This window comes from Mesorhizobium tianshanense (genome assembly GCF_007830515.1).
GTDB classification, from domain to species: Bacteria; Pseudomonadota; Alphaproteobacteria; order Rhizobiales; family Rhizobiaceae; genus Mesorhizobium; species Mesorhizobium tianshanense.
The window spans coordinates 1-57671 of sequence record NZ_VLKT01000007.1 but is presented as its reverse complement, the minus strand read 5'-3'; the positions used below and the strand labels follow the sequence as shown (position 1 = coordinate 57671).

53 protein-coding genes, 1 other RNA gene and 1 pseudogene are annotated in these 57671 nt (G+C 63.0%); 11 read left to right on the top strand and 44 right to left on the bottom strand.

Going from position 1 to position 57671, the window contains the following annotated elements:
- Nucleotides 1–812: 812 nt before the first annotated feature.
- From dnaA to IQ26_RS07185, 5 genes are all read left to right on the top strand, one after another.
- Complete coding sequence (dnaA, locus tag IQ26_RS07205; protein WP_145715329.1) at nucleotides 813–2357, top strand: chromosomal replication initiator protein DnaA; 1545 nt, start codon at nucleotides 813–815, stop codon at nucleotides 2355–2357.
- Nucleotides 2358–2657: 300 nt separating this feature from the next.
- A complete protein-coding gene (gene dnaN / locus IQ26_RS07200) occupies nucleotides 2658–3776 on the top strand; it encodes a DNA polymerase III subunit beta (RefSeq protein ID WP_145715327.1) in 1119 nt (372 codons plus the stop codon).
- A gap of 25 nt (nucleotides 3777–3801) precedes the next feature.
- Complete coding sequence (gene recF / locus IQ26_RS07195; protein WP_145715325.1) at nucleotides 3802–4968, top strand: DNA replication/repair protein RecF; 1167 nt, start codon at nucleotides 3802–3804, stop codon at nucleotides 4966–4968.
- 93 nt (nucleotides 4969–5061) lie between these two features.
- Nucleotides 5062–5811, top strand: a complete 750-nt coding sequence (locus IQ26_RS07190; RefSeq protein ID WP_162457880.1) for a molybdopterin-synthase adenylyltransferase MoeB — start codon at nucleotides 5062–5064, stop codon at nucleotides 5809–5811.
- Between the two features lie 3 nt (nucleotides 5812–5814).
- A complete protein-coding gene (locus IQ26_RS07185; protein WP_240547028.1) occupies nucleotides 5815–6297 on the top strand; it encodes a GNAT family N-acetyltransferase in 483 nt (160 codons plus the stop codon).
- An 18-nt stretch (nucleotides 6298–6315) separates the two neighbouring features.
- Here IQ26_RS07185 and IQ26_RS07180 read toward each other — a convergent pair whose 3' ends face one another.
- Nucleotides 6316–7317: a 2-hydroxyacid dehydrogenase gene (locus IQ26_RS07180; RefSeq protein WP_126037676.1), complete on the bottom strand. Its 1002-nt coding sequence runs from the start codon at nucleotides 7315–7317 to the stop codon at nucleotides 6316–6318.
- 158 nt (nucleotides 7318–7475) lie between these two features.
- Between IQ26_RS07180 and IQ26_RS07175 the strand changes: the two genes are divergently transcribed.
- Nucleotides 7476–8033, top strand: a complete 558-nt coding sequence (locus IQ26_RS07175; RefSeq protein WP_145715320.1) for an SH3 domain-containing protein — start codon at nucleotides 7476–7478, stop codon at nucleotides 8031–8033.
- A 154-nt stretch (nucleotides 8034–8187) separates the two neighbouring features.
- On the opposite strand, the gene irrA is transcribed toward IQ26_RS07175, so the two are convergent.
- On the bottom strand, nucleotides 8188–8619 hold the full coding sequence (gene irrA, locus IQ26_RS07170) for an iron response transcriptional regulator IrrA (RefSeq protein WP_145715317.1): 432 nt from the start codon (nucleotides 8617–8619) through the stop codon (nucleotides 8188–8190).
- Nucleotides 8620–8862: 243 nt separating this feature from the next.
- Here irrA and fabA point away from each other — a divergent pair, with 243 nt between their 5' ends.
- From fabA to fabI, 3 genes are all read left to right on the top strand, one after another.
- Nucleotides 8863–9381: a 3-hydroxyacyl-[acyl-carrier-protein] dehydratase FabA gene (fabA, locus tag IQ26_RS07165; protein WP_023802127.1), complete on the top strand. Its 519-nt coding sequence runs from the start codon at nucleotides 8863–8865 to the stop codon at nucleotides 9379–9381.
- Between the two features lie 118 nt (nucleotides 9382–9499).
- Nucleotides 9500–10720: a beta-ketoacyl-ACP synthase I gene (fabB, locus tag IQ26_RS07160; RefSeq protein WP_145715316.1), complete on the top strand. Its 1221-nt coding sequence runs from the start codon at nucleotides 9500–9502 to the stop codon at nucleotides 10718–10720.
- A 12-nt stretch (nucleotides 10721–10732) separates the two neighbouring features.
- Complete coding sequence (fabI, locus tag IQ26_RS07155) at nucleotides 10733–11545, top strand: enoyl-ACP reductase FabI (RefSeq protein ID WP_145715314.1); 813 nt, start codon at nucleotides 10733–10735, stop codon at nucleotides 11543–11545.
- 127 nt (nucleotides 11546–11672) lie between these two features.
- On the opposite strand, the gene IQ26_RS07150 is transcribed toward fabI, so the two are convergent.
- The 10 genes and pseudogenes from IQ26_RS07150 to rimP all read right to left on the bottom strand — a co-directional run bounded on the left by IQ26_RS07150 (nucleotide 11673) and on the right by rimP (nucleotide 24032).
- Nucleotides 11673–12686, bottom strand: a complete 1014-nt coding sequence (locus IQ26_RS07150; protein ID WP_145715312.1) for a class I SAM-dependent methyltransferase — start codon at nucleotides 12684–12686, stop codon at nucleotides 11673–11675.
- A 91-nt stretch (nucleotides 12687–12777) separates the two neighbouring features.
- A complete protein-coding gene (gene pnp / locus IQ26_RS07145; protein WP_145715310.1) occupies nucleotides 12778–14925 on the bottom strand; it encodes a polyribonucleotide nucleotidyltransferase in 2148 nt (715 codons plus the stop codon).
- 414 nt (nucleotides 14926–15339) lie between these two features.
- Nucleotides 15340–15624, bottom strand: coding sequence for a 30S ribosomal protein S15 (rpsO, locus tag IQ26_RS07140; RefSeq protein WP_407660271.1), 285 nt, complete (start codon nucleotides 15622–15624; stop codon nucleotides 15340–15342).
- A 179-nt stretch (nucleotides 15625–15803) separates the two neighbouring features.
- Nucleotides 15804–16899, bottom strand: a pseudogene (gene corA / locus IQ26_RS41020) (magnesium/cobalt transporter CorA).
- Nucleotides 16900–16943: 44 nt separating this feature from the next.
- Nucleotides 16944–17909, bottom strand: coding sequence for a tRNA pseudouridine(55) synthase TruB (truB, locus tag IQ26_RS07130; RefSeq protein WP_145715308.1), 966 nt, complete (start codon nucleotides 17907–17909; stop codon nucleotides 16944–16946).
- Entirely contained in the window at nucleotides 17909–18346 is a 438-nt protein-coding gene (rbfA, locus tag IQ26_RS07125) for a 30S ribosome-binding factor RbfA (RefSeq protein WP_145715306.1), read from the bottom strand. The genes truB and rbfA overlap by 1 nt, the downstream gene beginning before the upstream one ends.
- A 135-nt stretch (nucleotides 18347–18481) precedes the next feature.
- The gene (infB, locus tag IQ26_RS07120; protein WP_145715304.1) at nucleotides 18482–21046 is read right to left on the bottom strand and encodes a translation initiation factor IF-2; all 2565 of its coding nucleotides are present in this window, start codon (nucleotides 21044–21046) and stop codon (nucleotides 18482–18484) included.
- Nucleotides 21043–21693 (bottom strand): RNA-binding protein, encoded by a 651-nt coding sequence (locus IQ26_RS07115; RefSeq protein WP_145715302.1) that lies wholly within the window; start codon nucleotides 21691–21693, stop codon nucleotides 21043–21045. Before IQ26_RS07115 ends, infB begins: the two co-directional genes overlap by 4 nt.
- 38 nt (nucleotides 21694–21731) lie before the next feature.
- The gene (gene nusA / locus IQ26_RS07110; protein WP_145715300.1) at nucleotides 21732–23327 is read right to left on the bottom strand and encodes a transcription termination factor NusA; all 1596 of its coding nucleotides are present in this window, start codon (nucleotides 23325–23327) and stop codon (nucleotides 21732–21734) included.
- A gap of 48 nt (nucleotides 23328–23375) precedes the next feature.
- On the bottom strand, nucleotides 23376–24032 hold the full coding sequence (rimP, locus tag IQ26_RS07105) for a ribosome maturation factor RimP (protein WP_145715298.1): 657 nt from the start codon (nucleotides 24030–24032) through the stop codon (nucleotides 23376–23378).
- Between the two features lie 342 nt (nucleotides 24033–24374).
- On the opposite strand from rimP, the gene IQ26_RS39655 reads away from it, so the two are divergent.
- Nucleotides 24375–24539 carry a hypothetical protein gene (locus IQ26_RS39655; RefSeq protein ID WP_145715296.1) on the top strand — a complete coding sequence of 55 codons (165 nt, stop codon included), beginning with the start codon at nucleotides 24375–24377 and terminating at the stop codon, nucleotides 24537–24539.
- 75 nt (nucleotides 24540–24614) lie between these two features.
- On the opposite strand, the gene trmB is transcribed toward IQ26_RS39655, so the two are convergent.
- From trmB to IQ26_RS07010, 18 genes are all read right to left on the bottom strand, one after another.
- Nucleotides 24615–25316, bottom strand: coding sequence for a tRNA (guanine(46)-N(7))-methyltransferase TrmB (gene trmB, locus IQ26_RS07095; RefSeq protein WP_145715293.1), 702 nt, complete (start codon nucleotides 25314–25316; stop codon nucleotides 24615–24617).
- A 40-nt stretch (nucleotides 25317–25356) separates the two neighbouring features.
- Nucleotides 25357–26646 carry a methionine adenosyltransferase gene (metK, locus tag IQ26_RS07090; protein ID WP_145715291.1) on the bottom strand — a complete coding sequence of 430 codons (1290 nt, stop codon included), beginning with the start codon at nucleotides 26644–26646 and terminating at the stop codon, nucleotides 25357–25359.
- Between the two features lie 354 nt (nucleotides 26647–27000).
- Nucleotides 27001–27420 carry a helix-turn-helix domain-containing protein gene (locus IQ26_RS07085; protein ID WP_145715529.1) on the bottom strand — a complete coding sequence of 140 codons (420 nt, stop codon included), beginning with the start codon at nucleotides 27418–27420 and terminating at the stop codon, nucleotides 27001–27003.
- 139 nt (nucleotides 27421–27559) lie between these two features.
- On the bottom strand, nucleotides 27560–29152 hold the full coding sequence (gene lnt / locus IQ26_RS07080) for an apolipoprotein N-acyltransferase (RefSeq protein WP_145715288.1): 1593 nt from the start codon (nucleotides 29150–29152) through the stop codon (nucleotides 27560–27562).
- A 91-nt stretch (nucleotides 29153–29243) separates the two neighbouring features.
- The gene (locus IQ26_RS07075) at nucleotides 29244–29714 is read right to left on the bottom strand and encodes a VOC family protein (protein WP_145715286.1); all 471 of its coding nucleotides are present in this window, start codon (nucleotides 29712–29714) and stop codon (nucleotides 29244–29246) included.
- A gap of 17 nt (nucleotides 29715–29731) precedes the next feature.
- Entirely contained in the window at nucleotides 29732–30805 is a 1074-nt protein-coding gene (locus IQ26_RS07070) for a hemolysin family protein (RefSeq protein WP_145715284.1), read from the bottom strand.
- Nucleotides 30806–30832: 27 nt separating this feature from the next.
- Entirely contained in the window at nucleotides 30833–31339 is a 507-nt protein-coding gene (gene ybeY, locus IQ26_RS07065) for an rRNA maturation RNase YbeY (RefSeq protein ID WP_145715282.1), read from the bottom strand.
- A gap of 75 nt (nucleotides 31340–31414) precedes the next feature.
- Complete coding sequence (locus IQ26_RS07060; RefSeq protein ID WP_240547027.1) at nucleotides 31415–32407, bottom strand: PhoH family protein; 993 nt, start codon at nucleotides 32405–32407, stop codon at nucleotides 31415–31417.
- Nucleotides 32408–32490: 83 nt separating this feature from the next.
- Nucleotides 32491–33900: a tRNA (N6-isopentenyl adenosine(37)-C2)-methylthiotransferase MiaB gene (gene miaB / locus IQ26_RS07055; protein WP_145715278.1), complete on the bottom strand. Its 1410-nt coding sequence runs from the start codon at nucleotides 33898–33900 to the stop codon at nucleotides 32491–32493.
- Between the two features lie 120 nt (nucleotides 33901–34020).
- Nucleotides 34021–34821: a lyso-ornithine lipid O-acyltransferase gene (olsA, locus tag IQ26_RS07050; RefSeq protein WP_145715276.1), complete on the bottom strand. Its 801-nt coding sequence runs from the start codon at nucleotides 34819–34821 to the stop codon at nucleotides 34021–34023.
- A gap of 27 nt (nucleotides 34822–34848) precedes the next feature.
- On the bottom strand, nucleotides 34849–35343 hold the full coding sequence (rimI, locus tag IQ26_RS07045; RefSeq protein WP_145715274.1) for a ribosomal protein S18-alanine N-acetyltransferase: 495 nt from the start codon (nucleotides 35341–35343) through the stop codon (nucleotides 34849–34851).
- Nucleotides 35343–36047: a tRNA (adenosine(37)-N6)-threonylcarbamoyltransferase complex dimerization subunit type 1 TsaB gene (gene tsaB, locus IQ26_RS07040; RefSeq protein WP_145715272.1), complete on the bottom strand. Its 705-nt coding sequence runs from the start codon at nucleotides 36045–36047 to the stop codon at nucleotides 35343–35345. The genes rimI and tsaB overlap by 1 nt, the downstream gene beginning before the upstream one ends.
- 174 nt (nucleotides 36048–36221) lie before the next feature.
- Entirely contained in the window at nucleotides 36222–37328 is a 1107-nt protein-coding gene (locus IQ26_RS07035) for a DUF1513 domain-containing protein (RefSeq protein ID WP_145715270.1), read from the bottom strand.
- 58 nt (nucleotides 37329–37386) lie between these two features.
- Complete coding sequence (locus IQ26_RS07030) at nucleotides 37387–38478, bottom strand: imelysin family protein (protein WP_240547026.1); 1092 nt, start codon at nucleotides 38476–38478, stop codon at nucleotides 37387–37389.
- Nucleotides 38479–38567: 89 nt separating this feature from the next.
- The gene (locus IQ26_RS07025; RefSeq protein ID WP_407660270.1) at nucleotides 38568–40064 is read right to left on the bottom strand and encodes a di-heme oxidoreductase family protein; all 1497 of its coding nucleotides are present in this window, start codon (nucleotides 40062–40064) and stop codon (nucleotides 38568–38570) included.
- Between the two features lie 123 nt (nucleotides 40065–40187).
- Nucleotides 40188–40673, bottom strand: coding sequence for a bacterioferritin (gene bfr, locus IQ26_RS07020; RefSeq protein ID WP_145715264.1), 486 nt, complete (start codon nucleotides 40671–40673; stop codon nucleotides 40188–40190).
- Nucleotides 40639–40950: a (2Fe-2S)-binding protein gene (locus tag IQ26_RS07015; RefSeq protein ID WP_145715262.1), complete on the bottom strand. Its 312-nt coding sequence runs from the start codon at nucleotides 40948–40950 to the stop codon at nucleotides 40639–40641. Before IQ26_RS07015 ends, bfr begins: the two co-directional genes overlap by 35 nt.
- Nucleotides 40951–41012: 62 nt before the next feature.
- Nucleotides 41013–42302, bottom strand: coding sequence for an imelysin family protein (locus IQ26_RS07010; RefSeq protein WP_208760116.1), 1290 nt, complete (start codon nucleotides 42300–42302; stop codon nucleotides 41013–41015).
- 453 nt (nucleotides 42303–42755) lie between these two features.
- On the opposite strand from IQ26_RS07010, the gene IQ26_RS07005 reads away from it, so the two are divergent.
- Entirely contained in the window at nucleotides 42756–44009 is a 1254-nt protein-coding gene (locus tag IQ26_RS07005) for an NAD(P)/FAD-dependent oxidoreductase (protein WP_145715259.1), read from the top strand.
- Nucleotides 44010–44160: 151 nt separating this feature from the next.
- Here IQ26_RS07005 and IQ26_RS07000 read toward each other — a convergent pair whose 3' ends face one another.
- From IQ26_RS07000 to IQ26_RS06935, 14 genes are all read right to left on the bottom strand, one after another.
- Entirely contained in the window at nucleotides 44161–45438 is a 1278-nt protein-coding gene (locus IQ26_RS07000; protein WP_145715257.1) for a 4-aminobutyrate--2-oxoglutarate transaminase, read from the bottom strand.
- Between the two features lie 158 nt (nucleotides 45439–45596).
- On the bottom strand, nucleotides 45597–46346 hold the full coding sequence (locus IQ26_RS06995; protein WP_145715255.1) for an ABC transporter ATP-binding protein: 750 nt from the start codon (nucleotides 46344–46346) through the stop codon (nucleotides 45597–45599).
- A complete protein-coding gene (locus IQ26_RS06990; protein WP_145715252.1) occupies nucleotides 46343–47176 on the bottom strand; it encodes an ABC transporter ATP-binding protein in 834 nt (277 codons plus the stop codon). Before IQ26_RS06990 ends, IQ26_RS06995 begins: the two co-directional genes overlap by 4 nt.
- 26 nt (nucleotides 47177–47202) lie before the next feature.
- A complete protein-coding gene (nikC, locus tag IQ26_RS06985) occupies nucleotides 47203–48123 on the bottom strand; it encodes a nickel transporter permease (RefSeq protein WP_145715250.1) in 921 nt (306 codons plus the stop codon).
- A complete protein-coding gene (locus tag IQ26_RS06980; protein ID WP_145715249.1) occupies nucleotides 48120–49187 on the bottom strand; it encodes an ABC transporter permease in 1068 nt (355 codons plus the stop codon). Before IQ26_RS06980 ends, nikC begins: the two co-directional genes overlap by 4 nt.
- An 18-nt stretch (nucleotides 49188–49205) precedes the next feature.
- Nucleotides 49206–50849: an ABC transporter substrate-binding protein gene (locus IQ26_RS06975; protein WP_145715247.1), complete on the bottom strand. Its 1644-nt coding sequence runs from the start codon at nucleotides 50847–50849 to the stop codon at nucleotides 49206–49208.
- A gap of 232 nt (nucleotides 50850–51081) precedes the next feature.
- Nucleotides 51082–52359: a lytic murein transglycosylase gene (locus tag IQ26_RS06970; RefSeq protein ID WP_145715525.1), complete on the bottom strand. Its 1278-nt coding sequence runs from the start codon at nucleotides 52357–52359 to the stop codon at nucleotides 51082–51084.
- Nucleotides 52360–52539: 180 nt separating this feature from the next.
- The gene (gene recR, locus IQ26_RS06965) at nucleotides 52540–53145 is read right to left on the bottom strand and encodes a recombination mediator RecR (protein ID WP_145715245.1); all 606 of its coding nucleotides are present in this window, start codon (nucleotides 53143–53145) and stop codon (nucleotides 52540–52542) included.
- A 178-nt stretch (nucleotides 53146–53323) separates the two neighbouring features.
- The gene (locus IQ26_RS06960) at nucleotides 53324–54283 is read right to left on the bottom strand and encodes a cell wall hydrolase (protein WP_145715243.1); all 960 of its coding nucleotides are present in this window, start codon (nucleotides 54281–54283) and stop codon (nucleotides 53324–53326) included.
- 154 nt (nucleotides 54284–54437) lie between these two features.
- On the bottom strand, nucleotides 54438–54845 hold the full coding sequence (locus IQ26_RS06955) for a hypothetical protein (protein ID WP_145715241.1): 408 nt from the start codon (nucleotides 54843–54845) through the stop codon (nucleotides 54438–54440).
- Nucleotides 54846–54873: 28 nt separating this feature from the next.
- The gene (locus IQ26_RS06950) at nucleotides 54874–55197 is read right to left on the bottom strand and encodes a YbaB/EbfC family nucleoid-associated protein (RefSeq protein WP_145715239.1); all 324 of its coding nucleotides are present in this window, start codon (nucleotides 55195–55197) and stop codon (nucleotides 54874–54876) included.
- A gap of 29 nt (nucleotides 55198–55226) precedes the next feature.
- Nucleotides 55227–57059 (bottom strand): DNA polymerase III subunit gamma/tau, encoded by a 1833-nt coding sequence (locus IQ26_RS06945; RefSeq protein WP_145715237.1) that lies wholly within the window; start codon nucleotides 57057–57059, stop codon nucleotides 55227–55229.
- A gap of 103 nt (nucleotides 57060–57162) precedes the next feature.
- Nucleotides 57163–57259, bottom strand: an RNA gene (ffs, locus tag IQ26_RS06940) — signal recognition particle sRNA small type.
- 158 nt (nucleotides 57260–57417) lie between these two features.
- Nucleotides 57418–57671 (bottom strand): group II intron maturase-specific domain-containing protein (locus IQ26_RS06935; RefSeq protein ID WP_276316405.1); only part of this gene is annotated, 254 nt, incomplete at its 5' end.

The following is a 57671-nucleotide window of genomic DNA, read 5'->3' as shown; positions in this document are numbered from 1 at the left end:
CGGCCGCTAACGCCGGGTTTTTTCGTTTGCCGGCAAGTACTTAAAAAGAAAGCCCGCGAATGACACTCGGCATGGATTTCAAAGTCCGAAATGCTTTGCCGGCATATACATGCCCGCTGATATTCGCAGCCGCTGAACGCGCCCACGGCGAAAACATCGCCTGTCAAAAATTTCCATTATTTTTCAATAACTTATAGATAGTCATCCACAACTTGTTCACATCGTGCGCAAGGGATGGGGGACAAGTGGCTGTCAAGAAAATTATTTCAGAAAATTTCGCGCGGTGTGGCCTTTTTCACATTCGCCGGAAAAGGGTTTGAATCACAATGGCTTTGTCAAAATACGCCCGTGCAACGCAGGCTTCGAACCGGTCTGGGGTAACCACATTCCTTAAAAATCCGTTAGTCGTGGCCTTGCCCTATCCACAACGATTTCGCTAATGTCGGTCTATCGAGAGGGACGGGCCGTTGGCCCTTAACCCAGCCTGAATCGGCCAGCTCAAAATGGCAGAATTCACGACGTGGATCATTTCCGCGCCGGGTTTGGTTTGTCTTTCGATACGGTAGGGGATTGGCGTAACTGTAAATGGCAGGTCAATGACGCACCGGCGTTTTCGCCGGACGGAATTGTATTGCCCTGACATGACCCAAACGGGCTGGCTCTGAGGAGCCGGCGCCGGTTCCCGACAACGAGGCGACATCATCTGCCGGCGGCGGCGATGGTGTCGCAGCGAAGACACGGTCGCCGGAAACATGGATGCAGGAGGCGCATTCCCGGCGGAAAACAGGTACAAAAGGACAAGGAACTCGATCATGCAGAGCGGCATCGAAAGGGAGCTTACGGGCGACCTCCCATTTCCTGGAACCTTAACCGGAGGGGACGCTATATTGGCTTCCAGCGACGCGGAACAGAAGTTCGACCGGGTCAAGGCCCAGTTGAAGGCGCGTCTGGGAACCGAGGTCTATTCGAGCTGGTTCGGACGCATGAAGGTCGCCGAGGCGTCCCGTGGCATTGTCCGCATCTCGGTGCCCACCGCCTTCCTGCGCTCATGGATCAACGGTCACTATCTCGACCTCATCGCCGAGTTGTGGAAACACGAGGATCCCGAAATCCTCAAGGTCGAGATCGTCGTGCGCACCGCTACCCGCCCGGGGCGCAACAGCGTCGAGCCCGAAGTGGCCCCGGCACGCAAGATGACCAGGCAAGCGCAAACGGCACTGGCCGCGGGCACAGCAGGTCCCGGCAGGGTGGAGCGGGTACCAGCACCTCGCCCGGGAATGCCAGCAGAGACCGAGTTCAGGCACAATGTGCTCGGTTCGCCGCTTGACCCGCGCTACACGTTCGGCTCCTTCATCGAGGGACCGTCGAACCGGGTCGCCTTCGCCGCCGCCAAAGCGGTTGCCGAATCGCAGTCGAGCGCGGTGCGCTTCAACCCGCTCTTTCTTCACGCGACCGTGGGACTGGGCAAGACGCACCTGTTGCAGGCGATCGCAGCGGAATCGCTAAAGCAGAACCCGAAGTCGCGCGTCGTCTATCTCACGGCCGAATATTTCATGTGGCGGTTCGCCACCGCGATCCGCGACAACAACGCGCTGACGCTGAAAGAACAGCTGCGCGACATCGACCTGCTTATCATCGACGACATGCAGTTCCTGCAAGGCAAGTCGATCCAGCATGAATTCTGCCATCTGATCAATATGCTGCTCGACAGCGCCAAGCAGGTGGTGGTCGCCGCCGACCGGCCGCCATCGGAACTGGAATCGCTGGAGCCCCGCGTCCGCTCGCGCCTCAACGGCGGCGTCGCGCTCGAAATGTCGGCGCCAGATTTCGCCATGCGCATTGGCATGCTCAAGCTGCGCCTTGCCACGGCCAAGGCCGACGATGCGTCGCTCGACATCTCGGAGGACATCCTCAACCACGTCGCCCGCACGGTGACCGGCAGCGGGCGCGAACTTGAAGGCGCATTCAACCAGCTTCTGTTCCGCCAGTCGTTCGAACCGCAGATCACCATTGACCGCATCGACGAGATCCTCGGCCACATCTATCGTTCGGGCGAGCCGAAGCGGGTGCGTATCGAGGACATCCAGCGCATCGTCGCGCGCCACTACAATGTGTCGAAGACAGAACTTCTATCCAACCGGCGCACGCGCACCATCGTCAAGCCGCGGCAGGTCGCCATGTACCTGTCGAAGGTGATGACGCCGCGCTCCCTGCCGGAGATCGGACGGCGTTTCGGTGGCCGCGACCACACGACGGTGCTGCATGCCGTGCGCAAGATCGAGGATCTTTCGGGCGTCGACAACACGCTGGCACAGGAGCTCGAATTGCTGAGAAGACTGATCAACGATCAGGCCTGATCGGCCCGAAAAACGAAAGCGCGTCGCGTTTGGATGGCTCATGCGAGGTGCTTGAATCCTTGTTTTTATGCATGTCGTTGTTCCAAAACCGCTGCGCACGTTTGGGCGACAAGCATTGGCTTGCGGACTTCGCCAGCTTTATCCCCAGAAAGCCCGCGTAACCGGCCCGAACCGGTGGCGCGGGCTTGCGCTTGCAGGGTTTTTCCTATCAGTTTATGCAGATTCTGAGCCTGTTCAGACCTTTCGCGGGGCGCCGCTTGCCGGAGACCCGCTCATTCATTCAAGCGAGCCTGTTTCGTCATGCGTGTTATCCTGGAACGGTCAAATCTCCTGAAGTCGCTGAACCATGTTCATCGCGTGGTCGAGCGGCGCAACACCATACCGATCCTGTCGAACGTGCTGCTGAGCGCCGAGGGCGCCACGCTCGAGATGAAGGCGACCGACCTCGATCTGGAGGTGACCGAAGCCACGCCGGCCAAGGTCGAGCGCGGCGGGGCGACGACGGTTCCCGCGCATCTGCTATACGATATCGTGCGCAAGCTCGCCGACGGCGCGGAGGTCATGCTGAAGACCGACGAGGACGGCAATGCCATGACGGTGACCTCGGGCCGCTCGAGTTTCCGTCTCCAATGCCTGCCGCAATCCGATTTCCCGGAGCTTTCGGCCGGATCGTTCTCGCATATCTTCCGGCTCGATTCGGTTGCGCTGAAGGGCCTGATCGAGAAGACCCAATTCGCCATCTCCACCGAAGAGACGCGCTACTACCTGAACGGCATCTATCTGCACACGCATGACGCCGACGGCAAGCTGAAGCTGCGCTCGGTAGCGACCGACGGCCATCGGCTGGCGCGCGCCGAGATCGACGCGCCGGCAGGGTCCGAAGGCATGCCGGGCATCATCATTCCGCGCAAGACGGTCAGCGAGCTGCAAAAGCTTGTCGACGACCCGGACGTCGCCGTGACCACCGAATTGTCCGACACCAAGATCCGCTTCACCATCGGCAGCGTCATTTTGACATCGAAGCTGATCGACGGCACCTTCCCGGACTATCAGCGGGTCATCCCCACCGGCAACGACAAGAGGCTGGTCATCGATCGCCAGAGTTTCGCCGCCGCCGTCGACCGCGTCTCGACCATTTCCTCCGAACGCGGCCGCGCGGTGAAGCTTTCGATTGGAGAAGGCCAGGTCACGCTTGCGGTCAACAATCCGGATTCGGGCAGCGCCACCGAGGAACTGGCCGCGGACTATTCGTCCGACCCGATCGAAATCGGCTTCAACGCCAAATATCTGCTCGACGTCGCCGCCCAGTTGACCGGCACGGAGGCAAGATTCATGCTGGCGGATGCCGGTTCGCCAACGCTGATCCACGACATGACCGACGAAACCACGCTCTATGTGCTGATGCCGATGCGGGTGTAAGCCCAAACGAGGTCATCTTGCTGTCATGATCGGAGTTGCGAAGCAGTCTGAGCACGACCAGCAGACTCATATAAGTAAGCTGTCACTTACGAATTTCCGCAATTACGCAAAACTGTCGATCGACCTCGATCCCGGCGCAGTGGTTTTTTCCGGCGACAATGGCGCCGGAAAAACCAATTTGCTGGAAGCGATTTCCTTGCTGACACCGGGGCGCGGCCTGCGCCGGGCACCCTATGCCGACGTGGCGCGTGAAGGCGGCGACGGCGGCTTCGCCCTCCATGCCAGGCTCGATGGGCCGGACGGCCCGGTCGAGATCGGTACCGGCATCGCAGGCGGCGACGCCGCCGGCGAGGGCGGCCGGCGGGTGCGGATCAATGGAGCGGCGGCGCGCTCGGCGGAGGACATGCTGGAATGGCTGCGCGTCGTCTGGCTGACACCGGCGATGGATGCATTGTTCACCGGGCCGGCCGCAGACCGCCGGCGCTTTCTCGACCGGCTGGTCCTGGCGATCGATCCCGATCACGGTCAGCGCGCGCTCGACTACGAGAAAGCGATGCGCGGCCGCAATCGGCTGCTCGCCGAAGGCTCGCGCGACGGCGGCTGGTTCGATGCGATCGAGACGCAAATGGCCGAAACCGGCGTGGCGATTGCCGCGGCGCGTGCCGAACTGGTGCGCCTGCTCGCCGCCATGATTGACAGGCTGCCAAGCGCCGGTCCGTTTCCGCAGGCCGACATCGGCCTGTCGGGCACTTTGGAAAGCGAAGTCGGCACCGCCGCGGCTGTCGACGTCGAGGAGCAGTTCCGCCGCGCCTTAGCCGAAGGCCGTGATCGCGACCGCGCCGCCGGGCGCACGCTCGACGGCCCGCACCGTTCGGATCTCGTGGTGCAGCACCGGCCCAAGGCGATGCCGGCCGAGCTCTGTTCGACCGGCGAGCAGAAGGCGCTGCTGGTCGGCATGGTCCTGTCGCATGCCCGGCTGACCGGCGAGATGTCGGGCATGACGCCGATCCTGCTGCTCGACGAGATCGCCGCCCATCTCGACAGCGGCCGGCGTGCCGCACTGTTCTCGATCCTGGAAGAGCTGAACTGCCAGGCTTTCATGACCGGGACCGATGCGGCGCTGTTTTCCAGCCTGAAGGGACGCGCGCAGTTTCTGACCGTCGATCACGGCACGGTTGGGCCAACCATTTGAACTTTACGCATGTCGCTATCCCAAACCGCTGCGCACTTTTGGGCGACATGCATTGACCCCTGACAAGATTTTTGCGCCGCTGTAAGGTTGGCCATGACCGCCCTCACCGACGAAGAGCTCGAACGTTACGCCCGCCACATCGTGCTGCCCGAAATCGGCGGCGCCGGCCAGCAAAGACTGAAGCGCGCGCGGGTCCTGGTCATCGGTGCCGGCGGGCTGGGAGCGCCAGTGCTCGAATATCTCGCCGCCGCCGGCGTCGGCACGCTCGGCATCGTCGACGACGACAGCGTCTCGCTGTCGAATCTGCAAAGACAGGTGATCCATGGCACCGAAACCGTCGGCCTGGCGAAAACCGACAGTGCCAAAGCCACGATCGCCCGCATCAATCCCCATGTCGCCGTGGAACTGCACAATCTCAGGCTGACGGCGGACAACGCCCCTGCCCTCGTCGCCCGCTATGACATCGTTGTCGACGGCTCCGACAATTTCGAAACACGCTTTGCGGTGGCCGACGCCTGCGCCGCGGAAAAGCGGCCGCTGGTGCATGCCGCCGTCGGTCGCTTCGACGGCTCTGTTACCGTGCTGAAACCGTTCGAAACGGGCACGGACGGCAGTCCGAATCCAAGCTATCGCGATCTTTTTCCGGAACCACCGCCGCCCGGCCTGGTGCCATCCTGCGCTGTGGCTGGCGTGCTCGGCGTGCTGACCGGCGTCGTCGGCACGCTGCAGGCGATGGAGGCAATCAAGCTGATCGCCGGTATCGGCGAGCCGCTGGTCGGCCGGCTGCTGCTTTACGATGCGCTGGCGGCGCGCTTCGACACGATCCGCTACAAGAGAAACTAGATCTTGGACAGCTCGGTCTGCGTTGCACAGTTTCCGGCCGATTTCGACCGTTGGGACGAGGTGCTGGCGCTGATCATGCGCGCCTTCGCCTCCATGGACGGCGTCATCGATCCGCCATCCTCGGCGCATCGGCTCACCGTCGAAAGCCTCCGGGACAAGGCCCGGCAAGAGACGGGCTTTGCGGCGCAGAAGGACGGCAGGACCGTCGGCTGCATTTTTGTTCTGGAGCGGGCCAACGATTTCTGTGTCGGAAAGCTCGCGGTCGAACCGGGCTTTCAGGGACAGGGTATTGGCAGGCAGCTGATGCAAGCTGTCGAGGATCTCGCCCGCAGCCGCTGCAAGCCTGCGATCGAGCTTCAGACGCGGGTCGAACTGACCGGAAATCACGCGGCCTTTGCCCGCCTCGGCTTTCGCGAAACGGAACGGACGGCGCACGAGGGCTACGACCGTCCGACATCGATCACCATGCGCAATATGCTTTCGTAATCTTTCTCTAACTTAACGTCACGTCCGCAGCGGCAGTACGCGATCCGGCGGGCGGTGACCGTCAAAGAAGGCGCGGATGTTGATGATCACCTTCTCGCCCATGTCGATGCGGCCTTCCAGCGTCGCCGATCCCATATGCGGCAACAGCACGACCTTGCCCTTGGCGGCGAGCTTCAGCAATTTGCTGTTCAGTGCCGGCTCATGCTCGTAGACGTCGAGGCCGGCGCCGGCGATCTTGCCGTCCTGGATCAGCTTGACCAGAGAGTCCTCATCGATGATGTCGCCGCGAGCGGTGTTGACGATGTAAGCTGACGGTTGCAGAAGCGCCAGCCGCCGCGCCGAAAGCAGATGGAAGGTTGCCGGCGTCGACGGGCAGTTGACCGAGATGATGTCCATGCGGGCAAGCATCTGGTCGAGGCTTTCCCAGTAGGTCGCCTCCAGTTCATCCTCGACCGCCGGCAGCACGCGATGGCGGTTGTGGTAATGGATCGACAGGCCAAAAGCCTTGGCCCGCCGGGCGACAGCGGTGCCGATGCGGCCCATGCCGACAATGCCGAGGCGTTTGCCCCAGATACGCCGGCCGAGCATCCAGGTCGGCGACCAGCCGGCCCATTTCTTGTCGCCGGTCAGCACATTGGCGCCTTCCGCCAGCCGCCGCGGCACCGCCAGCATCAGCGCCATGGTCATGTCGGCCGTATCTTCGGTCAGCACGTTCGGCGTGTTGGTGACGGTGATTCCCCGCTTTGCCGCCGCCGCCACGTCGATCTTGTCGACGCCGTTGCCGAAATTGGCGATCAGCTTGAGATTGTCGCCGGCCTGGGCGATCAGCGCCGCGTCGATATGATCGGTTATGGTCGGCACCAGAACATCGGCTTCCTTGACCGCTGCGACCAACTCCGGCTGCGTCATCGGCCTGTCCTCGACATTCAGCCGGGCGTCGAACAGCTCGCGCATACGGGTCTCGACCGGATCGGGCAGCTTGCGCGTGATGACGACGAGGGGCCTTTTTCTGCCTGCCATTGTTTCCTCAAACCCGATCTCGTTGAGACCTCTTTAACCAAGACGGGCGAAACTGGAAGCCGGTCGCGGTGCCAGCTATCCATGTAACAAGAGGTTCCGCCGAAGACAAAGAAAAAGGGGCGCCAAAGGCCGATAGGCCGGCGCCGAAAGGAATGAAAGTGTCTGGTTTCGCGTCGCTCCGCCGGATATTCAGCGCAGCATTTCTCGGCGCTCTCCTCTACTCCCCGCTTGTGTCGGCACAGGGTGCGGCAGCACCGGCCCGGAGCGTCACGCTCGGACCAAGCGGCCTGCCGCTGCCGCGTTTCGTCAGCCTGAAGGCGGCCCGCGTCAACTCCCGCGTCGGACCAGGCGTCAACTATTCCGTCGACTGGATGTACATGAAACCCGGCCTGCCTATGGAAATCATCCAGGAATTCGACACCTGGCGTCGTGTACGCGATGCCGACGGCTCGGAGGGCTGGATCAACCAGTCGCTGCTTTCAGGTCGCCGCACGGCGATCGTGGCGCCCTGGCAGCGCGGCAAGGATGCCCGAATCAACCTTCTCGACGACCCGCAAAAGGATGCCAGCATCATCGCGCTCATCGAGCCAGGCGCCATGGGCACGATCAAGTCCTGTGACGGCCAGTGGTGCGAGATGACCTTCGACGGCCACACCGGCTGGCTCGCCCAGTCGCTTGTCTGGGGTGCCTATCCGGGGGAACGGGTCAAAAACTGACCCATTCTTATCGGTTCGGAATCATGGTCAAAGCGCGTTCACGCGACGCCTTTGAGTTCTTGTTTTTATGCATGTCGTTATCTCAAAACCGCTACGCACTTTTGGGCGACATGCACCGGCCGAGACGGTATCTTGCGGCCGCGTGAGGCGCCGGTCAACCGCAGCGTTTGGCGCGCAGCCTCACGACGATGTCGACATTGGCGATCTCCATGCCTTCCGGCGGCGCCGGCAGATTGGAAACCGTGACAGGACCGCTGGCAATATCGAAAATCCTGTTTTCGCCTTCTATGTAGAAGTGATGGTGATCGGAGGTGTTGGTGTCGAAATAGGTCTTCGATCCCTCGACGGCCAGGATGCGCAGAAGGCCCGCCTGGGTGAATTGGTGAAGGGCGTTGTAGACGGTGGCGAGCGACACCGGCACGCCGGCGGCGATCGCCTCCTCGTGCAGTTCCTCGGCCGACAGATGGCGGTCGCCCTTGGCGAAAAGCAGATCGGCCAGCGCAATGCGTTGACGCGTCGGCCTCAGACCAGCTTCGCGAACCCGCTTGTCCACAGCGACATTTTCCTTCCGGCAGCCCAGATCCATCTATCCGTCCAAGCTCACAGTTTCGCCCCAACATATGCCCAGAATGGCAAAAAACGAACATCGACCGAAACTAGACACTCCCCGACATATATTCTGTCGGCCGAATACGATCAATAGCGCGCATTGACCCAGGCAGACTGGCAGGTTAAGCGCAAACGCTGGTTTCCGGCCTGAAATAGATTGTGTTAGGAAACCAACGACAAGGGCGCCCTACCGCCCGGGAAGATTACGGGGACGAGATTGATGGCGGTTTCGAAATCCAGCTACGATTACGAGGAACTGCTTGCCTGCGCCCGCGGCGAGCTGTTCGGACCTGGAAACGCCCAGCTCCCCTATCCGCCGATGCTGATGTTCGACCGTATCACCGAGATCAGCGAGACGGGCGGAGCCTTCGACAAGGGCTTCATCCGTGCGGAATTCGACATCAAGCCAGACCTGTGGTTTTTCGCCTGCCATTTCATCGGCAATCCGATCATGCCGGGGTGCCTGGGTCTCGACGCCATGTGGCAGTTGACGGGATTCTACCTCGGCTGGCTAGGCGAGCCGGGCAAGGGAATGGCGCTGTCGACCGGCGAGGTCAAGTTCAAGGGCATGGTGACCCCATCGGTCAAGAAGGTGGAGTATGGCGTGGACTTCAAGCGCGTGATGCGCGGGCGGCTGGTGCTTGGCATCGCCGATGGCTGGCTGAAGGCGGACGGCGAACCCATATACGCAGCAACGGACCTCAAGGTGGGTCTGTCCAAGCAATCGGCCGCCGCCTGACCGGCGCCTCCACAGCGCCGCGAGTCCCTTGGGACGCGCAAAGGAAGCTGTAGAATTTCAATATGCGCATGATCCTTGTCCGACAGGTTTCGGGCTCATGCGCTGGAAGGAGTTGCGAATGAGACGGGTCGTAGTGACAGGCCTCGGCATCGTGTCGTCGATCGGCAACAATGCCAACGAGGTGCAGGCCTCGCTCCACGATGCCAAATCCGGCATCAGCTTCTCCGATTCCTTCGCCGAACACGGCTTCCGTTGCCATGTCTGGGGGGCGCCGACGCTCGACCCCTCCGCCATGGTCGATCGTCGCGCCATGCGCTTCCTGTCGCAGGGTGCGGCCTGGAACCATGTCGCCATGGACCAGGCGATCGCGGACGCCGGACTTGGCGAGAGCGACATCACCAATGAGCGCACCGGCATCGTCATGGGATCGGGCGGACCATCGACCCGAACCATCGTCGAGGCCGCCGAAATCACCCTCAAGAACGGCAGCCCCAAGCGCATCGGTCCGTTCGCGGTGCCGAAGGCGATGTCGTCGACCGCTTCGGCGACGCTCGCCACCTGGTTCAAGATCCACGGCGTCAATTACTCGATCTCTTCGGCCTGCTCGACCTCGGCGCATTGCATCGGCAATGGCTATGAACTGATCCAGTGGGGCAAGCAGGACATGGTCTTCGCCGGCGGTCATGAGGATCTCGACTGGACGATGTCGGACCTGTTCGACGCGATGGGCGCCATGTCTTCCAAGTTCAATGACAAGGCATCGGCCGCGTCGCGCGCCTATGACGTCGATCGCGACGGCTTCGTCATTGCCGGGGGCGCCGGCGTGCTGGTCCTGGAAGAGCTCGAGCACGCCAAGGCGCGCGGCGCCAAGATCTACGCCGAGATCGTCGGCTATGGCGCGACATCCGACGGCTACGACATGGTGGCGCCCTCGGGCGAAGGCGCGGTGCGCTGCATGCGACAGGCGCTGGCGACAGTCTCTTCGCCGGTCGACTACATCAACACGCACGGCACCTCGACGCCGGTCGGCGACTCCAGGGAAATGGGTGCTATCCGCGAGGTGTTTGGCGAGAAGATGCCTTTCATCACCTCGACGAAATCGCTGACCGGCCATTCGCTGGGTGCGGCCGGCGTGCAGGAATCGATCTACTCGATCCTGATGATGCAAGGCGGCTTCATCGGCGAGAGCGCCCATATCGAGCAGCTCGATCCGGAATTCGAAGGCATGCCGATCGTGCGAGAACGCATCGACGATGCCAGGATCGACACTGTTTTGTCCAATTCGTTCGGTTTCGGTGGCACCAACGCAACGCTGATTTTCCAGCGCTATTCCGCATAAGGATTGCCGACCATGGACGGATTGATGAAGGGCAAGCGCGGGCTTGTCATGGGTGTCGCCAACGATCATTCGATCGCCTGGGGCATCGCCCGGAAACTGTCCGAACATGGGGCGGAACTCGCCTTCACCTATCAGGGCGAAGCCTTCGGGCGCCGGGTCAAGCCGCTCGCCGACAAGCTCGGTGCTTCGCTGGTTGTCCCTTGCGACGTCGAGGACAGCGCATCGGTTGCCGCCACTTTCGAGACTTTGGGCGAGGCCTGGGGCGGACTGGACTTCATCGTCCATGCCATCGGCTTTTCCGACAAGCACGAGCTGAAGGGCCTTTACGCCGACACCAGCCGCGACAATTTCGTCCGCACCATGGTCATCTCCTGCTACTCCTTCACCGAGGTCGCCCGTCATGCCGCCACGCTGATGAAGGACAGCGGTTCGATGATCACGCTGACCTATGCGGGTTCCGTCCGCGTCATGCCGAACTACAACGTCATGGGCGTCGCCAAGGCCGGGCTGGAAGCCAGCGTCCGCTATCTCGCCAACGATTACGGCCCGCGCGGCATCAGGGTGAACGGCATATCGGCGGGACCGGTGCGGACATTGGCCGGCGCCGGGATTTCCGACGCTCGCCACATGTTTTCCTACCAGCAGCGCAACTCGCCGCTGCGCCGTACAGTGACCATCGACGAAGTCGGTGGTTCCGCGCTCTACCTCCTGTCCGACCTGTCGTCGGGCGTCACCGGCGAAATCCACTATGTCGATTCCGGCTACCACATCGTCTCGATGCCGACGCTCGACGAGTTGAAGCAGACCGACACCAGCCGGGACTAATTCGGCCGGCAGGATGCATTGGCGGGAAGTCCCGTGATTTGGGACTCCGCAATGCTGCGTCGCATCAATCCTTTCAGATGCGAGGCGCTTTAAGATCGAGAACGACGCCTAGCCAATCCGCACCGGCTCAGCGGCGCGCCGCGAAAACCTTGAACATGCCGTCGCGGGCGACCTCGGCGTGGCTGGAGAAGGCAGCCGCCAGCACCGGTTCGTAGGGAAGCTGGCGATTCGCCACCACGAACAGCCGCCCGCCCGGTTTCAGCGCCTTGGCCGCCGCCCGGATCATGCCGGCGCCGATCTCCGGCTCGGCGGCCCGGCTGCGATGGAAGGGCGGGTTCATGACGATTACGTCGTAGCGGCGCTCGACCGGCTCGCTCAAAAGATCGATCCAGAAGAAATTGGGCTCCGCCACTGTGTTGCCGATGTTGCCTTTCGCCGCCTCCAGCGCATCGAAATCGGCCTCGTAGAGATCGAGCGCCGATATGCCGGGTGAGCGGGCGGCGACCTCGGCCGCCACATAGCCCCAGCCGGCGCAGAAATCGGCAACGCTGCCACGCAGGTCGTTAGGCAGGTTGTCCACCAGCAATTTCGAACCCGCATCGATCTTGTCGAAAGAGAACATGCCTGGCGCGGTGCGGAAACGGCCCTCCACCAGAAGCTCCGGGTTGGCTGCGCGAAGCGCTGCCGCGGCCGCAGCATCGGCTGGCCGACGGAACCAGAAGGCGGTGCCGTGATGTTTCGGCAAATGGCCATCGAGTGGCACAAGCTCATCGATGCGTTTGCGCAGGCTGGCAATGCCATCGCCCTTGGCGCCGGCGACTACGATCAATCCGCCCGGCACCACGCGCTCCACCGCCTCAGCGATGCGCAGCTCGTTTTGCCCGCGATGCCGGCCGGCAAGCACCAGTGCCGCATCGAAACCTTCGCCCTCCAGGCGCGGCGTGACCGTGAAGCCCGACCCCTGCAGCGAGCGAAAATGCGGCCGGAAGCCTTGCACCAGATGCAGTGCTGCATCGAAGCCTTCGGGCAGGCGCAAACCCGGCACGGCACCCAGAAAGAGGACACGCTCGCCCTTGCGCGGCAAGGAAACAGCCTCGGCCTCGAAAGGATGGAACAGTGTCTTCAGCGGCTCGGCGGACATTCTTTAATCTCGAAATGCGGCTGGCTTGTCTTGAAAATGAAAACGGGCGCGACCTTCCGGCGCGCCCGCTTCTATGGTGTGGTCAGGCCGCTCAGGCGGCGTCTTCTTCGCCTTCGGCCTTCTTTTCGCGGGCGATTTCCCTGCCCGTCGCCTGGTCGACGACCTTCATCGACAGGCGGACCTTGCCGCGCTCGTCGAAGCCCATCAGCTTGACCCAGACCTTGTCGCCTTCCTTGACGACGTCGGAGGTCTTGGCGACGCGATCGTTGGCGAGCTGCGAGATGTGGACGAGGCCATCACGCGGACCGAAGAAATTGACGAAAGCACCGAAGTCGGCGGTCTTGACGACCGTTCCCTCGTAGATCTCGCCGACTTCCGGCTCGGCGACGATGGTGTGGATCCACTTCTTCGCCGCCTCGATCTCCTTGGCGTTGGACGAAGCGATCTTGACCGTGCCGTCATCCTCGATGTTGATCTTGGCGCCGGTCTTTTCGACGATCTCGCGGATGACCTTGCCGCCCGAGCCGATCACGTCGCGGATCTTGTCGGTCGGGATGTGCATGACCTCGATGCGCGGCGCGAATTCGCCGAGTTCGGCACGCGCGCCGGAGAGCGCATGACCCATTTCGCCGAGGATGTGCTGGCGACCATCCTTGGCCTGGTCCAGCGCGATCTTCATGATCTCCTCGGTGATGCCCTCGATCTTGATGTCCATCTGCAGCGAGGTGATGCCGTTGGCGGTGCCGGCAACCTTGAAGTCCATATCGCCGAGATGATCCTCGTCGCCGAGGATGTCGGAGAGCACAGCGAAGCGCTCGCCTTCCTTGATGAGACCCATGGCGATGCCGGCGACGGGCTTGGCCAGCGGCACGCCGGCATCCATCAGCGCCAGCGAGGTGCCGCAGACGGTCGCCATCGACGACGAGCCGTTGGACTCGGTGATCTCCGAGACGACGCGCAGCGTGTAGGGGAACTGGTCGGCGGTTGGCAGCATCGGGCGGATCGCGCGCCAGGCCAGCTTGCCGTGGCCGATTTCGCGGCGGCCGGGTGAACCCATGCGGCCGGTTTCACCGACAGAATAGGGAGGGAAGTTGTAGTGAAGGAGGAACTTCTCCTTGTACATGCCGGTCAGCGAATCGACATACTGCTCGTCCTCGCCGGTGCCGAGCGTGGCGACGACCAGCGCCTGAGTCTCGCCGCGGGTGAACAGCGCCGAACCATGGGTGCGCGGCAGGACGCCGACTTCGGAGACGATCTTGCGAACCGTCTTCAGGTCGCGGCCGTCGATGCGCGATCCGGTATCGAGGATGTTCCAGCGCACGATCTTGGCCTGGAGTTCCTTGAACACGGTGCCGACCTGCTCGGACGTGTACTTTGCTTCCTCGCCTTCGGCCGGCGCGAACGAAGCCTTGACCTTCGCCTTGACGGCGTCGACGGCGGCATAGCGCTTTTGCTTGTCGGTGATCTTGTAGGCATCGCGAAGTTCGCCTTCGACGATCTTCAGCATCTCGGCTTCAAGCGCCGAATAGTCCGGCGCGGTGAAATCGCGCGGGTCCTTGGCGGCAACCTCGGCCAGCTTGATGATCGCGTCGATCACCGGCTGGAAGCCGCGATGGCCGAACATGACGGCGCCGAGCATTAGATCCTCGCCGAGTTCCTTGGCTTCGGACTCGACCATCAGCACGGCGTCGGCGGTGCCGGCGACGACCAGGTCAAGCTTGGATTCCTGCATCTCGTCGACATGCGGATTGAGCACATATTCGCCGTTGATGTAACCGACGCGGGCGCCGCCGATCGGGCCCATGAACGGGACGCCGGATAGCGTCAAGGCCGCCGAGGTGGCGACGATCGAAAGGATGTCCGGATCGTTTTCGAGATCATGCTGGACGACGGTGACGACGATCTGCGTGTCGTTCTTGTAGCCTTCGGCAAAGAGCGGGCGGATCGGACGGTCGATGAGGCGAGAGACCAGCGTTTCCTTTTCGCTCGGACGGCCTTCGCGCTTGAAATAGCCGCCCGGGATCTTGCCGGCGGCATAGGTCTTTTCCTGGTAATTGACGGTCAGCGGGAAGAAATCCAGGCCGGGCTTCGGTTCCTTCATCGAAACGACGGTGGCGAGAACCTTGGTTTCGCCGTAGGTGGCGAGCACCGCGCCGTCAGCCTGACGCGCGATCTTGCCGGTTTCGAGGATGAGCGGACGGCCGCCCCATTCGATTTCCACTTTGTGGTGATTGAACATGTCTTGTCCTTCATATGCGGAAAGGGCCGCGCCGTTTCACCGTGCGCGAATGCCCCTTCCCTTGGCTTCGTTTCTCGGGCAGCCACGGGCAAGACAACGGGAAGCTCGGCTAAATCCGACGCGGTTGGCCGGGCGAGCGTCCTGCAATCCTGCCCCATGACCGTCCATGGGCGGTTTCGAATGGCCCTGTGCACTCTCGAAACCGGTCTGGCCAATCGACCCGACTGGCCTTGCGCATGATCCCGAAAACAGCGGTCCTCGGAAGGCATCATGCGCAAATTCAAACTTTCAAGGCGTCACTTTGCGCGTCCAGTTTGACACACGGCGCCCTGCTTCCTTCATCGGAGCGCCGGATAGACCCGGTGCTCCAATGCGCGACCGGCGGGCTCTCGAAAGAACCCGCCGGTCAATTCGTCAACGGCGCAGACCGAGCTTCTCGATCAGCGTCTGATAGCGCGCGTCGTCCTTGCGCTTGAGATAATCAAGCAGGCTGCGGCGCTGGGAGACGAGAGCGAGCAGACCACGGCGGGAATGGTTATCCTTCTTGTGGTCCTTGAAATGGTCGGTCAGGTTCTTGATGCGCTCGGAAAGGATGGCCACCTGGACTTCCGGAGACCCGGTATCGCCCTTGGCGGTTGCGAATTCACCCATCAATTCCTTCTTGCGCTCGGCAGTAATCGACATCGTGTTTTTCCTTATCTGTTTGAGGAAACGGGACGCCCTCGGCCGGGATGTCGTCCAGCAGGGGCCGGTACAAGCAACGCGTCATCGCACGATGCTGCGGCGCATATAGTGCAATTCCGGCAAAAACACCAGCCCAATTCACAAGCCGGCTTTCTCACGGCTTTCGCCAAAGAAATAGAGATTTTCAGCTTACGCTAAAGCCACTTCTTCCATCTGAAGAAAGCGATAAGCCCAAGCGCGACAAGAGCCATGAACGCGAGCGCTGCCGGATAGCCGTACTGGGCCTTCAGCTCCGGCATGTTCCATGGCGACGTTTCGGGATCGAAATTCATGCCCCACACGCCAACGAGAAAGGTGAGCGGGATGAAGATCACCGAGACGATCGTCAGATAGCTGATGACGTCGCTGGTGCGCGCCTGGCTCAGCGACAGATGCATCTCGATCAGACCGGTCAGCATGTCGCGCTGGGTTTCAACCAGTTCGATGAGCCGAAGCGAGTGATCGAGCGTGTCGTTCAGAAAAACCTTGGTCTCGGGCATTCACATAGGGCACGTCGTTACGGATCAGCGTCGCCAGCGCATCGCGCATCGGCCAAAGCACCCCCTTCAGCACATTGGCGTCGCGCCGCAACTCGTGAAGCTGCCGCATCTGATGCTTGTCCGCCGCGCGCAGCATCTGATCCTCGATGCTGTCGATCAATTCGCCGGCAGCCTCGATCGGCGGAAAGTAGCTGTCGACGATGGCGTCGATCAGCGCATAGGCCAGATAGTCGGCGCCACGCGTGCGCAACCGGTTGGGCACCGAGCTTTCAATGCGCTTGCGCACCGGATTGAACGGATCGCCTTCGCGCTCCTGGAAGGTGACAACGAAGTTCCTGCCGAAGAAGATAGCGATCTGCTCGTAACGATGCGCGGTGACGTCGTCGATCATCCTGACGACGACGAAGGCATGGTCCTCGAAGAAGTCCACCTTCGGCCGCTGGCCGGTGTTGACGACATCTTCCAGCGCCAGCGGGTGCAGGCTGAAAATCCGGCCGATCTCCTCGATCAGAGGGAAGTTCGCAAGGCCGGTGCAATCCAGCCAGATGACCGGCCAATTGTCGCAATGGGTGTTGAGGTCGTCGATGCTGGCATTTTCGATCGTCTCGAACTTGTCGGGCGACATCAGTGTCAGCCTGAGTTCAGACCGGCGCGCCGCTGGATCGGCGATCAGCGTGCCAGGTGATGCGCCGATTGGCGGCCGCCGTGTTGTCGCCGGCGCCCGCCTCTTGATCGTCTCGGGCTTTGCCATGTGACCCTCGGATGTTACGTCTGATCGAGATTAGACGACGGGACTCACCCGGCAAAGACCCGCTTCGGCTTGAACATGCCTTGTTCGATGGCGCCGATGGCGACCAGTTTGCCGCGCGCCGTGGCGCAGGCTTCCTCGGCTTCCACAGGCGCGTCGCGGCCACGGATGATGACTGGATTGCCGAGGCGGATTTTTGTCGCGGCATCGTCGCTGATCGCGATCTGCGGCAGGCAGTCGAGTGCTGCTGATGTATCGACCAGAAGCGCGTCGATGGCGTCGAAGTCGATTGGCGCATCCACCGTGTCCGCCGAATCCGAATTCTCGCCCTGTTCGCCGAAACGGGCGGCTTCCAACTCGGCGATGGTGACGAAGTCTTCCTGCGTGAACGGCTCGACCTCGATCCGGCGCAGTTCGGCGATGTGGCCGAAACAGCCGAGGTCGCGGCCCATGTCGCGGGCCAGCGAGCGCACATAGGTGCCCTTGCCGCATTCGACCTCGAAAATGGTGCGATCCGCACTGTGCTCGATCAGGTCGAGACGGCCGATCTCGACCTCCCGCGCCGGGATGTCGACCGTCGCGCCGTCGCGGGCAAGGTCGTAGGCGCGCTCGCCTGATATCTTGATGGCCGAAAATTGCGGCGGCGTCTGCATGATGACGCCGGTGTATTTCGGCATCAGCAAAAGCACTTCGGCTTCTGCCGGACGCTGGTCGGAGCTCTTCGTCACCGGCCCTTCGAGGTCATCGGTCGAACGCTCCTCACCCCAGGCGACCGTGAAGCGGTAGACCTTGGCGCCGTCCTGGACATAGGGCACGGTCTTGGTCGCCTCGCCGAGCGCGATCGGCAGCATGCCGGAAGCGAGCGGGTCGAGCGTGCCGGCGTGGCCGGCCTTTTCCGCCTGGAAAAGCCATTTGATCTTGGAGACGGCTTCGGTCGAACCCATGCCGACGGGCTTGTCCAACACCAGCCAGCCGGAGATCGGCCGGCCCTTCTTCTTGCCGCGACGCGCCACTATTTTTCGTCCTTGTCGTTGTCTTTATTCTGGTCGTCAATCTGGGCATCCGGGCCGAGATCACGCGCCACTTCGGGCGAGTGCAGCAATTCGTTGATCTTCTGGAAATTGTCGTAGCTGGTGTCGAGCCGGAAACGGAATTCCGGCATGTATTTCATCTGCCGGAGCGCGCCGGAGACGCGGCCGCGCACGAATTTCGCATGCTTGTTGAGCGCCTCGACCACCGCATCGGCATCACCGGCGTCGAGCGGCGAGACGAAGGCGGTGGCGATCTTCAGATCGGGCGACATGCGCACTTCCGAGACCGAAACCACCGCATTCTCGATCAGCGGATCGATGATCTCGCCGCGCTGCAAGGTTTCGGACAGCGCGTGGCGCACCTGCTCGCCGACGCGAAGCATGCGCTGGGATGGGCCTGATGTGGCTGAACGGGGCATCTTCCTTGATCCTGAAATCGTGAGGCACGGGATGGGACCGTGCGTCATGTCTCATATGGTTTAGAGCCTGATCCACCCCGATAGAATCGGAATGGATCAGGCTCTATCTTTGTCTGGACAACAGAATACTCGAACTCAGAGCGTCCTGGTCACCATCTCGACGCGGAAGCACTCGATGATGTCGCCGACGCGCATGTCTTCGTAGTTCTGGAAGGCCATGCCGCATTCCTGGCCACCCGGGACTTCCGCAACTTCGTCCTTGAAGCGCTTCAGGGTCTTCAGCGTGCCTTCGTGGATGACGACGTTGTCGCGGATCAGGCGAACGCCCGCACCGCGCTCGACCTTGCCTTCGGTGACACGGCAGCCGGCGATCTTGCCGACCTTGGTAATGTCGAAGATCTCGAGGATCTCCGCATTGCCGATGAAGGTCTCGCGACGCTCCGGCGAAAGCAGGCCGGAGAGCGCCGCCTTCACGTCATCCACGAGATTGTAGATGATGGAGTAGTAGCGGATCTCGATGCCCGCCGCCGCGGCAGCCGCGCGCGCCTGCACATTGGCGCGGACGTTGAAGCCGATGATCGCGGCACCCGATGTTTCCGCCAGCGACACGTCGCTTTCGGTGATGCCGCCAGCACCCGCATGGACGATGCGCGCACGCACCTCGTCGGTGCCGAGCTTGTCCAGCGCCGCACTGATCGCCTCGATCGAGCCCTGCACGTCGCCCTTGATGACCAGCGGGAATTCCTTCAGCCCGCTCGTTTGCAGTTGCGACATCATCTGTTCGAGCGAACCACGCTGGCCGGCATGCTTGGCCACCGCCTTTTCGCGCGCCAGACGCTGGCGGTATTCGGTGATCTCGCGGGCGCGGGCCTCGTTGTTGACCACGGCGAAGCGGTCGCCGGCCTGCGGGGTTCCCTGCAGGCCGAGCACTTCCACCGGCATCGCCGGCGGCGCTTCCTTGATCTGCCCGCCGCGGTCGTTGACCAGCGCGCGCACCCGGCCCCATTCGTTGCCGGCAACAAGGATGTCGCCGGGCATCAGCGTGCCGGTCTGCACCAGCACCGTGGCGACGGGACCACGACCCTTGTCGAGTTGGGCCTCGATGACGACGCCCTCGGCGGTGCGGTCGGGGTTTGCTTTCAGGTCGAGGATTTCGGCCTGCAGCAGGATCGCTTCGAGCAGCTTGTCGAGATTGGTGCCCTTGGTCGCCGACACTTCGACGTCTAGCACCTCGCCGCCCATCGATTCGACGAAGACTTCGTGGCGCAACAGTTCCGAGCGCACCTTCTGCGGGTCGGCGTCATGCTTGTCGATCTTGTTGATCGCCACGATGATCGGAACGCCGGCCGCCTTGGCATGGCTGATCGATTCGATCGTCTGCGGCATCACGCTGTCGTCGGCCGCAACCACGAGGATGGCGATGTCCGTCGCCTGGGCGCCACGGGCGCGCATCGCAGTGAAGGCGGCGTGGCCGGGCGTGTCGATGAAGGTGATCTTGTGACCATTCTTCTCGACCTGATAGGCGCCGATATGCTGGGTGATGCCGCCCGCCTCGCCGGACACGACATTGGCGCTGCGGATTGCATCGAGCAGCGACGTCTTGCCGTGGTCGACATGGCCCATGATCGTCACCACCGGCGGACGCGGCTCGAGATCTTCGGGACGATCGGCGATGTTGAACAGGCCTTCCTCGATGTCGGACTCGGCAACGCGGCGAACCGTGTGGCCGAATTCGGTGGCGACCAGCTCGGCGGTGTCGGCGTCGATGACGTCGCCCGGCTTCAGGATCTGGCCCTGCTTCATGAAGAACTTGACCACATCGACAGCGCGCTCGGACATGCGCTGCGCCAGTTCCTGGATGGTGATGGTTTCGGGCAGAATCACTTCGCGCATAACTTTCTCGCGCGGTTCGTTATGCAGCGCGCGCTTGAATTTCTCCTGGCGCCGACGCATCGACGACAGCGAACGAGCCCGCGCATCCTCATCGGAAAGTGCGGCATTCAGCGTCAGCTTGCCGCGGCGGCGATCTTCCTCGCCCTTGGTCGGCTTGGCCGGACGCGCCACTTCAGGCGTGACCGGACGGCGCACCGGGGCACCGGCGCCGGCCCGCTTCGGCTTGATGTCCTCGTCGTCGACTGTCGCCAGTTCTGCGGCCAGCGGCGCGCGGCGGCGCGCTTCTTCCTCGGCACGCCGGCGGGACTCGGCCTCGGCCTGCAACCTGGCTTCTTCCTCGGCCTGGCGGCGCGCGGATTCCTCGCGCTCACGACGGCGGCGCTCTTCCTCCTCGGCGCGGCGCTTGGCCTCCTCGATGGCGCGCTGGCGATCCTCGACATCGCGCACCTTCGAACCCTCCAGGGCCCGGCGGCGCGCCTCCATCTCGTTACGCGACAATTCGTTCAGCACCATGCCGCCGCGTTCGACGGGCGGAGGCGGCGGCGCCTTAGGCGCCTCCTGCACAGCGGGCGCTGCCGCGACCGGCGGCTTCGGCGTGAAGACGGACGCAGGGTTAGCGGCCGGCTCCGGCTTGTCACCGGGCAGCGAGAACTTGCGCTTCTTGGTCTCGACCACGACCGCTTTGGTGCGGCCATGCGAGAAGCTCTGGCGCACGGTGCCCTGTTCCATACCGGGGCGCTTCAGCGTCAAGGTCTTCTTCGGCGTAACACTCAACGTCTTGTCGTCGCCCGATTTCGTATCGCTCATTCCATATCCTCTGCGGCATCATCTTCGTCAGCAACGGCCGCAAGCATTGCCAGATCGTCCGGGGAACCGCCCCGATACCGGTCGAGCGCAACCATGCGCTTCTGGACCGCCCTGCCCGCGTCTCCCGCGAGAACGGCAGCATGTATCACATTTGTACCCCCCAATGCCAAGCTCAACTCGGCCTCGGAGAAAAGTTTGTAGGCAAGGATGGCGGGACCGCCGAGGTGGACGGTTGCCCGCCGCGCCTGGCTGATCTTGCGCACGCCGTCATCGGACGCCTCGGCCGCATGGAGCACGAAAAGCGCCAGCCCGCCACGCACCGCGCTCTCGACCTTGGTGGCGCCGAGCGCGATCGCGCCTGCCTTGCGGGCAAGACCGAGCATCCCCAGAGCGGATCTGGAAAGCAGCCCGTCAACCATGCCGCCGAGATCGGTCGGCACGGCCACCTGCGCCTTGAACGCGCGAGCGAACAGGTTCTTCGCTGCCGCCTTGTCGATATGTAGGCGGTCGGCCGTCACCCAGCAACCGCGACCGGGCAGGTTTTTCTTGATATCCGGAACGACGGCCGAATCCGGGCCGACGACGAAACGGATCAGTTCATCCGGTTCGGCCTGTCTGCGCGTGACGATGCAAGTGCGATCGTTCATTTCGTCCAAGGGCGGGTTGTGTGCGATGCGGTTTCACCTCACGCACCAACGGCTTCGTCAGCCGGCACGTCTTCGGCTGCAAGCTCGTCTTCGGTGATCCAGCCGGCCCTGAGGCGGGCGGCCAGCACCATCTGCTCGGCATCGGCACGCGACACGCCGTGATTGGCGAGCACACCGGGGAACACTTTCGTCTCGCCGTCCTTGCGTTCCTTCCAGCCAGTCAGATCGTCGGCCGCATAGCCGGCGAAATCCTCGATCGTCTTCACGCCGTCTTCGCCGAGCGTCACCATCATGGCGGTGGTCACGCCGGGAATCTCGCGCAACTCGTCCTTGACGCCCAACGCCTTGCGCTTGTCGTCGTGCTCGGCTTCGATCTTCTCCAGATACTCGCGGGCGCGGGCCTGGATTTCCGAGGCGGTGTCCTCGTCGAAGCCGTCGATCGACGCGATTTCGTCGGCATCGACATAGGCGACTTCCTCGACGCTGGTAAAGCCTTCGGAGGCGAGCACCTGGCCGACCATCTCGTCGACGTTGAGCGCGTCCATGAACAGTGCCGAGCGCTCGACGAACTCCTTCTGGCGGCGTTCGCTCTCTTCCTGCTCGGTCAGGATGTCGATATCCCAGCCGGTGAGCTGCGAGGCGAGCCGGACGTTCTGGCCGCGACGGCCGATGGCCAGCGACAGCTGGTCGTCCGGCACCACGACCTCGATGCGTTCGGCGTCCTCGTCGAGCACGACCTTGGCGACTTCCGCCGGCTGCAGCGCGTTGACGATGAAGGAAGCGGCCGAAGGCGACCACGGAATGATGTCGATCTTCTCGCCCTGCAATTCGCCGACCACCGCCTGAACGCGGCTGCCCCGCATGCCGACGCAAGCGCCGACCGGATCGATGGAACTGTCACGCGAGATGACGGCAATCTTGGCGCGCGAACCCGGATCGCGGGCGACCGACTTGATCTCGATGATGCCGTCGTAGATTTCCGGCACTTCCATGGTGAACAGCTTCGCCATGAACTGCGGATGGGTGCGCGACAGGAATATCTGCGGACCGCGCTGCTCGCGGCGCACGTCATAAACATAGGCGCGGACGCGATCGCCATATTTGTAGTTCTCGCGCGGGATCAGTTCGTCGCGGCGAATGATTGCCTCGCCACGGCCGAGATCGACGATGACGTTGCCGTATTCGACGCGCTTGACGGTGCCGTTGACGATCTCGCCGATGCGGTCCTTGTATTCGTCATACTGGCGGTCACGCTCGGCTTCGCGCACCTTCTGCACGATGACCTGCTTGGCCGACTGGGCGGCGATGCGGCCGAAATCCATGGGCGGCAGCTGTTCGGCAATGAAGTCGCCGAGCTGGGCGTCGGGATTGCGCTCACGCGCCGAGGAAATGGCGATCTGCGTCGCATAGTCGTCGACGTTCTCGACCACTTCCATCAGCCGCTGCAGCTTCATCTCGCCGGTATTCGGATTGATGTCGGCACGGATGTTGGTTTCCTGGCCGTAGCGCGAGCGCGCCGCCTTCTGGATCGCATCGGCCATGGCGGCAATGACGATCGACTTGTCGATCGACTTTTCACGCGCGACCGCGTCGGCGATCTGCAGCAGTTCAAGCCTGTTGGCGCTTACAACCATCTTTTTTCTCCCGAGCTTGTTGCCGAGCCTTCGCGCCCGGCAGCCCAATCACATTTCCTGTTCGGTTTCGTCTTCCGCGCCCGCCTGCATGCCCTTTGGCACACCCTCTGGCGCATCTTCGGGTTCGCCGCGGCGTTTCCTGGCTTCCTTGCGCGCCCTGTTGTCCTTCGACAGTGCATCGCGGATGAGATCGTCGGTCAGGATCAGCCGTGCTTCTGCGATCGCATCGTAAGGCACGCGCACCGCCGGCTCCTCACCATAGGCCGCCTTGTCGCGCTCGATCAGCACGCCGTCCGCATCGCTCTCGCCGATCTTGCCCTTGAAGCGCTTACGGTCGGCGACAAGGACAGACGTTTCCATCTTCACCAGATGGCCCGTCCAGGTCGCGAAATCCGACTTGCGGACCAGCGGCCGGTCGATACCGGGCGACGACACTTCAAGATGATACGCCTTTTCGATCGGATCATCTACATCGAGCGCCGGCGATACCGCCCGGCTGACCTCTTCGCAATCCTCGACGGTCATGGTGCCGTTTTCGCGCTCGGCCATGATCTGCAGCGTCAGCCCGTTCTGGCCCGACAGATGCACCCTGACAAGGCGGAAGCCGATGGCGCGCAGTACCGGCTGCACGATCAGCGCGATGCGCGCATCGATGCCGCTTTCGCGGATGATGCGGTCGTCGCTATCGCTTGCCGTTGTTGTCATTCGATCTCTGTCGCTCGCTTCGTGGGCGATCGGCAGGTAATAAAAAAGAGCGGGACCGGGTGGACCCACTCTTCGCCATACCGACCAAGAATTTGAGGCTGATATAGACGATCGCGGCCGTTGTTTCAAGTCCGCATGCAGAGCCTGTCGTAAGCACACGAGCTGTCCGGGTTATGTAGCACACGAGTTGTCCGGTTTTCTGTCTGTGTGAGGAGGCGGCAGCGTTGCACAGGGTGCATGGCGGCCATGCGACAACGTCCCTGTGATATCAGCGAGTACGCGCCTATCTATGTTGCGTTGCACAAATTCAACACTCATTGCAGCAGGCGAAAGGGCATAATCATGACCAACCGCAAGGTTTTCTCGGCCATCGGCGATTTCTTCACCGTGTTCGGCAGCGCCGTCGCCGCTTCGCGGGCCGTCGAAGCCGGCCGCAGACCGCGCGCGCACGATCTGCGCAATCTCGGCATGGATCCGACTGCTTTCGAAAAGATCGGCCGCTTCTAGGCCGGACGAAAGACGAGGGGTAATCTGTGGTCCTCGTTCATGGCAGAGCGCGCGATGGGCGTTGTCGAAATATGCCTATCTTCGGACGAAGGTAAGATAGGCCGGCTGCCGGCCTTCGCGAACGGCCTTCGCCTCGTAACGCGTACCCGGCCAACCCTCATAGGGCCGATGCCAGTCGGCCGCATGTTCAGCCTGCCACGCAAACGCATCGTGCGCTCGGCAGTGCAGCAGCGTCCAATTCACATAGCTGTCGATATCGGACGCAAAGCGAAATTTTCCGCCTGACTTCAGGACGCGCGCGAAACGGTCGAGATTGACCGGGCTGACGAAGCGGCGCTTCCAGTGCTTCTTCTTTGGCCAGGGATCGGGATAGAGAAGGTCGATGCCATCGAGCGAGGCCTGCGGAAGCCAGTCGAGCAGGCGGGTGGCGTCGTCATCATAGACCCGAAGATTGGCAAGCGGCCGTTTCCTGACCGCCATCATCAGCTTGGCCATGCCGTTGACGAAAGGCTCGACGCCGACAAAACCGGTTTCAGGAGCCGCCGTCGCCCGATGCAGCAGGTGCTCGCCGCCGCCGAAACCAATTTCGAGATGAATGGCGCAGACATCCGCTTCGAACAGGCTGCGCATTTCGGCCGGCGGTCCAGCGGTCAGATCGAGCCGGTAGGTGCCGAAGCCGCTTTCCAGCGCCGCCGCCTGCTGCGGACGGATGGCCTTGCCGCGCCGGCGACCGAAAAACGCCTCGGTCGCGCGGCTTGGCCGATCTTTCGGATCCATTTCTTTCGGATCCACTTCTTTCAGACCAATGGCGCCGCAGTTAGGCGGCGACTGCTTCGGCGGTCGTTTCGGCGAGTGCTTCCTTGAGCGCCTTGGCCAGATCGGTCCTTTCCCAGGAGAAGGATCCATCGCGGCCGGCCTTGCGGCCGAAATGGCCATAAGACGACGTCTTGGCATAAATCGGCTTGTTGAGATCGAGGTGACGACGAATACCGGACGGCGACAGGTCCATTACGGTGCGCAGCGCTTGCTCGAGCTTTGCCTCGTCGACCTTGCCGGTGCCGTGCAGGTCGACATATACCGACAGCGGCTGGGCAACACCGATGGCATAGGAAAGCTGGATGGTGCAGCGATCGGCGAGCTTGGCCGCAACCACGTTCTTGGCGAGATAACGTGCCGCATAGGCTGCGGAACGGTCGACCTTGGTGGTGTCCTTGCCGGAAAAAGCACCGCCGCCATGAGGCGCAGCACCGCCGTAAGTATCGACGATGATTTTGCGACCGGTCAGGCCGGCGTCGCCGTCGGGTCCGCCGATGACGAACTTGCCCGTGGGGTTGATGTACCAGTTGCAGCTGTCGGCGATCTTCAGGTCGCCCAGAGCCTCGCGGATATAGGGTTCGACGACCTTGCGGACCTTCTTCGAATCCCAGTCCGCGTCGAGGTGCTGAGTGGACAGCACGATCTGCGTCACTTCGGCCGCCTTGCCGTCGATATAGCGTACGGTGACCTGACTCTTGGCATCCGGGCCGAGCCGGCCGGCATCGCCGTTGCCTTCGTGGCGCGCGGCGGCCAGCAGTTCGAGGATCTTGTGGCTGTAGTAGATCGGCGCCGGCATCAGATCCGGCGTCTCGCGGCAGGCATAGCCGAACATGATGCCCTGGTCGCCAGCCCCTTCCTCGCCTTGCCGGTCGGAGGCATTGTCGACGCCCTGGCCGATATCCGGCGACTGGCCGTGCAGCAGAACCTCGATCTTTGCCGTCTTCCAGTGGAAACCGGGCTGTTCGTAGCCGATTTCGCGGATCGCCTTGCGGGCGGCCGACTTGAACTTCGCCGGATTGACGAGCGGATGACCGGCGGCATCCATCAGGATGTTGCCGGCCTTGTCCTTCTTGAGCAGGGTCTCGGGGACGCGCACCTCGCCGGCGATGACGACGCGATTCGTGGTCGCCAGCGTTTCGCAGGCGACGCGGACCTTCCAGGGGTCCATGCCGGCCTTTCTGGCCTCGCGATAGACCAGATCGACGATCTCGTCGGAGATACGGTCGCAGACCTTGTCGGGATGACCCTCGGCAACGGATTCCGAGGTGAATAGGTAATTTTGCCGCGTCACGGGTGTCCCCTCTTGAAAAAATATCGGCAAGCTGCCGATTTGGCGCGCCACGTGTTAGCGGTGCCGGGCGCCGCTCGTCAAGCGATGCGGCCGTTCTGGCATGAAAATCGCGCTATTATCTTGTACCACTGTGACCGGCTACCACTGTGACCTACGGCAGGATGCCGCCACCGTGCTTAACTCCAACCCCTCAAATAAAAAGGACTTAGAGGAGGGCGTCGAGCAAAATCGATCCCTCTTGGGCATGCCTATGGAATGCAAATTCCACATTGCGCGAAATCACGAGAATTTCGCATGCCGCTACGACAGGCCCGTCATGTTCAACTTTTCAACGGCCTACAAAAATCGGCCCAATCAATCGACTTCGTCGGCGGAAAGGGCCTTCACAAGCTCGATGATCTTGCGACGTACCTTTACGTCGGCGATCTTGACGAAAGCCCGGTTGAGTTGAAGACCTTCGGGACTGCCGCAGAATTCGACGGCAAAAGCCATCGACGCATCCTCGGCAAATCCGCGGTTGCCCACGGCCTCCTGACCCGGCGCGTCCTCGAAAAAGAAAGCGACTGGCGCACCGAGTATCGAGGCGATTGCCTGCAAACGACTGGCGCCGACGCGATTTGTCCCCTTTTCGTATTTCTGTATCTGCTGAAACGTTATGCCGAGGTTCTCGCCCAGCTTTTCCTGACTCATTCCCAACATATTGCGGCGAAGCCTGATGCGACTTCCGACATGGATGTCGATCGGATTCGGTTTCTTCTTGTTTTCTTCTGTCATTTTTTCCTCGCCGAATTTTTCCGGCTTTTTGTGTTTTTTCCTGCCCAAACAAAGCCGGCGGCCAGTGCCCCAACAGAACGACATACCGACTTCGAGAAATTTCAGGCGCTTACAGTATGAGTTTCTAATGTGTCGACTGTCAATTCACCCGTAGCCTTTGCCTTACATTCAATGTGAACGAGGCCAGGACAAGCACCAACATGATCAGCAGTCCGTTAACGCGTCTTTGACCGGAGGAGACGATGGCTTGATTGGAGATCGGCACAAGGGCATCGATGGCTCCGCGTGCGTCGATCGCCAGTGCGTCGAGGATGCGCCCGCGCGGATCGACTACAGCGGAAATGCCGTTATTGGCTGCGCGCAACAAGGGCACCCCGTTCTCCACCGCACGAATCTGCGCCTGCCTGAAATGCTGGTATGGACCTGGCGTGTCACCGAACCACGCGTCGTTCGTGACATTCACAATAAGCTCGGCTGACGCAACGTCAACTGTCACCAGATCAGGGAAGATGACTTCATAGCAAATGAACGGAAGCGCGCGGATACCACCGGGCAGCGCGATCGGATGCCGCTCATTGCCTGCCGCGAAAGTCATCGGCCCGGCGACGAGCTGTTCGAGCCCGAAGCGGCCAAGCAGGTCGGTGAAAGGCAGATATTCGCCAAAAGGCACCAGATGAACCTTGTCGACGGCGTCGGTGATTTCACCGCTGTCGTCGATCGCCACAACGGAATTGTAGTACCGCGTATCGGCATTTGCCGCCGAGCCACCCTCCTCCCGGACGACGCCGGCGATCAGCATCTGGCCGTCGCCAAGCATCTCTCCCAGCGCGGTCAGCGAATCGGGACGTTCCGTGAAAAGAAACGGCACGGAGGTTTCCGGCCACAGGATCAATTGCGGCCTGCCAAGGCCAGGTTCCGGCGTCTTGGCCGAGAGCCCCATCATGGTGGCGAAGATGCGGTCGCGCACCGAAGCATCCCACTTCTCGCTGAGGTCGACGGCCGGCTGCACGATGCGGACATCGAGAGTGCGCTCGGCCGGCTTCTCCGGAGCAGTAAGCCTGAGATAGCCAAAGCCGACATGGGTCGCGACGAGAGCGGCAAGCAGTGCAGCGCCCAGACGGACATGCCGGCGCGCCGCAAGCAGTGCCGGCAATGCGAAGACGAAGACTGCCAGCGCGTTCATGCCGACCATGCCGGTCACCGACACGCTCTGCATCAGCAAGGGCACCGGCATCGCCGCGTAGCCGATGGCATTCCAGGGAAAGCCGGTGAACAGGAAGTCGCGCAGCCATTCCGCCAGGCCAAAGCCGAAGGCCAGGGCAGCGATGCGGCCGATGTCGTTGCTCCACAGCAGCCGGGCAACCGCTGTCGCGAAGCCGTAGAAAAAGGCGAGCACCAGCGGAATTCCGACCACTGCGAAGGGAAGCGCCCAGGCGAAACTGTCGGCCTCGACGAGAAGTGCCGAGCCGACCCACCACAGGCCGGCGAGAAAATAGCCGAAGCCGAACCACCAGCCGATGGCAAAAGCCGGCCGCAGACGCCGGAGCCAGCCATCGGAGGCTTCGCCGATCGCGCCGTCGAGGAGCCAGACCAGCAACGGAAACGAAACGAAACAGACGGCGAAGAAGTCGTAAGGCGCCTGGGCAAGAACCGTCAGCGCCCCGGCAAGAAACGCCACAAGCGCGCGTCGCCAACCCCATAGCAGAATTATCCGGCCGGCCAGGCGCTGCATCAGTGCTTCCGAGTCGTGCGAATCACGAGCAAGATTTATCAGGCTGCGGTCCACGCTCCAAACCCGGATGAGCGCGATCCGATTATCGCGGCTATCGGTGCCAGCCCTCGATCAGCAAACCGCTCAACTGCTCGGCTTCCTCGCGTGGAATGGAACGTACGGTCTGGGAAAAGGTCCAGACGTGACCTTCAGGATCGCGCGCTCTGTACTGCCGTTCACCGTAGAACTGGTCGGCAGGCTCCTGGACAATCCCGGCTCCCGCCGCCCTTGCACGATCGCAGTGGGCATCTATGCCGTCCTTGAGGCGCACATAGACCGACTGCGTGTTCTTGCCAGCAACCGAAGCGGGACTGGCGACATGGTCGGCCCATTCGGAATCGACGAAGATGTAGCCGTCACCGAACCGCATCTCGGAATGGACGAGCCTGCCATCGGCGTCGCTGACCGCCATGCTCGGCTCGAAGCCGAAGGCCTTTTCGAGCCAGATCAACGCGGCGCGCGGATCCGTGTAGAATATGCCGGAGCCCAAGGTTGAGTGCTTGAACGGATCGTCGACCGTCATCGGGCGGCGGTGCTTCCTCAGGCCTGCTCGGCGCGGACGGCGCGCCGGCGGCGCTCGCCCTTTGGGGTCTCGACGATGCGCACGCGCTTGACGCGGCGCGGATCGGCGTCCAGCACGTGGAATTCGAAGCCAGGTATGGCCTGCACCACTTCGCCGCGCGCCGGAACACGGCCAAGCGTGTTGAAGATCATGCCGCCGATCGTGTCGACATATTCGCCGTGTTCGCCGGCGGCGAAATCCTCGCCGATCATCTTTGCGACATCGTCGATCTCGGCCTTACCATCGACGACGAACACGCCCTCGCCGGTTTGGGTGATCATCGGCTCGTCGTCGTCATGCTCGTCCTCGATGTCGCCGACCACCATCTCGACGATATCCTCGAGCGAGGCCAGACCATCGGTGCCGCCATATTCGTCGATGACCAGCGCCATCTGGGTGCGCATCGCCTGCATCCGCCCCATGAGATCGGAGGCGAGCATCGACGGCGGCACGAAAAGCACCGGGCGGATAAGGTTCAGGTCGCCGATGGTGCGCGCGAGATCGACCTTGGCAAGATCGAGAAGCGTGGCGGCGGCGGCTTTCCTGGTCGCCCTGCCCTTCCTGACGCGGGCGACCTTGGTGATGTGGGCGAGCACGTCGCGGATGTGGACCATGCCGCGCGGGTCGTCGAGCGTCTCCGAATAGACCGGCATGCGGGAATGGCCGGACTGCTCGAACAGTCCCAGAAGATCGCCCAGGTTCGTCGTGATCTCGACCGCCTCGATGTCGGCGCGCGGCACCATGACGTCCTCGACGCGCACCTCGCGCAGGCGCAGGATGTTGTTGAGCATGGCCCGTTCGCCGGGCGAGAATGATCCGGCGTCGCTCGCCGTTTCGGCGAGCGCGTCGGCGATCTCCTCGCGCAGGCTGGTGCCGTTGCGTTGCCTGAACAGGCCGAGCACGCGATCGAACAGGGACGGACCGGCAAGCGATGGCTCGCTGGCGAAGCTGCCGGTCGTGGTACTCGGACTCGAGCCCTCTTCCGTCTGTTCGGATGGCTTGATCGCACTGCCGGCGTCTGGGCGGGCGGCAGTCTCTGGTTTGTCGTTCATCGTCGTCCGGTCATTTGATCTTTTTAGTTACGCGTAGGGATCGGGAATGGCAAGTCTCGCAAGTGCCGCGCGTTCGACGGCTTCCATTTCCTCGGCCTCGGCATCGGTCTCGTGATCGTAGCCCAGCAAATGCAGCAGGCCGTGAATGACGAGATGGGTGATATGGTTGTCGACGGGCTTGTCTTCCAGTGCGGCTTCCCGCGCGACCGTTTCGGCGGCCAGCACGATATCGCCCAGCATGGGCGGCAACAGGCCGTCCTTTGCGAGCGGAAAAGCCGGGAAAGACAGGACGTTGGTCGGTTTGTCCTTACCGCGCCAGCTGGCATTGAGGCTGCGGATATGAGCATCGTCCGAAAAGACGATGCTCAGTTCGGATCGGCCGGTTACGCCGGTTTCGGCAAAAACAGCGCCAACCGCGTGATCGACCAGCCGCGTCAGCGCGGCCTCATCGGGCCAGTCGCCTGCTTCGACCGCCATATCGATGTCGACGGGAACCGGAATATCCCCGCCGCCAGACTTTCTGTCCTCAGCCATGAGGCCGCATCGTCATACTGGAGCGGCCGACTTTGGCATCGTGCCGTGCCGCCGCTCTATCTTTCGTTTGGGCATCTAGCCTTCGGCGTCCAGGCCCCGGGCCAGCTTGCCGTCGCGGTCGTAGGCCTTGACGATCTCGGCGACCAGCGGGTGCCTGACGACGTCGCCCTCGTTGAAGCGGACCGTCACCATGCCGGTGACGCCGTCGAGTATCCTGAGCGCCTCGACCAGACCGGATTTGGTGTTTTGCGGCAGGTCGATCTGGGTCGGATCGCCGGTGACGATCATGCGCGAGTTCTCACCAAGTCGGGTCAGGAACATCTTCATCTGCATCGGCGTGGTGTTCTGCGCCTCGTCGAGGATGACGGCGGCATGCGCCAGCGTGCGGCCGCGCATGAAGGCCAGCGGCGCGATTTCGATCACTTCGGCGGCAATCGCCCGCTCGACCTTGTCGGCGGGCATCATCTCGTAAAGCGCATCGTAAAGCGGCCGCAGATAGGGATCGACCTTCTCCTTCATGTCGCCGGGCAGGAAACCAAGCCGCTCGCCTGCCTCGACGGCCGGTCGCGACAATACGATGCGCTCGACCATGCCGCGTTCGAGCAGCATCGCCGCATGCGCCACCGCCAGGAAGGTTTTTCCCGTGCCGGCCGGGCCGATGCCGAAGACGAGTTCGGACCGCTCCAGCGCGCGCATATAGGCGTCCTGGTTGAGCGAGCGGGCATAGATCGTCTTCTTGCGCGTCGATATCTGGGCGGCGGACACCTTACCCTTGCGCTCCAGCGTCGGCAGCGTCAGTTGGTCGTCGGCGGCGATCGCCATGCGCACGGCGCCGTCGACGTCCGACTGGCCGATATCGGCGCCTTTCTGGAGAATGCCGTAGAGATTGTCCAGGGCGCGGCGCGCCTGCTCGGCGGCCGAGGCGGCCCCCTTGATGGTCAGTTGGTTGCCGCGCGAGCGGATATCGACGCCGAGCTTCTGCTCGAGCCTGGCCAGATTCTCGTCGAACTGGCCATAAAGGGCGCTAGCAAGCTTGTTGTTGTCGAAAGTCAGAACGATGTGCGCCATATCCGAGGCCCCAGATTGTGGATTCTGGGGCAGGTTCTTCACTTCCGCAGCGCTCAACCGTCTCTCCTCATCTGCCGAGACCTTCAGGCCAATTCGGCGAACAGGCTGTTGTAACCCGTCTTCGTGATTCGTACCTGGATAATCTCACCGATTTCGCCGGCCTTTTCATCAACAATAACCGGCTGCAGCCATGGCGAGCGGCCGACCTTCTGACCGGCCTGACGACCGGGCTTCTCGATCAGCGTGTCGATGGTGCTGCCGACCAGGTTCGCGCCGAAATCCTGCTGTTGCTTCAGCAACAGCGCCTGCAGCCGCTGCAGGCGCTCGTCCTTGACGGCTTCCGGCACATGATCGGCCATCTCGGCGCCCGGCGTGCCGGGGCGCGGCGAATATTTGAACGAGAAGGCCGAAGCATAATTCACCTGGCGGACAAGCTCCATCGTCGCCTCGAAATCCGCTTCCGTCTCGCCGGGAAAGCCGACGATGAAGTCGCCCGAAAGCGCAATATCGCCCCGCGCGGCGCGTATCCGGTCGAGCAGCGTCAGATAGTCCTTTGCCGTATGCCTGCGGTTCATCGCCTTGAGGATACGGTCCGAACCCGATTGCACCGGCAGATGCAGATAGGGCATCAGTGCCGGCAGGTCGCGGTGGGCAGCGATCAGTTCGTCGTCCATATCGCGCGGGTGGCTGGTGGTGTAGCGCAGCCGCGAAAGCCCGGGGATCTCGGCCAACCGGAACAGCAGGCGGCCAAGGCCCCATTCATCGCCGTTTTCGCCTTGGCCATGCCAGGCATTGACGTTCTGGCCGAGCAGCGTCACCTCGCGTACGCCGGCTTGCGCCAGCCGCTCGGCCTCGGCGACGATCTGCGCCACCGGCCGCGACACTTCCGAGCCTCTCGTATAGGGCACAACGCAGAAGGTGCAGAACTTGTCGCAGCCTTCCTGCACGGTCAGGAACGCGGTGACGCCGCGCTTGATGATCTCGGCGCGTTTGGGCCGGGGCAGGTGATCGAACTTGTCCTCGACGGCATAGTCGGTCTCGACGATCTTTTCGCCGCCGCGCACCCGTGCCAGCACATGCGGAAGCCGGTGATAGGTTTGCGGGCCGATAACCAGATCGACGGCCGGCGAGCGGCGGATGATCTCGGACCCCTCGGCCTGCGCCACGCAGCCGGCGACACCGACCAGCATCTCGCGGCCGGCCTGAGCCCGTTCGGCCTTCATCTCACGAATGCGGCCGAGTTCGGAATAGACCTTTTCCGCCGCCTTCTCACGGATATGGCAGGTGTTGAGCAGCACCAGATCGGCCTCGCCGATGGCGTCCGTCGCGACATAGCCGTCGGCGGCCAGCGCATCGGTCATACGCTGCGAATCGTAGACGTTCATCTGGCAGCCATAGGTCTTGACGAAGACCTTCCTCGTCGCGGCAGACGGCGCAACCGCAGTTTCGGCCGCACGTTCGATGTCGTCCCGTTCTATCGTGTTCAGTTCCATCCGGCGGCTTCTAACGCCTTTCCCTGACAAAAAACAGCCGATTCTGCTCTACAGCGCCGCGCGTCCTCTTGGACGCAAAGGACGCTGTAGCACTTGATTTTGTGCATGAGCCTTTCCGGTCTACCGGCTCGGACGCGGATCGGCGAGCGCCGCCCGCACCATGTCACGCACCTGACTTTCCATCAGCCTTGCCGTTTCCTTGCGGCTGGAGCCCTTGGAAAAGGCGACCGGCTCGCCGAAATGCACTTCGACATCGAGCCCGCCTTCCGCCATCAGGACCTTGAGATGCGGCACCAGATCCTCGTCACCGATCCAGGCGGCAATCGGCCGGTGCCTGCGGCCGAGCGGCACGCCATGCAGGCGCGTGTAGACGATCGCCACCGGCTGGATGAAGACTGTTTCGGCCGCCCCTTCCGAAATCGCCATCGAGGCGGCGCCGAACAGCGTGCTCTTGAACGGCAGGATCATGTTGCCGTCGCCGGTCGAGCCTTCGGCGAACAGCACCATGGCGTCGCCCTTGGCCATGCGGTTGGCGATCTCGGTCGCCTGGTCGCCCGACGTGCGCTTGCGCTCGCGTTCGATGAAGACGGTGCGCTGCAGCTTCGACAGCATGCCGATCAACGGCCAGCCGGCCATATCAGCCCTGGCGATAAACTTCACGTCGACCATGGACCCCAGCACCATGATGTCGGTCCAGGAGATGTGGTTCGACGCGACCAATAGAGGGCGCTGGCCGGACAAGGTCCCCTTGACATGGATGCGCATGCCCAATGCCCTGACGATCAGCCGGTGCCAGATCTTCAAGATGAACGTCTCGCGCCAGAGCCCGGTCCTCATTGACAGTATCTGCAACGGCACGAGGATCAATGAGCCGCCGACAACGAGGCCCAGCGCCAGGAAAATCCTGATTTTTCCGATCATCCGCTCGTGGCCCTGCCCGCGCTCTGGCTAGCGAAGATCGCGGCGCATGACAAGCGCGCCGGTCGGGCTGTGCTCCGGCGACCTGTAATAGTTGGGGCGCTTGCCGACCTCGCGGAATCCCAGCCGCCGATAGAGTGCGATCGCAGCTATGTTCGTCTCGTCGACCTCGAGGAAAAGCGCCTCGGCGCGTTGCGCGTGCAGTTCGCGCAGCACCGCGTCCATCAATTGCCAGCCCAGCCCCTGGCGGCGATGGGAGCGCGCCACCGCGACAGTCAGGATCTCGCCTTCGCCGGCCGCCAGGCGCGCCAGCACGAAGCCGACCGGCGGCTTGGCGCCCTGTCCGGTCTCGCGCGCGGCATAGCCGAACACCGTGTCCTGCTCGAGCAATGCAGCGAATTCGCCATCGGTCCACGGCCGCACAAAATCCTCGCGATGCAGCACCGACATGGCCGAACTGTCGGCAATCGTCAGCGGCTCGAGCGCATAGTCCCTGCGGCGTGGCTGGAGGAAAGGAATGCGCATCAGTTTTTCTTCCCGGCTTTCTTCCTGGACAGGATAAAGCCCGCCTGCGGCTTGGCGTCCGCGCCGCGCAGATAGAGCGGTTTCGGCTTTTCGCCTTCACCCTTTTTACCGGAACCTTGGGCGGCGGCCAGCCGGGCATAGACGGCGATGTCGGCCGTGGCACTTGTCGGGCCGATGTCGAAGGCGCGACCGGCCGAGGCGGCGATTTGCGTTGCCGCCGTGCCGGCAAGAACCGGAGAACTATCCGCCGCCATGGCGGCGGCTTGCGAAAGCGTTGTCACGGCCGGACCATAACGCAGAACCGACACTTCGTCGTAAAATGCTGCCTGGATTTCCTCACGACCGGCGTCGAGCGCGGCCAGCACGGCGCGGCCGGGAAATGTCTCTCTCGCTTGCGCTGCCAGGGCTTTCAGAGTCGTCACCCCGATTGCCGGGATTTTCAGCGCCAACGCCAGGCCCCGCGCCGCCGAGACGCCGACGCGCAGGCCGGTGAACGAGCCCGGGCCGGTGGAGACAGCAATGACGCCGAGGCCGGCATAGTCGGTCCCGCCGGTCTTCATCGCCTCTTCGATCACGGCCATCAAATGCTCGGCATGGCCCTTGCCGAGATCGAGCACCGAGCGGCCGAGCTCTTTCCCGGCCACTGTATCGTAGACACAAGCGGCGCAGAGATTGGCGGCACAGTCGATGGCAAGCAACTTCATGAGGCGACCGGTTGAAGCACCCGCTCGGGTACAGGGGTTTGAAAAACAAATTCCCTGTGCCCGCCATGGCTCATCGCCGCAAGGGGATAATGCATAAATCGTTTGGCGGCTTCGCTTCGCCTGAAGACGGTAAGTTCTAGCGAACGTAGCCGTTGGTGAACATGCCGGGTGCACTTATCCGGCCGGCTCGATGCGCAGCATGTGATTGTCCCAGACATAGTCGGGTTCGGACCGTGCCGCGCCGCCCGCTTCGACGATTTCGCCGGTGCCCGTCGTCGCCATGAAGCTCGTCCCCTCAGGCGCCACGCCACAGACCTCGGCCAGTGCGCTGGTGGCGACGATCCGGCCGCTGGCCGCATCGATCACCGCAAGCGAGTTGCCTTGCGGCGAGGACACGGCGACGGTGCCCGCGGCGGTATTGGCGGCGACCGAGCCGATGTAGTTCCTGAAACCCGAAAGCACGTCCTGCGGCATGTCGAGCAACTGCAGATCCCTGCCGCGCGCGGCGCGGCCGACCAGCAGCGGACGATCGGTGCCCGGCCCCCTGTACTGACAACCGAACCAGACCGCGCCGGATTCATCGGCATCCATGTGACGGATCGAAAGCTGGTGCAGCGCCGGCGGCAGTTCGTGCTTTTCGACGAGGTCGCCGGTGAGGCGGTCGACCAGCACGTAGGAAGGCTTCATCGTCGCGACGTTGAGCTCGGCGCGGCCGTAATCCGGATGCGTCTCGATGCCGCCATTGGCGACGGCAAGCGTCCTGCCGTCATCCAGCAGCAGAAGCTCGTGCGAACCCATGCCGTAGGTCGGGAACTCGCTGACGCGCCTGAATTTCGCGCGCGCGTCATAGACGCCGACCACGCCAGCGGCATTGTCGAAATCGTTCTCGGTGGCGTAGAGCAGGGCACCGTCGGTCGAGAACACGCCGTGGCCGAAGAAATGCCGTCCACTGACGCTGGCAATGGTCAGCGGCTCGTCGCGGCCGGTGTGGTCGAAAACCACCGCGAAAGTGCCGGGCTGCCTGGCAAAGACCACGGAGCGCTTCGAGAGCGGATCGAAGGTGACGTCGTGACCGCGGGCAGGCAGGTCGATGGCATGCAGGACCTTGCCGGCCTCGGACAGGATGGCCGCGCCATAGCTGCCGTCGCGCTTCACGAAAGCGGTGGCGAAGACGGCGCCCGTGCTAAGCGTCTTCGCCCATGCGGACGGCGCCATGGCCGCCGCAAAGCCGACGCCAGCGGCCCTGAGGAAATCACGGCGATCGATCAGCGGCGTGCGCATGCAATCTCCGTTCGAGCATGACCTTCTCCAAAAAGTCTGCAACTTTTTGGGATCATGCTCAGTCGCCGTCCAGCGACGAAAAGCCGGCGGTCAGGCCGAATTCGGCGGTCAGTCTGGTGCCGATCAGGGTCGACAGGCTGGATGTCACCAGCGAAAAGTGGTCGAGCTTCTGGCGCAGCGCCGGGTCGGCGAGCGCCTTGTCGATCGGACCTCTGACGGCCGTGGCGTCGGCGGCCCCGTTGACGAGCTGGATATGGATCGATTCCGCCATCCAGCGTCCATCGGGCGACAGCGCGTCGCCAAGCTGCGAGGCCTGGAACAGCGCATCCATGCCGGCAAGATTTCCGGTCAGCGAGCGCGTCGTGTTTTGCGAACGCCAGTAGATCGCCTGTTTCGGCTTGTCGGCTTCCGGATTGCTGCCCAGGAAGCCTTTCAGGCGCACGTCGCGGACCATTTCCAACTCGTTGATGAAGACGCCGACCAGTTCGGTCACCGCTTCCGTGCCGTCGCGGTAGAGCGCATTTTGCGGCCCCGGATTGGCCCAAAGCGCGGCAAAGCCGTCGGGTTTGCTCCAGGCGTCACTGACCTCGGCGGCAATCGACTCGATGTTGCCGGCGACGGCCGCGCCGTAGGCGCAGCGATAGGGATCGCCCTTGCCGGCGAGCGTTTCCGCGCCATCGCCGTAAAGCGCGAATTCCAGCGCACCAAGCCCTTGCATGGCGACGCTCTTTGCCGCCAACTGGGCCGGATCGGCGGCGGTCTGATCCTTATTGGCCAGCGCCGCCTGCACCTGCCTCAGGCCGATGCTCTTGCGGTCCGGCCAAAACAACATGCGCTCCAGCCGGTTGTCCTGCGTGATCGGTCCGATGCGGATGATCTCCACGACCGACCAGGCATCCACGGTGCCGGAAAACTCGGCGCGCGCCGCATCGAGATGCTCCTGCGAGGGCGCGTCGCAAAGCGTGCGCATTGCCTTGGTCAGGCTGTCCGCATGATCATGCAGGCGTGCATAGGCCGGGCGGACAAAGCCGTCGATCGCCCGCTGGATCACGTCGGAGGCCTTGACCGCGGCGGACGCCGGCAAAGCGCTGGCGAGGACCAGCGGGAGAACCAGAGCGAGCGCTAAGCAGGCACTCGTAGGTTGGCCCACGAACGCCTGCTTGGATTCTTTTGTTTGTTGCAGGTTCTTGCCGCAAAACCGTGGGACACTTTTGCGGAACCTGCTTGGACGCTTCGACATCAAAACGACTCCAGGAACTTGACCAGTGCGTCGCGGTCGGCCGCATCGGCGGCGGCAAAGCGGTCGCGCGCGGCCTGCCCCTCGCCGCCATGCCACAGGATCGCCTCGGTCAAGGTGCGCGCGCGCCCGTCATGCAGGAAGAAGCTATTGCCGTTGACGGTCTGGGTAAGGCCGATGCCCCACAGCGGCGGCGTGCGCCATTCACTGCCGGTCGCCTCGCCCACCGCCTGCCCGTCGGCGAGGCCCGGCCCCATGTCATGCAGCAGGAAGTCGGAATAGGGCCAGATCAGCTGGAAGGCCTGCGCCTTGTTGGGCGTGCCGCGACGGGTGACGAATTTCGGCGTATGGCAGGAAATGCAGCCCATGTCGTAGAACAGTTTCTTGCCGGCCAGCACATCGGGTTTGTCGAGGTCGCGCCGCGCCGGAACGGCGAGGTTTTGCGAATAGAAGGTGACGAGGTCCATGACCGGCGACGGCGCCTCGACCGGGCCGAGACGCTCCTGCACGCCGTTCGGCATGGCAAGACATGTCTTTTCGGCGGCGGTGCAGTCGCCCCAGTGTTTCGGCACTTCCGGCGTCGAAATGCCGATATCGCCGGCGAATGCATCCGCCGTTTGCTGGCGAATCGAGGGCGTCTGCGCCTTCCAACCGAAGCGGCCGAGCGTCAGCTCGCCGCTCTTGCCGTCGCGCACGATGTTGGGCCTGCCGGAAATGCCGTCGCCATCACGGTCGTCCGGATCGGCATGGGCGAGAATGTCGGCCGGCGCGATCTGCTCGACCAGGCCGAGGCCGATCATCGGCGGCGTCATGCGCGGCGACAGCGTGGTGTGCGGATCGAGCGGTCCGCTGGCAAGGTCGTCGACCGAATAGCTCGGCTTGCGCAGCGAAACCACGGTTCCGTCCGGCAGCGCGACTTTCTGCTCCTGATAGTCGACGCGCATCCTGCCTTCGCCCCGAAGGCCTGGAACCGCCAGATCCTGCAATTGCGAGCCGTAGACCGGGTCGGGGAAATTGAGCACCTTGCGGTCGGCAAGCGCTGCCTTCTCCTCCTCGGTGCTCGCCTGCCGCGCCAGCCGCAGGAACATGGAGGTGGTGCCGCCATCGCCTATCGGCGGATGACCGCGGCCGTCCTTCAGATGGCAGTTCTGGCAGGCGCGCTCGTTGAACAGCGGGCCGAGCCCGTCCGATGCCTGCGTCGACGACGGCGACGACACCCAGTTCTTGCGGAAAATGGCATTGCCGAGCTTGAAGGTGCCCTCTTCCTCGAAAGTAAGATTGGCGGAGGATTGCGAGAAGGCGTCCTTGCTGACGCCTTTCCGCGACGTGCCGGCGCCGCCCTGCATCGGCTCGAACTGCTCGGGCTTGGAAAAATCCTTGGTCGGCCGGGTGATAGCGATGACGCGCGCCAGATCCTTCGGCATCAGATCGGTCCGGCTGGTGGCGAGGCCCGCCGGTTCGGGCGCGCCGGCCCGCGCCGAGGCCGCAAGTGCGACCACAACGGCAACCGACAGCCCGCGAAGCCATCTGTATCGCGGGTTTTGCTGGGAAGGCAGGCCGCAATCATCGGCCGGCCGCAAGCGGCGCAAGAAATCTAAGGGGCGCCGCATTCCCGCATGTCCCTATTCCGCCTCGTCGGCCGATGCGGCGTTGAGCTGGCCGTATTTTTCCTCGCCGATCGAGGCGAGCAGGTCGAGTTGCGTCTCGAGGAAGTCGATGTGACCTTCCTCGTCGGACAGCAAATCCTCGAACAGCTTCATAGACACGTAGTCGCCTGCTTCTTCGCAAATCTCGCGTGACCGCTTGTAGGCGGTACGCGCGTCATACTCGCCGGCAAGGTCGGATTCGAGCACTTCCTTGACATTCTGTCCGATGCGTAGCGGCGCTACCGACTGCAGGTTCGGATGACCCTCAAGGAAGATGATGCGAGCCACGAGCCGGTCGGCATGGTGCATCTCCTCGATCGATTCCGCGCGCTCCTTCTTTGCCAGCTTGGCGTATCCCCAGTCCTCCAGCAGCCGGAAATGTACCCAGTACTGATTGACCGCTCCGAGTTCCAGAAAGAGAGCCTCGTTAAGCCGCTCGATGATCTGCTGTTCGCCTTTCATGGGTACTGCTCCCGTATTGGACGCGCAGGCCTCTGACGCGATCCAGGTGTGAAACGATGTCCACGCCGCTCGCCTCCGAGCGGGCATGGTAATTTTCGGTTACCCGAATGATCGTTTCCACCACATTTGGGAAGCAGCCGCAACAGCGACCGCGCTTCTGCATGGCATGATAGATCTTCGCCGGCACGATAAGCTGCCAGGGATCCTGATCCAGCAGCCCGACGATCGTCTGCTCAATCTCCTTCTCGGTGATGATGTTGCAATGGCAGATCAGCATAGTTTGCTCTTGGCTGACGGCGCTTGCTCCGCGCCGTGTGGCTTATACTCGGCTTTGACGCCTTACTGGAATACCTTGTCTGGCGCATCGAGGCTGTCCGAACCCTCGAAGGCGATGGCATTGAGTTTCAGGGTGCCGACGGCGCGCTCGATCGACTTGGTCTGGTCGACCAGCGCGTCGATCGCCGCCTGCACGTTGGCGTTGCCTTCCGCGTTGCCTTCTCCGATCTGCTGATCATAGGCCTCGCCGGCAAGCGCCCGCGCCTTGATGGCTTCCATCTTGGCGACGGTGGCATCCAGTTTGTCCGACAGTTCCTTGTCGATCGCCGAATCGGCTTCCTTGACCATGTCCGATACCGAGGGCCCTTCGACGACCGTGCCGTCAAGGCGCGTGTAGCTGCCACTATAGGCGGTACGGATGCCGACGGCATCGTAGAGATGGGAATCGTAGGTGTTGTCGGAGAAGCAGTCGTGCTCCTCTTCCGGATCGTGCAGCAGCAGGCCGAGCTTCATGCGCTCGCCGGCGAGTTCGCCATAGGACAGCGAACCCATGCCGGTGAGGATGGTCGAGATGCCGGCTTTCGGCTCGCCATCGACAAGGTTCTTGCGGGCGGCGCCACCTTCCTTCCAGTCGTTGACCATGTCCTGCAGATCGGCAACCAGAAGGTCGCTCGCCGACTTCAGGTACTGCGCCCGGCGATCGCAATTGCCGCCGGTACAGTTGGCGAGGTCATAGTCCGTATAGGGCCGTTCGCCAGTACCTGCGCCGGTGCCGTGCAGATCCTGGCCCCACAGCAGGAATTCGATGGCGTGATAGCCGGTCGCCACATTGGATTCGATGCCGCCAGCCTCCTGCAGCGTGCCGGAAAGGAACTCGGGCGTCAGCTCTGTGGCGTCGATCTTCTGGCCGTTGATCTCGATCGATTTGTTGGCGATCACATTGGCGGTGTAGAGCGCATTCGCATCCGACTCGGTGCCGTAGCTCTCGGCGACATAGTCAATCAGGCCTTCGTCCAGCGGCCAGGCATTCACCTTGCCTTCCCAGTCGTCGACGATGGCGTTGCCGAAGCGGTAGACTTCGGTCTGCTGATAGGGAACGCGCGACGCTTTCCAGGCCTCGCGGGCGGCGGTCAGCGTTTCCTCCGAAGGCTTGGCGAGCAGCGCGTCGACGGCCTTGTCGAGCGCCTGTGCCGTGGTCAGGGAATCCTCATATTTGGCGAGCGCAATGTCGGAATAGGTCTTGATGACCGCCTTCGCATCGGTTTCCGCCTTGGCCGGCAACACGAATATCGCCGCCGTCAATGCCGCCGTGGCGCCGATCGCGGCGAGCCTGCCATACCGTGCCGTGATCATCGCTCTCATGATTGTCATCTCCTCGGAATTCAGTGAAATGCCGGCGCCAAAGGCGCGTCGGCAGGCAATCGGCGCCAAGGCAGGTCCATGCCATCTGGCGGAAAACAGACCGCGGCATGGCGCGGTTCGCAGAAGAAAGACATCGAAATGCCTCCAATCGAAAGGGTTCAAGGCCCAGACATCAAAGGGATGCGCTTGACGCGCAAGCTCTCATAAAGCGATGAAGGGGGCGGAAGTCAACCGATTTCAGAGAGAAAAGCCAATTGAAACAACAGTTTAGAATTATTCTAAACTGCAAGTGTCAACTTTAGCCATATTTACCATGTCGCCGTCGAACGAGACGATTGACAGACCGCCATTCCGGGTGCGACCCGCAAAAGCGGTCTTGCGGCGGCGTCAGACAATCGCCACTTGGCGAGACGTTCTAGACTTGGATGAAGAATTGGGGCTGCGATGAAAAACGGTGTGGTCATTGTCGGTGCGGGTCACGCGGGCGTGCAAGCGGCCGCCAGCCTGCGCGAGGACGGTTACGACGGGCCCGTGATCCTCGTCAGCGACGAAAACGAACTGCCCTACCACAAGCCGCCGCTGTCGAAGACCTTTATCAAGGATGGAGAGGCCAAACCGCAGCCGCTACGCGGCGAGGCCTTTTATAGCGGCAGCGCGATCGGCTACCGGCCGGGCATCAGGGTCGACCGCATCGATGCCAGGGGCCGCAGGCTGGAACTATCGGGTGGCGGCTCGCTGGCATTCGACCGGCTGATCCTGGCGACCGGTTCGCGGCCGCGCATCCTGCCGCTGCCGGGGTCGGATCTTTCAGGCGTGGTGTCGCTGCGCTCGCTCGCCGACGCGCGACTGGTCCGCGATTTGAGTGCACGGAGCGAGGATGTCGTGATCCTTGGCGGCGGCTTCATCGGACTGGAGATCGCCGCGACGCTCAAAGCGGCCGGCCGCAAGGTCACCGTGGTCGAGGCGGTCGACCGGCTGCTCGGCCGGGCAGTGGCGCCGGTCATCGCCAGCCATGTGCGCCAGCGGCTGGAAGCGACTGGTGTCCGCATCCTCACCGGCACGACGATTGCGCGGCTCGAAGGCGAGAACGGCCGTGTCTCGGCTGCGATCACCGCAAGCGGCGAGCGCCTACCGGCGCAGATGGTCGTCATCGGCATCGGCGTCGTGCCCAATGTCGAACTGGCCGAAGCTGCGGGTATTACTACCGCCAACGGCATCCGCGTCGACCAGCAGATGCGCACTTCTGTGCCCGAAATCCTTGCCATCGGCGATGCCGCCTCCTACCGGCATTGGCTCACCGGCGGCGATGTGCGGCTGGAATCGGTGCAGAATGCGACCGATCAGGCGCGCCTTGCCGCGCGCACCATCCTCGGCCAAGCGGACGCCTTTGCGGCGGTGCCATGGTTCTGGTCCGATATCGGCGACATGAAGCTGCAAATGGTCGGCTTGATTTCGGGCGGCGACAGCCATGTCGTGCTGGGCGACGTCAACGAGAACAGATTCTCCATCTACCACTATGCGGCAAACCGGCTGCTTGGCATCGAATCGGTCAATCGCCCCGGCGACCACATGCTTGGCCGCAAGATGCTCGGCGCCGGCTTCTCGCCGACGCCGCAGACGGTTGCGGCAGGACCGGACGGCCTGAAGGCGGCGGTCGCCGCCTTCCAGCAGGAGGAGCCTGTCCGCGCCGCTGAATAGGATATGTTGATGTTCAGCCGGCCTGCGAACGGCGGTTTCCTGCGCTTCCGGTACTCACGCACCCAAAAGTACGCTCCGTTCCGGTTCTCGGAACCCACCATTCTCGATTCGGCCTGACCCGAATCTCACCACATCCCGGAGCAGACGAGGGTCAGGCGGTGCGGACCTCGCGGATCGCGCTTTCCAGGATGTCGAGCGCTTCGTTCATCACGCCGTCCTGGATGGTGATCGGTGCCAGGAAGCGGATGACATTGCCGTAGACGCCGCAGGTGAGCAGGATCAGGCCCTTGTCGAGCGCCTTCAGCCGGACCGCATTGGCGATCTCCGCCGACGGCAGGCCCTTCTTCACATCGTTGAATTCGACCGCGTTCATGAAACCGGGGCCTCTGATATCGACGATCTCCGGCGTGTCGTCGCGGATCGATTGCAGCCGCTGCTTCAGGCGCGCGCCCAGCGTGTTGGCGCGGTCGCAAAGCTTTTCCTCCTCGATCACGTCGAGCACGGCGTGTGCTGCGGCGACGCCGGTCGGGCTGCCGCCATAGGTGCCGCCGAGCCCGCCGGGGTTGGGCGCATCCATGATCTCGGCGCGGCCGGTGACCGCCGACAGCGGAAATCCGCCGGCCAGGCTCTTGGCCATGGTGGTGATGTCGGGCGCCACCTCGTGATGATCCATGGCGAACATCTTGCCGGTGCGGGCAAAACCGGTTTGCACCTCGTCGGCGATCAACAGCATGCCGTGCTGGTCGCAGATCTTGCGCAACGCCGTCATGAAGTCGCGCGGCGCCTCGTAGAAGCCGCCCTCGCCCTGCACCGGCTCGACGATGATGGCGGCGACGCGGGCCGGGTCGACATCGGCCTTGAACAGGCGGTCGAGGGCGGCCAGCGAATCGGCGACGGTGACCCCGTGCAGCGCCACCGGGAACGGCGCGTGGAAGACATCGGCCGGCATGGCGCCGAAGCCGACCTTGTAGGGCACGACCTTGCCGGTCAGCGCCATGCCCATGAAGGTGCGGCCGTGGAAGCCGCCGGCAAAGGCGATGACCGCCGGCCGGCCGGTAGCGTTGCGGGCGATCTTGATGGCGTTCTCCACCGCCTCGGCGCCGGTGGTGACGAAGATCGTCTTCTTGTCGAACTTGCCCGGCAGCATGCCGTTCAGCCGTTCGGCCAGCCTGACATAGCTCTCATAGGGCACCACCTGGTGGCAGGTGTGGGTGAAGCGGTCGAGCTGCGCCTTGACCGCCTCGATCACCTTCGGGTGGCGGTGGCCGGTGTTGACGACGGCGATGCCGGACGAAAAGTCGATGTAGCGGCGGCCTTCGACGTCCCAGATCTCCGAGTTTTCGGCGCGATCGGCATAGATCTGCGTGGTCATGCCGACGCCGCGCGAGATCGACTGGTTCTTGCGTTCGGAAATGGCTGAATTCTTCATTTTCGTCCCTCGCCGGGCCGGCGCCCGTCTCGTTGATGATGGCTCGGACGACTTCTGGCCCTATTTCATGTTTTCCTCAAGTTGGCACCGCCGCCGGGTCATTGGGCCTGCCGCCGTCAATGCGCGAAGGAATACGACGCGGACAACTGAAATTTGATTCACGCCGTCCGCACAAACCCATCGCTCGCCCGCAAGAGGTTGCGCGTGTAGTCCTTGGTCGCGCGGTGCCCGACAAGTTGGGCTGCCGTGAGGTTTTCCACCGCCTCGCCGTTCTGCATCACCATGAGCCGCTCGCACATATGGGTGATGATTGCGAGGTCGTGGCTGACCATCAGGAAGGTCAGCTTGCGCCGTCGCCTGATCTCTTCCAGCAGGTTGAGCACTTCCGCCTGCACCGAGGCATCGAGCGCCGAGGTCGGCTCGTCGAGCAGCAGGATCGACGGTTCGAGGATCAGGGCGCGAGCGATCGCCACGCGCTGGCGCTGGCCGCCTGACAATTGATGCGAATAGCGGAAGCGGAAGCCGGTCCCCAGGCCGACCTCGTCCAGCGCCCGCTGGATGCGCTTCTCACCATCGGCAAAGCCGTGGATGGCGAGCGGCTCCTGCAGCAGGCGGTCGACGGTCTGGCGTGGGTGCAGCGAGCCGTACGGATCCTGGAAGACCATCTGCACCTCGCGATAGAACGCCTTATCGCGACGTGCGCCGAGGCTCTTGCCGTTGACGGCGATGGTGCCCGAAGCGGCCGGCGCGAGGCCGGCGATTGCCCTCAGCAACGTCGACTTGCCGGAGCCGGACTCCCCGACCAGGCCGAAGGATTCGCCAGACTTCACCTCAAGGCTGACGCCCTTCAGCGCGCGAAAGCGGTCGAAGACCACCTCCAGCCCGTCGATGGAAAGGGCCGCATTCATGCCGCCCACTCCGGCTTGCGGTCGAGCACCGGCAGCGGGTGGCGTTCGAAGCCGATCCTGGGCATGCAGTTGAGCAGGCCGCGCGTGTAGGGATGCTGGGCGTCGCGGAGCTCCGACGCCTTGATCTGCTCGACCACCTTGCCGGCATACATGACGATGACGCGGTCGCAGAAGGACGAGACCAGGCGCAGGTCATGCGAGATGAAGATCAGCCCCATGCCGCGCTCGCTGACCAGTTTGTCGAGGATGTTCAGCACATCGAGCTGCACGGTGACGTCGAGCGCCGAAGTCGGCTCGTCGGCGATCATCATTTCCGGCCCGGCGATCAGCATCATGGCAATCATGGCGCGCTGGCCCATGCCGCCCGAAACCTCGTGCGGATGCAGGCCGAAGACGCGGGTCGGGTCGCGGATCTGCACCGCCTCCAGCATGGCGAGCGCGCGGTCGCGTGCCTCCGCCTTGCCGACCTTCTCATGCGTGCGCAGCGTCTCGACGATCTGGCGGCCGATGCTCATCACCGGGTCGAGCGAGTATTTCGGATCCTGCAGGATCATGGCGATGCGCTTGCCGCGCAGCGACCGGCGGTCGCGGGGCGACGCCGCGAGCAGGTCGATGCCGTCGAAAGCGAGTTTCCCGGCGGTGACCTCGGCCTGCGGCGGGGTCAGGCCCATGATGGCGCGGCCGGTCTGCGACTTGCCGGAACCGCTCTCGCCGACGATGCCGAGCCGTTCGCGGCCAAGCGAGAAGGAGACGCCGCGCACCGCCTCGATCAGGCCGGTGCGCGTCGGGAAGGTGACGCGAAGGTCGTCGACGTCGAGAAGCGTGCTCATTGATCGCTGCTTATTGCGGTCGCCGCTCATTGATCGCCACTTCGGGGGTCGAGCGCGTCGCGCAGGCCGTCGCCGAGCAGGTTGAAGCCGAGGCTGACGATGAGGATGGCAAAGCCCGGTGCGCCGGCCACCCACCATTGGTCGAGCACGAAGCGGCGGCCCGAGGCGATCATCGCCCCCCATTCCGGCAGCGGCGGCTGCGCGCCGAGGCCGAGGAAGCCGAGACCGGCGGCGGTCAGGATGATGCCGGCCATGTCGAGCGTCACCCTGATGATCAGCGAGGAGATGCAGAGCGGCATGATGTGGCGCAGCACGATGCGGAACGGCGAGGCGCCCATCAACTGCACCGCCTTGATGTAATCCGAATTGCGCACGGTGAGCGTTTCGGCACGTGCAATGCGGGCATAGGGCGGCCATGAGGTGATGGCGATGGCGAGCACCGCATTCTCGATGCCGGGGCCGAGTGCGGCGACGAAGGCCAGCGCCAGGATCAGCTTCGGAAAGGCCAGAAAGATGTCGGTGATGCGCATCAGGATCGCATCGACCCAGCCGCCGGCATAGCCGGCGACCGTGCCGACCAGCAGGCCGATGGGGGCGGCGATGATGGCCACGAGAATGACGACGTAGAGCGTCCACCGCGAGCCGAAGATGACGCGCGAAAGGATGTCGCGGCCGAGGTCGTCGGTGCCGAACCAGTGCGCGGCACTCGGCGCCAGCAGCCGCGAACCCTTCAAGTCGCCGACTGTCGGCGAATAGGGCGCCAGCACATCGGCAAGGGCCGCGACCACAAGCAAGGCGATGATGATGAGCAGACCGAGAAACGCCAGGCGGTTGGCGGAAAAGCGGCGCCACGCGACATAGGTGCGGCCGAGCCTTGCCTGCATGCGCGAGGCCGGCCGCTCGCTGAGCAGCCAGTCGCGACGGCTTTGTATCGCCTCAGCGCTCATCGTACCTTGGTCCTTGGGTCGAGCACCCGGTAGAGCAGGTCGGACAGGAGATTGATGCCAATGAAGACCGAGCCGATGATGATGGTGCCGCCGAGCACGGCGTTCATGTCGGCGTTCTGCAGGGAATTGGTGATGTAGAGGCCGATGCCCGGCCAGGAAAACACCGTTTCGGTCAGCACCGAGCCTTCGAGCAGCCCGGCATAGGAAAGCGCGATGACGGTGACCATCGGCACCGCTGCGTTGCGTAACGCATGGCCCCAGATGATGCGCGTTTCCGACAGGCCCTTGGCGCGCGCCGCGACGATATATTCCTGGGCAAGCTCGTTCAGCATGAACGAGCGCGTCATCCGGCTGATATAGGCGAGGGAAAAATAGCCGAGCAGCGAGGCCGGCAGGATGATGTGGCGGAACGCATCGCGAAACACGTCCCACTGCCGCTGCCACAGCGCATCCAGAAGATAGAAGCCGGTGACTGGCGTGAAGGTGTATTCGTAGACGATATCGAGGCGGCCGGGAAATGCCACCCATTGCAGCCTGGCATAGAACAGCACGAGCGCCAGCAGTCCCAGCCAGAAGATCGGCACGGAGTAACCGACCAGGCCGATGATGCGCACGATCTGGTCGATGATGCTGCCGCGCCGGACCGCGGCCAGCACGCCGAGCGGCACGCCGATCACCGAACCGATCAGCGTCCCCAGCGTCGCCAGTTCGATCGTCGCCGGAAAGGCGCGGCGGATGTCGGTCATGACAGGATTGGTGGTCAGCACCGACGTACCGAAATCGCCGTTCAGGGCATTCCTGACATAGATATAGAACTGCTCGATCAGAGGCAGGTCGAGGCCCATCTCGCGGCGGGTGCGCTCGACGACATTGGCCGGCGCCCGGTCGCCGAGCACCGCCAGCACCGGGTCGATAGGGATGACACGGCCGATGAAGAAGGTCACGGCGAGAAGGCCGAGATAGGTGGTTATCGCGATGACTAGGAAGCGGCCGATCGACGACGCGACAGCGACGGCACGGGCGCTGCCGCGCCTTGCCGTCTCCTGGCTTTCAACCGTGCTCATGCGGCGCGTCCGCCGGCATCACTCCTTGGAGATCTGGCCGACAAAGTTGGTGTCGAAGCTCGGGCCGAGCGCGAAGCCCTTGAGGTTCTTGCGCAGGCCGGCCACTTCCAGCTGCTGGTGAATGATGATGAAAGGACTGGTTTCGAGGATCTTCTTCTGCAGATCCTGGTACATCGCGGCACGCTTGGCGGCGTCCTTCTCGAGCAGGGCAGCTTCCGTTTCCTTGGTCAAGTCGGGAATATCCCAGGCGTTGCGCCAGGCCAGGGTCTTGGTCTTGCCTTCATCCGAATTGTCGGGGTTCGAGGCAAAGGTCTGGGCATTGGAATTCGGATCGAAATAATCCTGGCCCCACTGGCCGATATAGATGTCGTGGTTGCGGGCACGGTATTTGGTCAGCGTCTGCTTGCCGTCGCCGGGAATGATCTCCAGCTTGACGCCGGCCTGTCCGAGCGTCTGCTGGAACGATTCCGCCATGCCGGTCACCGGCTGGGTGTTGCGTACGTCCATGGTGACGCTGAAGCCGTCGGCCAGGCCTGCCTTGGCGAGCAGTTCCTTGGCTTTGGCGAGGTCGAACGTGAACGGATTCTCGTCCAACTCGCCGAGCACGCCTTTCGACAGGAAGGTCTGGTGAATCTCGCCGATGCCTTTGAGGATGGTCGAGCTCAAGGCATCGTAGTCGACAAGATATTTGAAGGCCTGGCGAACCTCGGGCTTGGCGAGGTTCGGGTTTTTCTGATTGAGGCTGATGTAGAAGACCGTGCCCTTCGGCGCGCTGGTGGTGGTGAGATCGGCGTTCTTGGCGATGGCGTCGAGGTCGTTCGGTTCGAGATTGCGGGCAACGTCGATGTCGCCGGCCTCCAGCGCCAGGCGCTGGCCCGAGCTTTCCTTCATGTTGCGATAGATGACGCGGGCGAGCTTGGCCTTTTCGCCGTGATAATTGTCGTTGCGCTCCATGACGACGACCTCGTTGGCCCGCCATTCGCGCAGCTTGTAGGGGCCGGAGCCGGCATAGCCGGTCTTCAGCCAGGCGTTGCCGAAGTCGTTGTCGTATTTGTAGTCGTCGCTCGGCGTGACCGCGGCGACGTGTTCCTTGACCAGCTTGGCGTCGACGACCGAGGCGACCGTTGCCGACAGACAGTTCAGGACGAAGCTCGGCGCATAGGCCTTGTCGACGGTGAACTGGAATGTCGTGTCGTCGACAGCCTTGGCCTTCTCGGTGACGTTACCGCCATCGATGCCGAACTGCCCGATGATGAAGGCAGGGCTTTTGTCGAGCTTGATGGCACGCTCGAACGAATAGGCGACGTCGGCGGCGGTGATCGGATTGCCCGAGGCAAACTTCAGGCCGGGCTTGAGCTTGAAGGTGTAGGTCAGGCCGTCGTCGGAGACGCTCCAGCTTTCGGCGAGATCGCCCTTGACCTTGGAGGTGTCGCTCAAGTCGAGACGGACAAGAAGATCGTAGGTGTTGCCGGTGACCTCGGCGGTCGACAATTCGAACGCCTCGCCCGGATCCATGGAGATGATGTCGTCGATGGCGAACCCCTCGACCAGCGTGTCGGCGGGCGTGACCGCAAAGGCCGGTGCGCCGGCCAGAAGCAGCGCGGACATGGCCGCACCCGCAAGCAAGAAGCGGGAGCGTAGAGCAAACTTTTCCATCATCATTTTTGACTGTTCCCTGTTTTGTTGACCTGAGTTCCCGGCTCAGGCTGTTGCGTTCTTTGCCGGGCTGAACGATAGCCCCTGGACCGGTTGCCTTGGCAATTTTTGTCCAGTTGGACCATTACCATATCCGGCGGTTTCCAAGCCGGCAACGGGCATTTGCAAGACAGCGCGTTGTACCAGATTGGGCGCGGCGAGCGGCCACAACGCCGGCTAAAATCCGCTGATGTTGCAACTACTTCAGTGCGGTGACCAGATCGGCGTCGGGAAAGCAGGTGGCGGCCCGACCGTTCCCGGCCTGCCATTTGCCGATCGAACGGCGCGTCTTGAAGCCTGGCAAACCATCGGCGCTGCCGACATCGTAGCCCTTGGCCTCCAGCGCCCGCTGCAGGGCGGCGATGTCCGATCTGTAGAGCCCGCCGACCGCGCCCCAGCTGCTCGAAAAATTGCTGTCGCCATGAGCGATGCGGTCGGCGCCGTGGCCGATGAACAGGGCGTAGAGATCGCTGGTGTTGTATTGTTTCAGCACGTAGAAATTGGGCGTGACGATGAAGGCTGGACCGCTGCGCCCGGCCGGCATCAAGAGAAAGCCTTCGGCCTTCAACTCGCGCGCCGGAAACGGTCTTGCCGCGACGCGCTTGATACCCATGTCAGCCCACTCGGAAATTCTCTTGCCCTGGTCCGGACCTTCGAGCGAACAGGAGATCGCTTCCGGCACCGTCACCTCGAAACCCCATTCACGGCCCTTCACCCAGCCATAGTGGACGAGGTAGTTGGCGATCGAGGCCAGCGTGTCGGGTTTCGAATTCCAGATGTCGGCCCGGCCGTCGCCGTCGAAATCGACGGCATGCTTCAGGAAGGACGTCGGCATGAATTGCGGCTGGCCGAGCGCGCCCGCCCAGGACGATTTCATCGCGCCGACCGGTGCCAGCCCACGCTCGACGAGTTCGAGCGCCGCCATCAGCTCGGTGCGGAAGAAATCCTTCCTGGTCGCCATGAACGCCTTGGTGCCCAGCACCTCGAAGGCGTCGTAGGGCATCTTCGCCGCGCCGAAGCCGCTCTCGCGGCCCCAGATCGCCAGCAGCATGTCGCCCGGCACGCCGTAACGCTGCTCGATCGCGGCAATCGTCCTGGCGTTGGCCGCCTTGCGCGCCCGCCCGCCTGATGTGACGGCGCGAACCGTCTTTTCGGTGAAATAGGCGCCGGGCGAACCGAACTCCGCCTGATGCTGCTTCAGCGGTGTTTTCGCCTTTTTGCCCGGCATCACCAGGTCGGGCAGTTTGAGGTTCGGTTTGACGCCATTGAAGGCGGCCTCGAAGGTTTTTCTGGAGATGCCTTTGGCTTTGGCTTCAGGCCAAAGGTCATTCTGCAGCCAGGCGCGGAACTGGTCGTCGATTGGTGCGGCGGAGGCGGGGGAGATGAGGAGGATGAGAGTTAGTGCGACGAGAAGAAATGCAAAGCTGAATTTGCGTAGCCCGCGCTCTGTCGCGCCCCCCTCTGTCCTGCCGGACATCTCCCCCACGAGGGGGGAGATTGGCAGCTTTGATAACGGCGCCTTTTCTCCAGCGCAGGAGGTTGGCGAAAGCCGGCGTGACATCCAATCTCCCCCCGTGTGGGGGAGATGTCCAGCAGGACAGAGGGGGGCGCGAAGGAATGCAATCATCTCAGAAGCGTCCTTCCCAACAACCACCCGCTAAAACGCCGTCCGCGAGCGCAGCGCCGCGGCCAGCGTGCCTTCGTCGAGATAGTCGAGCTCGCCGCCGACCGGCACGCCATGCGCCAGCCGTGTCACCTTGATATCGAAGCCGGACAATTGGTCGGTGAGATAATGCGCGGTGGTCTGGCCTTCGACCGTGGCATTGACGGCGAGGATCACCTCCTTGACCTCGCCGCCGGCGACACGGTCGACCAGCGAGCGGATGTTGAGCTGCTCGGGACCCATGCCGTCGAGCGGCGACAGCGTGCCGCCGAGCACATGGTAGCGGACATTCATGGCGGCCGCCCGCTCCAGCGCCCAGAGGTCGGCCACGTCCTCGACGACGATCAGCGTGCCGGCGTCGCGGCGCGGATCGGTGCAGATCATGCAGGGGTCGGACGTATCGACATTGCCGCAGGTCGAGCAGATGCGCACCTTGTCGACCGCCTCGCTCATGGCGGCGGCGAGCGGCGACAGGAGCTGTTCCTTCTTCTTGATCAGATGGAGCGCGGCGCGCCTGGCCGAACGGGGACCGAGCCCCGGCACCTTGGCCAGAAGCTGGATCAGGCGTTCGATCTCGGGACCAGCGATTCGCTTCGACATCGCATCGGTTTAGACCATGATCCCGAAAAGTGGAAACCGGTTTTCGGGAAAGATCATGGTCAAACAAGAACATAGATCCCCATTCCGATTTTAATCGGAATGGATCAGGCTCTAGGATTTTTCCGCGCGCCTTGGAACACTCCGATGCCCAGCGTCGACGCTAAAGACGCTGCTGCCGTCAGTATGCTTCCAGCGGCCGGGCCTGGCCTGCGATCATCGCGCCGATGGCGTCGGTGTTCTCGGGCGTCGATTCAAACGACATCGTCGGCTCGGCCGGAGCCGCCGAGAATGAACTGACTGGTTGCGCACCGGCCGTGCCGCCGAAACGGGCCGCGTCCGGCTCCTGCATCGCCACGAGCGTCGCCTTCTCGGAGATAGCCTCCGCGGGGATCGCCTTCACGAAGGTCGCCTTCATCGGCTTTGCCGCCTGCGGTGCGGCTGCGGTCACGTAGGTTGCCTCGACCGGCCTTGTCTCAGTAGCTGTTGGCTCAGCGGATGTCGCCCGGGCGGATGTTGCCTTGTCTGCCCGCACCGGCGCCGCGGAGGCCACGAGCGTGGCGCGCCTCGGCGCCCGCGGCGTAGCCTGTGCTATCGCGACCATGGGCTCGTCCGGCAACGGTTTCCAGTTCCGGCCGCGCTTTTCATAGAAGGCATTGCCGCCGGCAACCATGGTGTAGTGCATGTTCTTGTAGGGGAACCGCAGGCCGGCGGTGTGAAAGAACATCGTGTTCTTCAGCTTGGCCTTGCGCTCGCCCTTGAGCACCGCCTCGGCGGCTTCCTCGACATCGGGCAGCGCCTTCGAATTCATCCGCCGCGTCATCACGCCCGGCGCGAACTGCCCGCGCTCGCCGACCACCTGGCAGATGGTGTTGCCGTGCTTGCCGGACCGCAGCCGGTTCATGACCACCGTGCCGACGGCAATCATGCCGTCACGGCTCGACCGGTTGGATTCGAAGAACATCGCGCGCTGGAGGCACTCCTTGTCCTTCGCCGTGTGATTGTAGGGCCGGGATTTGACGGCATCGGTCAGGCTGGCCACGGACATGCCATGCGAGGTGGTCTGACTGCAGGCGGCCAAAAATAGCGGAGAGGTGATGACGCCGAGCAATAATGGCGCCTTCCATCGGGTCGCGATCAAAAGTATCCCCTCATTCTGTCGCCGCCCCGGCTTGTGGCAAGAATGATACTCTTTCAGGCAAAAAGATGGCTAAAGGGTTATCAAACGACGAGAGTGGCCAAATCGGCACATCCGGTGGAGCACATCTGGGGGCCAAGCAATAGGACGAACCGCCCTATCTGCCTGCGGACAAAACGATCGGTTGCCCGGGCTCGGACTCGTCGAATTCCTCCGAAAACAGACCGCGTCTCAGGAACAGCGTCCGCGCATCCCGCGCCTTGGGCGCAATCTGCCGCGGCCAGCCGCTCTCGATGAACTCGGCCCTGGTGAAGTCAGGGGTCGCCGCGCAGGCGGCTTCCAGGAAGTCGGCAATTTCCAGCACGATCGCGCGTTCGTCCTTCGACAGAACCGACATGCCGGATTCGATGGACGGATGATGGAGGAAATCGTCGAAGAGATGAAAATAGCCATTAATTCCAATGAGATCCACGCCCGCGTCGCAGTCGGCCAAGGATTCCAGGATCTCATAGATCCTGTTTCGAACGCGCTGCTCTATCAACCTGGCTGATGGCTCGTTGGTCATGGCGCCGCTGAAACGCTAAAGTTCAGATCTAGAACGGCAACTTCATTCCCGGCGGTATCGGCAGTCCCGCGGTCAGTGCCTGGGTCTTTTCCTGCATGATCTGCTCGACCTTGACCCTGGCATCATTGTGGGCGGCCAGAAGCAGATCCTCAAGAATCTCGACCTCGTCCTCCTTGAACAGCGACGGATCGATCTTCAGCGACTTCATCTCGAATTTGCCGGTCAGCGTCACGCCGACCAAGCCGCCGCCGGCCTGTCCGGTGGCTTCCAACGTGGCGATCTCGTCCTGCATGGCCTGGAACTTGGCCTGCATTTCCTTCGCCTTGCCCATCATGCCGAGAAGATCTTTCATAGCGTGGTCCTCTGCAAATTGATGCTGTATCAGGTTTCGTCGTCGTCTGTCGCCGGCTCGACCGGAACTTCGGCCTCGACCGCATCGGCTTCCGGTGCATCGGGAATGCGCACGTCGATGATTCTGGCGCCGGGAAAACGCGCCAGGATGGCGGCGACGGTCGGGTCGCTCTTGGCATCGAGAAGGGCGTTTTCGCGTTTGGTCGATTCCATCTCGGCCAGCGTCTGGCCGCCCTCTTCCTTCGACAACGACACCAGCCAGCTGCGACCCGTCCAGGCGCGCAATTTGGCGGTCAGATCGTTGAGCAGCATCTTCGGCGCGTCATCGGTCAGGCTGACGTCGATGCGGCCCGGCTCGATGCGCACGAGGCGCACGCAGCGCTTCACCAGCACCTTGAAAGCCATGTCGCGCTGGGCGTCGGCAAGGGCGGCGATGTCGGCCAGCGATTTCACCGGCACCGGCGGCGCATCCGCGACCGGCTCCGGCGTCGGAACGAAGGCTGCAGGCATCGGCTCGGCCTCGACCAGCCGCATGGTCTGCGCGCCGCCATTGGCCGTCGGCATCCGCGTCTGCGCCACCGCACTGGCGCCGCCGCCATTACCAGGACTTGCGGGGCCAGGATTTGCGGGGCCGGGACTTGCAGGCGCACCATTCGAGCGCGGCGCACCATTTGGCACCGATGCTCCGCTCTCCAGCGATTTCAGCGCCTCGTCAAGCGTCGGCAGGTCGGCGGCGTGCGCCAGCCGGATCAGCACCATTTCGGCGGCGCTGACCGGCCGGTTCGAGGATTGCACCTCAGGAATGCCCTTCAACAGCATCTGCCAGGTTCGCGACAGCACCCTGACCGACAGTGCCTTGGCGAAATCGGCGCCGCGACGGCGTTCGTCCTCGGACAGCGAGGCGTCATCGAGGGCGGTCGGCACGAAGCGCAGCCTGGTGACGAGGTGGTTGAACTCGGCAAGGTCGGTCAGCACCGCGGCCGGATCGGCGCCGGTGTCGTACTGGGCGCGGAATTCGGCGAGCGCGGCCGCCACATCGCCCTTCATCACATGTTCGAACAGGTCGACGATGCGGGCGCGGTCGGCCAGGCCGAGCATGGCGCGCACTGCTTCGGCGCTGACCGTGCCGCTGCCATGGGCGATCGCCTGGTCGAGAATGGACAGCGAGTCGCGCGCCGAGCCTTCGGCCGCACGGGCGATCATCGCAAGCGCGTCGTCGTCGACCGCAATGTCTTCCTTGGCGGCGATCGAGGAGAGATGAGCGACCAGCGCGCCGGCGTCGATACGCCTGAGGTCGAAGCGCTGGCAACGCGACAGAACAGTGATCGGCACTTTTCTGATTTCGGTGGTGGCGAAGATGAATTTGACGTGCGGCGGCGGCTCTTCCAGCGTCTTCAGCAGGCCGTTGAAGGCCTGGGTCGAGAGCATGTGCACTTCGTCGATGATGTAGACCTTGTAGCGCGCCGAGACCGGCGCGTAGCGCACGCGCTCGATGATGTCCCTGATATCGTCGATGCCGGTGTGCGAGGCGGCGTCCATCTCGATGACGTCGACATGTCGGCCTTCCATGATCGCCTGGCAGTGCTCGCCCAGCACGGCAAGATCGACTGAAGGCTGGTCGACGGAGGCGGTCTTGTAGTTGAGCGCGCGGGCCAGGATGCGCGCCGTCGTCGTCTTGCCGACACCGCGCACGCCGGTCAGCATCCAGGCCTGGGCGATGCGGCCGGTGGCGAAGGCGTTGGTGAGGGTGCGGACCATCGGCTCCTGGCCGATCAGTTCCGAAAAATTCGCAGGACGGTATTTGCGCGCCAGAACGCGATAGGCGGCGGCCTTTTCCGTTCCCGAATTTCCGGCTTCGCTCATTCGCCAGTAAAGCTCCAAGGCCACGTCTGGGGCGGCCGATTCCTGCGCATAGTTTCGCCCGCAGGGCTTGGCGCCGTCAATGTCGCGGGAGAAAGGCGAAGAGGCGGGAGGCTGGAACAATGACCCGTTCCGGGCTCGTTAGGGCTGCTTCCTTCCGGACCTGACCCGGTTGGCGAGTGGACCGTCCACCACCAACCTCCCGTTTTCCATATCGGCAATTCGGCGATGAAATGCAAGGGCGCAGGATCAATCAGCCGAGGATGGCGCCGAAAGCTGAAATCGGGATAGGGGGGAACCTTGCGGTTCCTCCCCTCCCACACCACCCTGCGTACGGGCCCGTACAAGGCGGTTCGGTTGGTTATGCGGCATTGGCAGGGGCGAGGAAAGCGAGGCCGATGCTTGCGAGGAAAGCGTTCGGCAGGGCAATGGCGAGCGCTGGGCTGTTGCTGATGCGCCAGGGACCATGCGCGCTGCCGGCGGTTTGTGCCGCCAGCTCGTGCCCGACGCCCCGGCGACGCAGCTCCGCAAAGCGGGTGCGCCCGCGCTTCCATTGCTTCCATGCAATGGATCGAAGCCTTCGCCTGATCCACTGGTCGAGGCTGCGCAACACCG

Coding starts and splice junctions, on each gene's coding strand:
- dnaA (WP_145715329.1), top strand. CDS start 813: ATGCAGAGCGGCATCGAAAGGGAGCTTACGGGCGACCTCCCATTTCCT.
- dnaN (WP_145715327.1), top strand. CDS start 2,658: ATGCGTGTTATCCTGGAACGGTCAAATCTCCTGAAGTCGCTGAACCAT.
- recF (WP_145715325.1), top strand. CDS start 3,802: ATGATCGGAGTTGCGAAGCAGTCTGAGCACGACCAGCAGACTCATATA.
- IQ26_RS07190 (WP_162457880.1), top strand. CDS start 5,062: ATGACCGCCCTCACCGACGAAGAGCTCGAACGTTACGCCCGCCACATC.
- IQ26_RS07180 (WP_126037676.1), bottom strand. CDS start 7,317: ATGGCAGGCAGAAAAAGGCCCCTCGTCGTCATCACGCGCAAGCTGCCC.
- irrA (WP_145715317.1), bottom strand. CDS start 8,619: ATGGATCTGGGCTGCCGGAAGGAAAATGTCGCTGTGGACAAGCGGGTT.
- fabA (WP_023802127.1), top strand. CDS start 8,863: ATGGCGGTTTCGAAATCCAGCTACGATTACGAGGAACTGCTTGCCTGC.
- fabB (WP_145715316.1), top strand. CDS start 9,500: ATGAGACGGGTCGTAGTGACAGGCCTCGGCATCGTGTCGTCGATCGGC.
- fabI (WP_145715314.1), top strand. CDS start 10,733: ATGGACGGATTGATGAAGGGCAAGCGCGGGCTTGTCATGGGTGTCGCC.
- IQ26_RS07150 (WP_145715312.1), bottom strand. CDS start 12,686: ATGTCCGCCGAGCCGCTGAAGACACTGTTCCATCCTTTCGAGGCCGAG.
- pnp (WP_145715310.1), bottom strand. CDS start 14,925: ATGTTCAATCACCACAAAGTGGAAATCGAATGGGGCGGCCGTCCGCTC.
- rbfA (WP_145715306.1), bottom strand. CDS start 18,346: ATGCCCCGTTCAGCCACATCAGGCCCATCCCAGCGCATGCTTCGCGTC.
- infB (WP_145715304.1), bottom strand. CDS start 21,046: ATGAGCGATACGAAATCGGGCGACGACAAGACGTTGAGTGTTACGCCG.
- IQ26_RS07115 (WP_145715302.1), bottom strand. CDS start 21,693: ATGAACGATCGCACTTGCATCGTCACGCGCAGACAGGCCGAACCGGAT.
- nusA (WP_145715300.1), bottom strand. CDS start 23,327: ATGGTTGTAAGCGCCAACAGGCTTGAACTGCTGCAGATCGCCGACGCG.
- rimP (WP_145715298.1), bottom strand. CDS start 24,032: ATGACAACAACGGCAAGCGATAGCGACGACCGCATCATCCGCGAAAGC.
- IQ26_RS39655 (WP_145715296.1), top strand. CDS start 24,375: ATGACCAACCGCAAGGTTTTCTCGGCCATCGGCGATTTCTTCACCGTG.
- trmB (WP_145715293.1), bottom strand. CDS start 25,316: ATGGATCCGAAAGATCGGCCAAGCCGCGCGACCGAGGCGTTTTTCGGT.
- IQ26_RS07085 (WP_145715529.1), bottom strand. CDS start 27,420: ATGACAGAAGAAAACAAGAAGAAACCGAATCCGATCGACATCCATGTC.
- lnt (WP_145715288.1), bottom strand. CDS start 29,152: ATGCAGCGCCTGGCCGGCCGGATAATTCTGCTATGGGGTTGGCGACGC.
- IQ26_RS07075 (WP_145715286.1), bottom strand. CDS start 29,714: ATGACGGTCGACGATCCGTTCAAGCACTCAACCTTGGGCTCCGGCATA.
- IQ26_RS07070 (WP_145715284.1), bottom strand. CDS start 30,805: ATGAACGACAAACCAGAGACTGCCGCCCGCCCAGACGCCGGCAGTGCG.
- ybeY (WP_145715282.1), bottom strand. CDS start 31,339: ATGGCTGAGGACAGAAAGTCTGGCGGCGGGGATATTCCGGTTCCCGTC.
- IQ26_RS07060 (WP_240547027.1), bottom strand. CDS start 32,407: ATGGCGCACATCGTTCTGACTTTCGACAACAACAAGCTTGCTAGCGCC.
- miaB (WP_145715278.1), bottom strand. CDS start 33,900: ATGGAACTGAACACGATAGAACGGGACGACATCGAACGTGCGGCCGAA.
- olsA (WP_145715276.1), bottom strand. CDS start 34,821: ATGATCGGAAAAATCAGGATTTTCCTGGCGCTGGGCCTCGTTGTCGGC.
- rimI (WP_145715274.1), bottom strand. CDS start 35,343: ATGCGCATTCCTTTCCTCCAGCCACGCCGCAGGGACTATGCGCTCGAG.
- tsaB (WP_145715272.1), bottom strand. CDS start 36,047: ATGAAGTTGCTTGCCATCGACTGTGCCGCCAATCTCTGCGCCGCTTGT.
- IQ26_RS07035 (WP_145715270.1), bottom strand. CDS start 37,328: ATGCGCACGCCGCTGATCGATCGCCGTGATTTCCTCAGGGCCGCTGGC.
- bfr (WP_145715264.1), bottom strand. CDS start 40,673: ATGAAAGGCGAACAGCAGATCATCGAGCGGCTTAACGAGGCTCTCTTT.
- IQ26_RS07015 (WP_145715262.1), bottom strand. CDS start 40,950: ATGCTGATCTGCCATTGCAACATCATCACCGAGAAGGAGATTGAGCAG.
- IQ26_RS07010 (WP_208760116.1), bottom strand. CDS start 42,302: ATGATCACGGCACGGTATGGCAGGCTCGCCGCGATCGGCGCCACGGCG.
- IQ26_RS07005 (WP_145715259.1), top strand. CDS start 42,756: ATGAAAAACGGTGTGGTCATTGTCGGTGCGGGTCACGCGGGCGTGCAA.
- IQ26_RS07000 (WP_145715257.1), bottom strand. CDS start 45,438: ATGAAGAATTCAGCCATTTCCGAACGCAAGAACCAGTCGATCTCGCGC.
- IQ26_RS06995 (WP_145715255.1), bottom strand. CDS start 46,346: ATGAATGCGGCCCTTTCCATCGACGGGCTGGAGGTGGTCTTCGACCGC.
- IQ26_RS06990 (WP_145715252.1), bottom strand. CDS start 47,176: ATGAGCACGCTTCTCGACGTCGACGACCTTCGCGTCACCTTCCCGACG.
- nikC (WP_145715250.1), bottom strand. CDS start 48,123: ATGAGCGCTGAGGCGATACAAAGCCGTCGCGACTGGCTGCTCAGCGAG.
- IQ26_RS06980 (WP_145715249.1), bottom strand. CDS start 49,187: ATGAGCACGGTTGAAAGCCAGGAGACGGCAAGGCGCGGCAGCGCCCGT.
- IQ26_RS06975 (WP_145715247.1), bottom strand. CDS start 50,849: ATGATGATGGAAAAGTTTGCTCTACGCTCCCGCTTCTTGCTTGCGGGT.
- IQ26_RS06970 (WP_145715525.1), bottom strand. CDS start 52,359: ATGTCCGGCAGGACAGAGGGGGGCGCGACAGAGCGCGGGCTACGCAAA.
- recR (WP_145715245.1), bottom strand. CDS start 53,145: ATGTCGAAGCGAATCGCTGGTCCCGAGATCGAACGCCTGATCCAGCTT.
- IQ26_RS06955 (WP_145715241.1), bottom strand. CDS start 54,845: ATGACCAACGAGCCATCAGCCAGGTTGATAGAGCAGCGCGTTCGAAAC.
- IQ26_RS06950 (WP_145715239.1), bottom strand. CDS start 55,197: ATGAAAGATCTTCTCGGCATGATGGGCAAGGCGAAGGAAATGCAGGCC.
- IQ26_RS06945 (WP_145715237.1), bottom strand. CDS start 57,059: ATGAGCGAAGCCGGAAATTCGGGAACGGAAAAGGCCGCCGCCTATCGC.